The sequence below is a fragment of the uncultured Sphingomonas sp. genome (assembly GCF_913774285.1).
Lineage (GTDB): Bacteria > Pseudomonadota > Alphaproteobacteria > Sphingomonadales > Sphingomonadaceae > Sphingomonas.
This window is the reverse complement of record NZ_CAJYHX010000019.1, coordinates 172,241-212,916: the sequence shown is the minus strand read 5'-3', so window position 1 is coordinate 212,916 and position 40,676 is coordinate 172,241. Positions and strand designations below refer to the sequence as shown.

Annotated in this window: 28 protein-coding genes (1 of these 28 cut by a window edge); 20 read left to right on the top strand and 8 right to left on the bottom strand. The window is 67.9% G+C overall.

The features are described 5' to 3' along the window. Positions 1–319 precede the first annotated feature (319 nt). The 6 genes from QZ670_RS09065 to QZ670_RS09040 are packed head-to-tail and all read left to right on the top strand — an operon-like array spanning position 320 to position 6,552. On the top strand, positions 320–2,362 hold the full coding sequence (locus tag QZ670_RS09065; RefSeq protein WP_294254096.1) for a methyl-accepting chemotaxis protein: 2,043 nt from the start codon (positions 320–322) through the stop codon (positions 2,360–2,362). After that, a complete protein-coding gene (locus tag QZ670_RS09060; protein ID WP_294254093.1) occupies positions 2,359–2,841 on the top strand; it encodes a chemotaxis protein CheW in 483 nt (160 codons plus the stop codon). The genes QZ670_RS09065 and QZ670_RS09060 overlap by 4 nt, the downstream gene beginning before the upstream one ends. Before the next feature lie 22 nt (positions 2,842–2,863). Next, positions 2,864–3,724, top strand: coding sequence for a protein-glutamate O-methyltransferase (locus tag QZ670_RS09055; RefSeq protein ID WP_294254089.1), 861 nt, complete (start codon positions 2,864–2,866; stop codon positions 3,722–3,724). After that, positions 3,721–4,803: a chemotaxis response regulator protein-glutamate methylesterase gene (locus QZ670_RS09050; RefSeq protein WP_294254087.1), complete on the top strand. Its 1,083-nt coding sequence runs from the start codon at positions 3,721–3,723 to the stop codon at positions 4,801–4,803. Before QZ670_RS09055 ends, QZ670_RS09050 begins: the two co-directional genes overlap by 4 nt. Before the next feature lie 21 nt (positions 4,804–4,824). Next, the gene (locus tag QZ670_RS09045; RefSeq protein WP_294254084.1) at positions 4,825–5,598 is read left to right on the top strand and encodes a hypothetical protein; all 774 of its coding nucleotides are present in this window, start codon (positions 4,825–4,827) and stop codon (positions 5,596–5,598) included. A 48-nt stretch (positions 5,599–5,646) separates the two neighbouring features. Next, positions 5,647–6,552 (top strand): hypothetical protein, encoded by a 906-nt coding sequence (locus QZ670_RS09040; protein WP_294254082.1) that lies wholly within the window; start codon positions 5,647–5,649, stop codon positions 6,550–6,552. Positions 6,553–6,687: 135 nt separating this feature from the next. On the opposite strand, the gene QZ670_RS09035 is transcribed toward QZ670_RS09040, so the two are convergent. Next, positions 6,688–8,478, bottom strand: coding sequence for a M14 family metallopeptidase (locus QZ670_RS09035; protein WP_294254081.1), 1,791 nt, complete (start codon positions 8,476–8,478; stop codon positions 6,688–6,690). Positions 8,479–8,519: 41 nt separating this feature from the next. Then, entirely contained in the window at positions 8,520–10,622 is a 2,103-nt protein-coding gene (locus tag QZ670_RS09030) for a TonB-dependent receptor (protein ID WP_294254079.1), read from the bottom strand. Positions 10,623–11,241: 619 nt separating this feature from the next. Between QZ670_RS09030 and QZ670_RS09025 the strand changes: the two genes are divergently transcribed. After that, positions 11,242–12,975 carry an MFS transporter gene (locus tag QZ670_RS09025; RefSeq protein WP_294254077.1) on the top strand — a complete coding sequence of 578 codons (1,734 nt, stop codon included), beginning with the start codon at positions 11,242–11,244 and terminating at the stop codon, positions 12,973–12,975. 160 nt (positions 12,976–13,135) lie between these two features. On the opposite strand, the gene QZ670_RS09020 is transcribed toward QZ670_RS09025, so the two are convergent. The 5 genes from QZ670_RS09020 to QZ670_RS09000 all read right to left on the bottom strand — a co-directional run bounded on the left by QZ670_RS09020 (position 13,136) and on the right by QZ670_RS09000 (position 22,208). Beyond that, positions 13,136–14,269 carry a hybrid sensor histidine kinase/response regulator gene (locus tag QZ670_RS09020; RefSeq protein ID WP_294254074.1) on the bottom strand — a complete coding sequence of 378 codons (1,134 nt, stop codon included), beginning with the start codon at positions 14,267–14,269 and terminating at the stop codon, positions 13,136–13,138. Positions 14,270–14,274: 5 nt separating this feature from the next. Next, complete coding sequence (locus QZ670_RS09015) at positions 14,275–14,832, bottom strand: chemotaxis protein CheB (RefSeq protein WP_294254072.1); 558 nt, start codon at positions 14,830–14,832, stop codon at positions 14,275–14,277. After that, positions 14,829–15,668 carry a protein-glutamate O-methyltransferase CheR gene (locus tag QZ670_RS09010; protein ID WP_294254070.1) on the bottom strand — a complete coding sequence of 280 codons (840 nt, stop codon included), beginning with the start codon at positions 15,666–15,668 and terminating at the stop codon, positions 14,829–14,831. Before QZ670_RS09010 ends, QZ670_RS09015 begins: the two co-directional genes overlap by 4 nt. Continuing rightward, on the bottom strand, positions 15,665–19,111 hold the full coding sequence (locus QZ670_RS09005; protein ID WP_294254068.1) for a response regulator: 3,447 nt from the start codon (positions 19,109–19,111) through the stop codon (positions 15,665–15,667). Before QZ670_RS09005 ends, QZ670_RS09010 begins: the two co-directional genes overlap by 4 nt. Positions 19,112–19,220: 109 nt before the next feature. Continuing rightward, a complete protein-coding gene (locus QZ670_RS09000) occupies positions 19,221–22,208 on the bottom strand; it encodes a TonB-dependent receptor (protein WP_294254065.1) in 2,988 nt (995 codons plus the stop codon). Positions 22,209–22,512: 304 nt separating this feature from the next. Here QZ670_RS09000 and QZ670_RS08995 point away from each other — a divergent pair, with 304 nt between their 5' ends. From QZ670_RS08995 to QZ670_RS08965, 7 genes are all read left to right on the top strand, one after another. After that, the gene (locus QZ670_RS08995) at positions 22,513–23,883 is read left to right on the top strand and encodes a DUF1080 domain-containing protein (protein WP_294254063.1); all 1,371 of its coding nucleotides are present in this window, start codon (positions 22,513–22,515) and stop codon (positions 23,881–23,883) included. Between the two features lie 58 nt (positions 23,884–23,941). Further along, on the top strand, positions 23,942–25,255 hold the full coding sequence (locus tag QZ670_RS08990) for a Gfo/Idh/MocA family oxidoreductase (protein WP_294254060.1): 1,314 nt from the start codon (positions 23,942–23,944) through the stop codon (positions 25,253–25,255). A 1-nt stretch (position 25,256) separates the two neighbouring features. Continuing rightward, positions 25,257–26,090 (top strand): FAD:protein FMN transferase, encoded by an 834-nt coding sequence (locus tag QZ670_RS08985; protein WP_294254057.1) that lies wholly within the window; start codon positions 25,257–25,259, stop codon positions 26,088–26,090. Beyond that, positions 26,087–27,349 (top strand): Gfo/Idh/MocA family oxidoreductase, encoded by a 1,263-nt coding sequence (locus tag QZ670_RS08980; RefSeq protein ID WP_294254053.1) that lies wholly within the window; start codon positions 26,087–26,089, stop codon positions 27,347–27,349. Before QZ670_RS08985 ends, QZ670_RS08980 begins: the two co-directional genes overlap by 4 nt. A gap of 23 nt (positions 27,350–27,372) precedes the next feature. Next, on the top strand, positions 27,373–28,554 hold the full coding sequence (locus QZ670_RS08975) for a Gfo/Idh/MocA family oxidoreductase (RefSeq protein ID WP_294254051.1): 1,182 nt from the start codon (positions 27,373–27,375) through the stop codon (positions 28,552–28,554). 348 nt (positions 28,555–28,902) lie between these two features. Next, a complete protein-coding gene (locus QZ670_RS08970) occupies positions 28,903–30,018 on the top strand; it encodes a hypothetical protein (protein WP_294254048.1) in 1,116 nt (371 codons plus the stop codon). Positions 30,019–30,154: 136 nt separating this feature from the next. After that, positions 30,155–32,881: a TonB-dependent receptor gene (locus QZ670_RS08965; RefSeq protein ID WP_294254045.1), complete on the top strand. Its 2,727-nt coding sequence runs from the start codon at positions 30,155–30,157 to the stop codon at positions 32,879–32,881. 79 nt (positions 32,882–32,960) lie between these two features. On the opposite strand, the gene QZ670_RS08960 is transcribed toward QZ670_RS08965, so the two are convergent. Further along, on the bottom strand, positions 32,961–33,830 hold the full coding sequence (locus QZ670_RS08960) for an alpha/beta hydrolase (RefSeq protein WP_294254043.1): 870 nt from the start codon (positions 33,828–33,830) through the stop codon (positions 32,961–32,963). 18 nt (positions 33,831–33,848) lie between these two features. On the opposite strand from QZ670_RS08960, the gene QZ670_RS08955 reads away from it, so the two are divergent. The 6 genes from QZ670_RS08955 to QZ670_RS08930 form a co-directional block, all read left to right on the top strand. Then, the gene (locus QZ670_RS08955) at positions 33,849–35,198 is read left to right on the top strand and encodes a protein adenylyltransferase SelO family protein (RefSeq protein WP_294254039.1); all 1,350 of its coding nucleotides are present in this window, start codon (positions 33,849–33,851) and stop codon (positions 35,196–35,198) included. A gap of 61 nt (positions 35,199–35,259) precedes the next feature. Continuing rightward, positions 35,260–36,675, top strand: coding sequence for a succinylglutamate-semialdehyde dehydrogenase (gene astD, locus QZ670_RS08950; RefSeq protein WP_294254036.1), 1,416 nt, complete (start codon positions 35,260–35,262; stop codon positions 36,673–36,675). Positions 36,676–36,766: 91 nt separating this feature from the next. Then, positions 36,767–37,708: a PilZ domain-containing protein gene (locus QZ670_RS08945; protein ID WP_294254033.1), complete on the top strand. Its 942-nt coding sequence runs from the start codon at positions 36,767–36,769 to the stop codon at positions 37,706–37,708. 41 nt (positions 37,709–37,749) lie between these two features. Then, a complete protein-coding gene (locus QZ670_RS08940) occupies positions 37,750–38,931 on the top strand; it encodes a molybdopterin molybdotransferase MoeA (protein ID WP_294254029.1) in 1,182 nt (393 codons plus the stop codon). A 58-nt stretch (positions 38,932–38,989) separates the two neighbouring features. Then, positions 38,990–39,667, top strand: a complete 678-nt coding sequence (gene lexA, locus QZ670_RS08935) for a transcriptional repressor LexA (RefSeq protein WP_294254025.1) — start codon at positions 38,990–38,992, stop codon at positions 39,665–39,667. A 160-nt stretch (positions 39,668–39,827) separates the two neighbouring features. Continuing rightward, positions 39,828–40,676, top strand: partial view of a hypothetical protein gene (locus QZ670_RS08930; protein WP_294254023.1) — the 5' portion only. It continues 120 nt past the right edge of the window; only the first 849 of its 969 coding nucleotides appear in the window; the start codon lies at positions 39,828–39,830; its stop codon lies beyond the right edge, outside the window.

Below are 40,676 nucleotides of genomic sequence, written 5' to 3'. Positions count from 1 at the left end.
TGCCGAAACCGCAAGCGAGGAGCCCCCCACCGTCGGCATGCGCTGGCGCCGCCAGTTCGTCCGCACCCTGGTCCGCCGCGACGACGGTGTCGTCGTCCTGCCGGACCTCCACGCCATCTTCGCCGCCTTCATCGGCAAGGCAACCGTCGGGGCCGGCGCATGACCCGTTGCCGCACCCCGCTGCCGATGCCGTGGTCGACGCATGGCGCCCAGCTGGTGCGGGCGGCTGCAGTTCGCCTGAGGATCCACGCCGAAGCCGGATAACCCCTTCGCGATTATCCGGAAACTGACTTCGAAAAGCTGTGACGAGAGGATGTTTATGTCGATCAATATTCTTGGTGGCGTGGCGGGCAATACCGTTCTGGCGGAGCTCGCGCGCGTGGAGAGCGCGATGGCGCGCGGCGATATCAGCGAGCGGACCGATCCCTCGCTGACGAAAGGGCAGACGCGCGAGATCCTCGTCGCGATCAACAGCCTGCTCGACAAGGCCGCCCGGCCGGTACAGGCGTTGGGCGAGCGTGTCGCGGAGATGCAGGCCGAGCACGACCGAGGCGATATCGACGTGATACTGCCGGTCGAGGAGTTTCAGGGCAGCTTCGCCGCGATCGCCAATCGCGTGAACGCGCTGGTCGCCAGCCACATCGCCGTGAAGAAGAAGGCGATGGCCTGTGTCGAGGCATTCGGCAATGGCGATTTCGAGGCCAAGCTCGAGCGGCTGCCCGGCAAGAAGGCGTTTATCAACGACATCATCGAGACGCTGCGGTCCAACCTCAAGAGCATCCTCAGCGAGATGCAGCAGATGTACTCCGAGCACGAGAAGGGAGACATCGACGTCTTCCTTGCCGTGAACAAATTCCCGGGCGACTTTGCCGTGATGGCCAAGGGCGTCAACGAGATGGTCGCCGCCCATATCGCCGTGAAGAAGCAGGCGATGGCGTGCATCAAGCAGTTCGGCGAAGGCAATTTCGAAGCGCCGCTCGAGCAGTTTCCGGGCAAGAAGGCGTTCATCAACGACACGGTCGAGACGCTCCGCAAGAACCTGATCGAGATCACGGTGGAAGTGCAGCGGCTGATCGCAGCCACCACTGCCGGCCAGCTCAACGAGCGCGGCAACGAGAAGCGCTTCGTCGGCGATTTCGCGTCGCTGATCTCCGGCATCAACGGCATGCTCGATGCGATCGTCATCCCCCTCGTGGAAGGCAATCGCGTTCTCGGCCTGGTCAGCTCGGGTGACCTGCGTGCGCGGTTCGACATGACGTGCGAAGGCGATCACCGCCGCATGCGCGACGCGATCAACCTGCTGATCGACAATCTCCGCGTCACCGCCGATCTCGCCAACAAGATCGCGGAGGGCAACCTCACGATCAACCACAAGCCGCTGTGCGACGACGACATGCTCGGCAAATCGCTGGTCCGCATGATCGACCGGCTGCGCGTGATCATCGCCGATACCCGCACCTCGGCCGAACAGGTCGCTTCGGGGAGCCAGGAGCTTTCGGCGAGCTCCGAGCAGCTGTCGCAGGGCGCGACCGAACAGGCCGCCGCGACCGAGGAGGTCTCCGCCTCGATGGAGCAGATGGCGGCGAATATCCGCCAGAACACCGAAAACGCCGTGCAGACCGAGAAGATGGCGCGCCAGTCGGCGCTCTCCGCCGAAAGCAGCGGCGAGGCGGTCGAGCGCGCGGTAGGCGCCATGCGGACGATTGCCGAGAAGATCGGCATCGTGCAGGAAATCGCCCGCCAGACCGATCTGCTGGCGCTCAATGCCGCGGTGGAAGCCGCGCGCGCCGGCGAGCATGGCCGCGGCTTCGCCGTGGTCGCCTCGGAAGTGCGCAAGCTGGCCGAGCGCAGCCAGGGTGCCGCCGCCGAGATCAGCTCGGTCTCGTCCGAGACGGTCAAGGCCGCGGTCGAAGCCGGCGAGATGCTGCGCAAGCTGGTGCCGGACATTCGCCGCACCGCCGAGCTGGTCAGCGAGATCAGCGCCGCCTGCCGGGAGCAGGACATCGGTGCCGTGCAGATCAACAAGGCGATCCAGCAGCTCGACCAGGTGACTCAGCAGAATGCCGGCGCCTCCGAGGAAATCTCGGCGACCTCGGTTGAGCTCGCGGCCCAGGCGGACGAGTTGCAGGCCAGCATCGCCTATTTCCAGCTGCAGGGTGGCGGCCAGCGCGACGTGCCCAAGGCAGCGCGCCCCCGCGCCGCCGAAGCACCGCGCAGCCGGCCCGCCGCCAAGGCACCCAAGGCCGCGCCCCGCGGCCCGTCGGTGGCCGAGCAGCAGGCACGTGCGCACGGCTTCGCGCTCGACCTGCACAGCGGCGGCCCGGATGCCGACGACTCCGATTTCGGAGTGCAGGCGGCATGACCGGCGGGGCCGAGCTGCAGATCGTCACCTTCGGCCTGGGCGCGGAAGTATTCGCGGTGCCGGTCTCGCTCGTCCGCGAGATCCTCGACTATCGCGAGACCTTCCGCGTGCCCAACGGCCCCGACTATCTGCTGGGCCTCACCGACATGCGCGGGCAAGGCGTAACGACGGTGGATCTGCGCCTCCGCCTCGGCCTGCCCGCCACCGAGCCGACGCCGAGCACGCGGATCCTGGTGGTCGACGTGCCGATCGGCGACCGGGTGCTGATGCTCGGGCTCGTCGTCGATCGCGTGCTCGAAGTGTGCAGCGTCGCCACCGATCAGCTGGAGGCGGCGCCCGATATCGGCGTCCGCTGGCCGTCCGACTATATCGGCGGCGTCTTCCGGCGCGCCGATGGCTTCGTCGTGCTGGTCGAGATGGGCCGGATCTTCTCGTCCGCCGAAGCCGGGGTGCTCGACCGCCCGGCCGCGGCGGCCTGATCAAGCTGCGGGTGCCCGCTGCGTGACCGCCGCCCACGCCCTCGTCGCCGCCCGCGCCGATACGCTGAGCGCACGCAATTTCGCGCGGCTGGCCCAGTATGTCTACGAGGTAGCCGGCATCAAGCTGCCCGACCCGAAGAAGACGATGGTCGAGGGCCGGCTGCGGCGCCGGCTGCAGGCGGTGGGGATCGACACGCTCAACGCCTATTGCGAGGCGCTTTTCGCGGGAACGCTCGCCGCGACGGAAATCCCGCTGCTGATCAACGCCGTCACCACCAACAAGACCGACTTCTTCCGTGAGCCGGCGCATTTCGACTTTCTGGTGGAGACGGCGCTGCCCACGCTGCTCGAGCAGGGCGTCCGCTCGTTGCGGGTCTGGAGCGCCGCCTGCTCGATCGGGGCGGAACCCTACACACTGGCCATGGTGCTCGACGACCATGCCGGGCGCTATGGCGGCTTCGACTTCGGCATTCTGGCGACCGACATCGACACCGACGTGCTCGCCACCGCGCGCAAGGGCATCTACCCGGCAGACATGCTGGCCCCGGTGCCGACGGCGCTGCAGCGCGCCTATGTTCGCCTGCCCACGGATCGCCGTCGCCGCGAGGTGCGGATCGCCCCGGAGCTGCGCAGCACGGTCGGCTTTGCCCGCCTCAACCTGATGGATGAAAGCTATCCGGTGGGCGAACCGATGCACCTGATTTTCTGTCGCAACGTATTGATCTATTTTGACAAGCCAACGCAGCGCGCCGTCCTTACCCGGCTGCTCGATTGCCTGGCGCCGAACGGATATCTCTTCCTCGGCCATTCGGAATCCGTCCATGGCATGGGCCTGCCGCTCACGCCCGTGGGCAGCACCGTCTTCCAGAGGAGGCAGGCATGACCGGCGGCAAGATCCGCGTGCTTATCGTCGACGATTCGGCCAGCGTGCGCCAGACCATGGCCTCGATCCTGGGCGAGGATCCCGCGATCGAAGTGATCGGCACCGCGGCAGATCCGTTCAGCGCGGCACGGCGCATCCAGGACACGGTGCCCGACGTCATCACCCTCGACGTCGAGATGCCGCGGATGGACGGGATCACCTTCCTCAAGAAGCTGATGTCGCAGTGCCCGATCCCCGTGGTGATGTGCTCGTCGCTGACCGAGGACGGTTCGGACACGTTGCTCCAGGCGATGGAGGCGGGCGCGGTCGACGTGATCCTCAAGCCGCGCTACGGCGTTGCCGATCATCTCGCAGAACATCACCTCCAGATCCGCGACGTGGTGAAGGCCGCCGCGCGGGCCAAGGTGCGCGGCCGCGCCGCCCCGTCGTTCCGCAGCGAGGCGCCGCCGAAGAAGCTCACCGCCGACGTGATGCTGCCGCCGCCGGACAATCGCCCGATGAGCCGCACGACCGAGATGGTCGTCTGCATCGGCGCCTCGACCGGCGGTACCGAGGCGTTGCGCGAGGTGCTGGAGGCGCTGCCCTCCAATTCGCCCGGCATCGTCATCGTCCAGCACATGCCCGAGCATTTCACCCGCGCCTTCTCCCAGCGGCTGGACAGTCTCTGCGAGGTGGACGTCAAGGAGGCGGCGAACGGTGATCCGGTGCTGCGTGGCCAGGTACTGATCGCGCCGGGCGGCAAGCATCTGATGCTCGAACGACAGGGCGCGCGCTACTATGTTTCGGTTCGCGACGGACCGCTGGTCTCGCGGCACCGCCCGTCCGTGGACGTGCTGTTCCGCTCGGCAGCCCGCGCGGCGGGCTCGAATGCGGTAGGCATCATCATGACCGGCATGGGCGACGACGGCGCCCGCGGTCTGCTTGAGATGCGCCAGGCCGGTGCGCGCACCTTCGCGCAGGACGAGGCGACCTCGGTCGTGTTCGGCATGCCCAAGGAGGCGATCGCCCGGGATGCGGCGGAGCGGGTGATCCCGCTCGGCAACATCGCCAGCGAACTGCTCGCGGCAGCCAACCGATGAACGCCAGGAAAGGAGGCCGCCTTGTACGTCGGCGCAGCACCTGAGCCCGATCCCGAGAACGAGCTCTCGCTCCCCGCGATCGAGGCGACGATCACCCGCGTCGCCGCCGGGCTGGATGCCCGGTTCGTCGCCGCCGGGGAGGCACTGGCGCAGGCGCACGTGATCGTCGAACAGCTGGTGGCGGAGCTGGAGAGCGTCATCAACGCGCTCGGGCAAGATGCCGCAGAGGCCGCGATCGGCAACATGCAGGCGACCGCCGATCGGCTGGAGCGGCTGCCCCAGGTGCAGACCGCCCGCCGCGAGGGACTGGAACGGATCGCCCGGGGCGCGCAGCCGCTGAGACACCAGATCGGCCAGGTGATGCGCACGCTCGATTTCCTGCGCATCTGCGGGCTCAACATCCGTGTCGCCGCCGCCGGCCAGAACGGCTTTTCCGCCTTCGCCGACACCATGTCCGCCCGGCTGGACGTGGGCGAGCGCGAGATCGGCGGGATCGGGGACGACATCGAACAGCTGATCGCCAGCATTCCGGCGCTGCTCGAGGTCGACCGGCAGCTCGGCGAGGAATGTGCGCGCGTGATTCCGCAAGTGCCGCGCAAGCTCGCGGCGGACGCCGCCGCGCTCCAGCGCCACCAGCTGGAAGATGCCGCGCGCGCGGTGCGCATTGCCGACGCTGCGCGTGACATCCGCGCCAAGGTGGCAGGTGCGATCGGGGCGATGCAGATCGGCGACATCACCCGGCAGCGGCTCGAACATATCGCCGCTGGCCTGCGCGTCGTCGTCGAACTGCGGTAGCAGGGCGACCCGGCGGCCCCCGCTGCGGTGCTGCAGGCGAGCGGTCACATGCTTGCGCTGCTTGCCGCGCAGGCGGACGCGGCGATCGCCGATTTCCACCGCGAATCGTTGCGGCTCACGGATAGCCTGGCCGGCATCGCGCCCAGCACCGCCGCACTCCTCGAAATCAAGGCCGAGGGCGCGGGAGCGCGGAGCGGCGACGACAAGGCCGCGTTTCTCGCGGCGCTCGAGCAGAGCGTGGCGGACGTGCGTGCGGTCACCACCAAGCTCCGCGACGCGGATGCCCGCGCCCAGCAACTCGGCGCCTCCACCTCCGCAAGCGCAGAGCGGCTGGCGGGGCGGCTGCGCATCGTCCACCGCGTCAATGAAGACGTGCACCTGATGGCGTGGAACACCGATCTGCGCTGCCACCGTCTCGGGGACGAGGGCAAGGCGCTGGCAATGGTCGCCTCCGAGATCCGCGGCTTCGCGACCATTCTGGCGAATGTATCGGGCGCGATCCGGGCCTCGGTCGAAACGCTGGTCGGTGCGGTAGCCGCCTTGCGCGACCCTGATGCGGAGCCGACGGTGGATCCTGCAGAAGCGCTCACCACCTCCCTCGCCTGCATCCATGCCGGTGCCGTCCGCATGCGCGAGGGCATGGACGGGCTCGACGCGCACGCGGCTTCGGTGCGCAGCATCATCGACACCACCAGCCGGACGATGGACTGCGAGGCCGAATATGGCGAGCTTCTGCGCCAAGCCGCCGGGCAACTTGCTTTGCTGGGCACGCGCTGCGAGCTTCCCGACGAAGCGACGACAGCGTTGCTCGTGCCGCTGCTGGATCAACTCGCCCGCACCTACACCATGGCGGGCGAGCGCGCCGTGCACCAGAACTTTGCCGTCCTTTCGCCCGACGGCCCGCAGCCCGTCCAAGATCACGGTGATGACGAGGAGGACGACGGGTTGTTCTGACACATCCGTGACAGCAGGTGCTGCCATCGACACTCGATGAGAAACGGCCCGCCCGTGCCGGAGAGGGGCCGCACCGCGATCGGCACGCGTCACCGCCGGCCGCCGCTGCTCCGCCCGCACCGGCCGCTTCGCTGGTCAGTCCAGCTCCCGGGCGATCGGATAGTGCGACAGATGCGCATGGCCCGGCCCGGCATGCGCGTACAACCAGGCCAGCCGCGCATCCGGATCGGCCGCGAAGGCGGGCTCCGCCTTCAGCTTCGCCTCGAATGCCGTCTTGATCGCCTTGTCCGTTGCCAGCAGCCGCTCGCCAAGTGCTGCCAGGATATAGGCATCGGTATTCGGCGCGGGCGACAGCATCTCGGGAAAGAACCCCCAGGCGAGGAACGAGTCCTGGCTCTCCGGCTCCAGCAGCGCGGCTGCCAGCAGTCCCAGCGGCTGATCGGCAGGTACGCGGACGCTGCCCGCCGGCAGCGCCTGCGCAACCGTCTCGTGGACGAAGCCGGCCGTGATCGGCACCCTGCCCTCCTTGGGCTGGGCGAGCCTGGCATCCACCAGCCGCACCCGGTCGAGCCGCAGCGTGCGCGGCGCAGCGATCGTCTCGAAGGCGATGCCGTGGACGCGCAGGCGATCGATCACTTCCGCCTGTTCGGGCGGGATCCACCACGCCTTGGGCAGGCGCACGCTCTCCGTCGGGCGCTGGCCGATGATCGGCATGCGGAAGGTGATCGGCTTGCCGGTCCAGCGCTGCTCCGGCCGCCCGGACGCCGGAGACGGCACCATGTCGAACGCGACCCCCTTGAACTGCTCGATCCAGCCGATGGGCTGTTCGGCGGGCGTCCAGCGAGTGAGCAGTTCGGTCGGGCGGCTGGCACGATCCTTCGCCTTGGCCTCGGTGATCCGCGCCGCATCGGCCCCGGCGATCCGCAGCGCCGCTTCCAGCAGCACATAGGTGCCGAGCACGCGCTGGCGATAGGGCTTGAGCATGTGGTTCTCGACCAGCACCGTCGGCATGCCGATGAAATCGCCATAGCCGGTCGAATAGCGGGGTCCCTCGGGGCTATAGCGGATGCCCTTGCTCGGCACGCGCGTGTCGATCGGGCTGGGATAGATAATCGGCGTGTGGCCCGCGGCGGTAAGCGCCTGCATTGCGGCGGGGCCAAAGCGCTGCTCCAGCCAGTCTGCGGTGGCGCGGTGGCGGGCATATTTGCCCCAGCCGGCATAGGTGAAGGTGATGTCATACTGCATGTCGAAGCCTTCGCTGACATGGCAGTCGACATAGAGGATCGGATCGAGCTGGCGGATCAGCCCGATCATCGCGCGCGTTTCCGGCGCGTCGACCTTGGCGTAATCGCGGTTCAGGTCGATATTGCGGGCGTTCGCCTCCGCACCCTTTTCGGCCGGGCCGCGCAGATGCACGAAGTTCCAGCGGCTCAGCTGCTCGTGCCCGTCGATATTGTAGATCGGCACGAAGACGAGATCGACCTTGTCGAGCAGCTCCGCCTTGCCGCGCAGCGCGATGTCGCGCAGCAGCATCAGCCCGGCATCCTTGCCGTCGATCTCGCCCGAATGGATGCCGCCCTGGACCAGCACGACCGGCTTGGGTCCCCCGCCCTTGCTGGCGCGCACATAGAGCATTTCGCGGCCCTGCCCCGTGCGGCCGAAGCCGTGCAGCGTGATCAGGTCCGACGCCGCGTCGAGCCGTTCCAGCCAGGCCCGTACCTCGGAATACCGCGGCGTCGTGCGAAAGCCGGCGGCTTCCGCCGGCGTGATCCATGGATCGCCGGGCTTCGCGACCAGCGCCGCGCTCTTGCCGGACCAGGGAAGCGCCGGCGGCAGGTCGAGCACGTCCTGCGCGGCAGCCGGCGCGGCGCTCGCACAGAGCAGAATGGCGGCGAACGTCGCCAGGCGGGGGCACGAGGGAATCATGGTCGCGATACTCTTGATGGTTCCGGGGTCTGGCTGCGCGCTCAGAAGGTCGCGCGCAGGCCGATCGTTGCGGTGCGCGGCGCGCCGGGCTGCACCCATAGCTGGGTGTAGCTGTTCGCGTACCAGGCTGCGTCGAACAGGTTGGAGACGGTGCCGAACAGCTGGAGGCGCTCCGTGACCGCGACCTCCCCGAACACTCGCGCCAGCGTATGCGACGGCAGGGTGAAGGGCGTGCCCGTCTCGCCCGATCGCTCGCCGACATATTGCACGCCGCCGCCCAGCCGCGCCCTCAGGCCCGCGATCGTAAGGTCGCGGGCGAGCTGCACATTGGCCGTGTGATCGGGGATGTTGATCAACCGATCGCCCGGCCGCACCTGGAACGAGAAGTTGGGATCGAGCACGTTGGAGCGCGCCTCCGCATCGACATAGGCATAGCTGAGCAGCAGATCGACCTCGCCGGGCAGCTTGCCGGTGAGGTCGACCTCGAACCCACGGCTGCGCGCCTTGCCGATCGCCACCGAGAAGCCCGGATTGCCGGTATCCGTCGCCAGCACGTTGCGCTTGTTCATCTGGAACACCGAGACCGTGCCGTTCAGCCGCCCGCCGAACGCCACCAGCTTCACGCCGGCTTCGATCGACGTCGTCGCCTCCGGATCGAAGATCACGCCCGCCGCATCGGTGCCGACATTGGCGCGATAGCCCTCGCCATAATTGGCATAGAGGCTCAGCGGATCGCTCAGCCGGTAGACGATGCCCGCCTGCGGACTGAACCGCTCGCGCGTGCGGCGGCTCCTCGCGCGGGTCAGGTCGTTGTCGGTGCGCAGCAGCAGATGGTCGTAGCGGCCGCCCAGCCGGACCTGCAGCCGCTCGGTGAGGCTGATCTGGTCCTGGACATAGGCGCCGCTCGCCTCCTGCAAATCGCTGCGATCGGTGATCACCACCGGCGTCGGTAAGGGAAAGCGGCCATAGACCGGGTTTCGCAGGTCGATCACATAGCCGGCGCGGTCGCTGGGCGCTGCGGACAGCGCCGGCGGCCGGACGCGGGTGAAGACTTGGTCGTAGAAGAACCGGTCATGATCTGCCCCGAACAGCACCCGGTGCCGCAGCGCCCCCGTCTCGAACGCACCGGAAACTTCGGCGCGCACCACCGTCTGTTCGGCATCATAGCGGCGGCTGCGGCGCTGGCGCGACAGCGAATGACCGTCGACGAACAGTTTCTGGCGCGACGCCGTGGTTTCGGCGTCCGAGGAGAACCCCGTCAGCAGCGTGTCGCGGTGGCTCGCGCCGACCAGCAGGCTCCACCGGTCGTTGAAATCGTGCTGGACGCGCAGCTGATGGCCGGTTGCCCGGGCGACCGTGGCGCCGTCTCCGGGCTCGCCCAGGAAGCGCGAGCGCGGCACCGTGTTGAAATCGCCGTTGAGCACGACGATGCCGCGATCGAACGGCGCCTCCACGCGCGTCCATTCGAAGTCATAGGTCACGCGGGTCGCCGCACCGAGCGCGATGCCGAACGACGGCAGCAGGCCCCAGCGCTTCTGGTGCACCGTGTCGCGGAAGCTGTCGCCGTCCTCGGCATAGCCGATCAGCCGCGCGGTGATGCCGGGAGTTAGCGCGAGATTGGCGTCGCCTTCCGCCCGCACCCGATCGAAGCTGCCATATTGGAGCGACGCCGAGCCGAAGCTGCGGCCCAGCTGGGCCTGCTTGGTGACGAGGTTGATCGTCCCGCCCGGCTCGCCGCGGCCGAGCAGCGCCGCCGCCGGGCCCTTGAGCACTTCGATCCGCTCGATGCCTGCCACGTCGCGCTGGCCGCTGAAGCCCCGGCCACCGTTGAAGCCGTTGACCAGATAGCCGCTGGGCAGGTTCTCGTCGCCGGCAAAGCCGCGGATCGCGAACGAATCCCACAAGCCGCCCAGCGTGTTCTGGCGCGCGACCGAGGCGTTGAGGTCCAGCGCGTCGGTGAGGCGAGTGATGTTCTGTTCCTGCAGCACCTTGTCCTCGATCACCGCGACGGCCTGCGGGATCTCGCGCAGCTTGAAGGACCCGCGATAGGATTGGCGCACGCCGTTGACGGTGATTTCCTCGCGGTCCTGCTCCAGCCCGGTTTCCTGCTCGGCCTGGGCGCGGGCCGGCGCGGAAAGCAGCATGACGAACGGAAGAGTGCCGGCAAGCAAGCCGGTACGAACGGAAAGAAGCAACGCCAAATCCCCTGTGCCTGGTGCGGGCGCCGGCCACGGCCGTGGCGGGCCCAAATCGCAGCGCCGCACGAACGCGAGGTTCGGCGGCGCGATGATATGTTGTAACGTTATACCATTTGTTGCGCAAGCGAGAGGATTGTTACGGAGTGTTTCCCGAGGCGCGAACCGCGCCCGGACATGCCGCACGGCCGCATTCGATCGTTATGCTTACCTCGGACAGGATCTAGCATCTTCGGGGGATCCGAACGCAAAGGGGCAGTCAGCCGAAAAGGATCCTGACACTCCCCCTCGACCGCAAACAACGGGCCCTTCCAACAGGTCGACTATGCAAGCGCGCTGCCCCTTGCCAGTATCGGCGCGGACAACAAGCGTGCCTTCAGCATTGCGGGAAACCTGTTCACGTCCGGAATGTCGATCTCGGCATCCAGCAGCGCCACGGCGAACGCGAGCTGGTCTCCGGGCAGAAGAGGTGCCTGGAGCGTGTAGAGTTCGCAGCGAAAATACGGGTTCTGAACCGAAACGCCCGACGGACGGGCGGTACGGAACCGCCGAACGAGGAGAGATTGCGATGGCAACCAGCGTTGACGATGCCGTGCCGCGGCATCACGAAGCGATGCGAAGCGAGAAACTGGTCATCACCGCCAGCTCGCTCGGCACGGTGTTCGAATGGTATGATTTCTATCTCTACGGCCTGCTGACGACGATCATCGCCGCGCAGTTCCTCACCGGGCTCAATCCCACCACCTCGTTCATCATGGCGCTGCTGGTGTTCGCCGCCGGCTTCATCGTGCGGCCCTTCGGCGCGCTGGTCTTCGGGCGGATCGGCGACATGGTCGGGCGGCGCTACACCTTCATCATCACCCTGCTGGTGATGGGGCTCTCCACCTTCCTGGTCGGCTGCCTGCCCACCTACAAGACGGCCGGCGTCGCCGCGCCGATCCTGCTGGTGGTGCTGCGCATGTTTCAGGGCCTTGCGCTGGGCGGCGAATATGGCGGGGCGGCCACCTATGTCGCCGAACACGCGCCGGAGGGGAAGCGGGGCTTCTACACCAGCTGGATCCAGATCACCGCCACGGCGGGCCTCGCCATGGCGCTGCTGATCGTCATCACCGTCCGCTCGCCGGTCACCGGGGTGGGCGAGGAAGCGTTCAAGGCCTGGGGATGGCGCGTGCCCTATCTGCTCTCCGGCCTGTTCCTCGCCATTGGCTTGTGGCTACGCCTGAAGCTGCACGAATCTCCGGTGTTCAAGAAGATGAAGGCCGAAGGGACCGCCTCCAAGGCCCCGCTCACCGAAGCCTTCGGCCAGTGGAAGAACCTTCGGATCGTGCTCATCGCCTTTTTCGGCGCGATCGCCGGTCAGGCGGTGATCTGGTATACGGGCCAGCTCTACGCGCTGTTCTTCCTCGAGAAGATGCTCAAGGTCGACGGGCTGACCGCCAACATGCTTGCGATCACCGCACTCGTGCTCGCAACGCCCTTCTTCCTGTTCTTCGGCTGGCTGTCGGACAAGATCGGCCGCAAGCCGATCATCCTCACGGGCTGCGCGCTGGCGGCGGTCACCCTGTTCCCGGTCTTCCACGCGCTCACCAACGCCGCCAATCCGGCGCTGGCCCGCGCGCTGGCCTCCGCCCCCGTCACCGTCACCGCCGATCCGGGCGAATGCTCGTCGCAGTTCGATCCCGTGGGCCAGAACAAGTTCGACGCGACGAGCTGCGACATCGTCAAGAACGCGCTCGCCAAGGCCGGCGTCAACTATGAGAATGTGCCGGCCGCCCCCGGCACGCTCGCCACCATCACCATCGGCGGCAAGCATTTCACCGCCCCCGATCCGCATCGGCTGACCGGCGACGCGCGCAGGCGTGCGATCGCCGCCTTCACCGCGCAGGTGGTCGGCGCGCCGGCGGTGCCCGCCAAGGGCAGCGATCCGGCAAAACCGGCCGTCACCGGCGAGCTCGCCAAGGTCGGCTATCCGGCCAAGGCCGATCCCGCCGCGATCAACAAGCCGCTGGTGGTGGCGCTGCTCTTCTACCTCGTGCTGCTGGTCACCATGGTCTACGGCCCGATCGCGGCGATGCTGGTGGAGCTGTTCCCCAGCCGCATCCGCTACACCTCAATGTCGCTGCCCTATCATATCGGCAATGGCTGGCTGGGCGGGCTGCTGCCGGCGATTGGCTTCGCGATGGTCGCGGCCAACGGCAACATCTATCACGGCTTCTGGTACCCCGTCGTGGTGGCCGCGGCGACATTGGTCTTCGGGCTGATCTTCCTGCCCGAGACCTTCCGGCGCAACGTCGACGGTTGATCGGCCGCACCGTTCCTGCGCCGTGCGCCCCGGGGATTCGCGCCCCCGGGGCCCTCGCGTCGCAGCCGAGGTCGCATCGCCAGGCGCCGCAAAAGCACGACGCGCGCTGTGCCTGCCGGATCGGCGGTCCGGGCCCCGGCGGCGGGAGCGGCCGACGCGCTCAATCCGCGCGGGGCAGCAGGACCCGAAAGGTGGAGCCCTTCCCCACCACGCTTTCCTTCAGCGCGATGGTTCCGCCGTGCAGGCTCACCAGTTGCCGAACCAGTGCCAGTCCGATGCCCAGCCCGTCCGACGGCTCGCCGCCACGTTCCACCTGCGCGAACAGGTCGAACACCTGCCCCTGCATCGCCGGCGGAATACCGAGGCCGTTGTCGGCGACCTCGATGGCGACCTGTGCGTCCTCGCGTCGCACGCTGAGATCGATCGTACCGCCCTCCGGCGTGTATTTCGCCGCGTTCGATAGCAGGTTGCTCACCACCTGCGCGATACGGGCCTGATCGGCGTGCAGCCAGATCGGCACCTCGGGCAGGTCGATCGTCAGGTGATGCCCGCGCGCGTCGATCTGCGGCCGGCTGAGCTCCACCGCGAGCGTGATGGCATCGGCGAGATCCATCCGCTCGGTGCGCAGCACGATCTTGCCCTGGTCGATCCGCGCGACGTCGAGCAGGTCCTCGATCAGCCGGGTCATGTGGCCGACCTGGCGCTCCATCTGCGCACGCACCTGTGCGCCGGCCTCCTCGCCGGTGCGGCGCTGGAGCAGGTGCAGCCCGGCACCGAACGCCATGATCGGGTTGCGCAGCTCGTGGCCCACCATGCCAAGAAACGCGTTCTTGCGCCGGTCGGCGAGCCGCAGGTTTTCCGTCAGCCGAGCGAGTTCGTCGCGCTGCGCGGTAATCTGGCGGCGCTGCTCGTAAAGATCGAAGAACACGTTGCTCTTCGAGCGAAGGATGCCCGCGTCGATCGGCTTCTGGAGGAAATCGACGGCGCCCGCCTCATAGCCGCGGAAGCGGCGCTGCGCGTCGGCGCTGCCGGCCGTCAGGAAGATGATCGGCACGTGGCGGGTGCGCTCGTTGCCGCGCAGGAACTCGGCGAGCTCGAAGCCGTCCATGCCGGGCATCTGCACGTCGAGCAGCGCCAGCGCGACGTCGTGGACGAGCAGCAGCTCCAGCGCCTCGTCGCCCGAACGCGCCTTGAGGCACTCCAGACCGTCGCGTCGCAGCAGCGCTTCCAGCGCCAGCAGGTTCTCGTCGAGGTCGTCGACGAGCAGGAACTTCACGGGTTGGGCGGCGGACATGTGGCTCAGGCCAATCGCAGGAGGTGGGGCGCGATCGCTTCGATCGCGAGACGGGTGGCGCCTGGGTTCGCGGAGAGACCCGCGGCAGGCATGGTCGGTACGCGCGCAGTCGCGGGATCCTCGACGATCGCGGTGCCGCCGGTGCGGGCGACGGCGCGCAGCCCCTCGGCACCGTCCTGGTTGGCGCCGGTGAGCAGCACCGCGATCAGCCGGTTGCGCAGCGCATCGGCGGCGCTTTCCAGCAACAGGTCGATCGAAGGCCGGCTGTGGTTGACCGGATCGTCGGCGGAGAGCGCCATGCTGCCGTCGGGCTCGACCAGCAGATGGTAGTTGGCCGGCGCGAAATAGATGGTGCCCGGCTCGGGGACCTGCTTGTCCTCGGCCTCGCACACCTGCATCGCACAACGTGCCTCGAACAGCGCCGCCAGGCCGTGATCATGATCGGGCGGCACATGGACGACGATCAGCACCGGCCGCGGGAAGTCCGCCGGGAGTGCGGGCAGCAGCGTGAGCAGCGCCTGCACGCCCCCTGCCGAGGCGCCGATGACGACCATGCCGCTCATCGCTCGCGCCGCTGGTAGATCTTCTCCTCGCGGACGAAGTCGGCAAAGCCGGCGGCATGGTCGGAGAAGCGCAGGCTCTCCTTGCGGCCGAGACCCAGGAAACCGCGGCGGACCAGCGATTCCTCGAACAGCCCGACGGCGCGCTCCTGCAGCGCGCGATCGAAATAGATCAGCACGTTGCGGCACGAGATCAGGTGCATCTCGGCGAACACCGAATCGGTTGCCAGACTGTGATCGGAGAACACAACATTGGCGCGCAGGCTGCTGTCGAAGATCGCGCGGTCGTAATCGGCGACATAATAGTCGGAGAGCGAGGTGCGCGCGCCCGATTTCTGGTGGTTCTCGGTGAACTTGCGGATCTGGTCGAGCGGATAGACCCCCGCCTCGGCGGCCTTGAGCGCCTTGGGGTTGATGTCGGTCGCGTAGAAGATCGTGCGCTGCTCCAGCCCCTCCTCGCGGAACAGCATGGCGAGCGAATAGACTTCCTCGCCGTTGCTGCACCCGGCGATCCACACCTTGAGCGAGGGATAGGTGCGTAAGTGCGGGATCACCTTCTCGCGCAGCGCCCGGAAATAGCTGGGATCGCGGAACATCTCGCTCACCTGGACGGTGAGGTAGTTGAGCAGCTTGGCCAGCATGTCCGGGTCGTGCAGCAGCCGCTCCTGCAGGGCCGAGAAGCTGCTCACCCCCAGCCGCCCGCGCGCCTGGGTCAGCCGACGCTTGATCGAGGCGCGGGCATAATGGCGGAAGTCGTAATGGTAGCGCCGGTACAGCGCCTCCAGCAGCAGTTCGATCTCGATATCGTCGACATCGGGTTCCGGAGTTTCGTCGTTCATCGCGGCATCCAAACGCGGACGAGCGACAAGAGTTTATCGACGTCGATCGGTTTCGCCATGTAATCGCTGGCGCCCGCCTCGATGCAGCGTTCCTGGTCGTCGGGCATCGCCTTGGCGGTGAGCATGATGATCGGCAGCCTGGCCCAGCGCGGGTCCTGGCGGATCGCGCGGGTGGCGGTAAGGCCGTCCATCACCGGCATCATCACGTCCATCAGCGCGAGGTCGACGCCTTTCTCCGGATCGGCCGCCGCTTCGGCAAGCGCGTCGAGCGCCTCCTGGCCGTTGCGGGCGATGCGGACGAGCACGCCGCGCGGCTCCAGCACGCAGGTCAGCGAATAGACGTTGCGGACGTCGTCCTCGACGATCAGCACCCGGCGGCCTTCCAGCACCGCGTCGCGGCGGCGGGCGGCCTGGATCATCTCCTGCTGCTCGCTCGGCAGTTCCGCCACCACCTGGTGGAGGAACAGCGAGACCTCGTCGAGCAGCCGCTCGGGCGACTTGGCGCCCTTGATGATGATCGAACTGGAGTAGCGGCGCAGCTTCTGCTCGTCGTCGGCGCTGAGGTCGTGGCCGGTATAGACGATCACCGGCGGGAAACTGTGCGAACCGTCCTCCTCGCTCAGCGTCTCGAGCAGCGAATAGCCCGAGGCGTCGGGCAACGACAGGTCGAGCACCATGCAGTCGAAGGTCTGGCTGCGCAGCATCTCGAGGCACTCGGCGGCGGTGCGCACGCCGACCGTCTCGACGTCGTCGGTCTGGAGCAGGCGGGCGACGGCGTCGCGCTGGACATCGTCGTCCTCGACGATCAGCACGCGGCGGACGCGGCTGGCGGTGCGTTCCTGCAGGTTCTGCAGCACCTCGGCGAGCAGCTCGCGCTTGATCGGCTTGATGTGATAGCCGACCGCGCCCAGCGACAGCGCGGTCTGGCTCTGATCCGCGGCCGAGATGACGTGGATCGGAATGTGGCGGGTGCTGTCTTCCTGCTTCAGCTGATCGAGCACGATCAGCCCGGACTGGTCCGGCAGGCCGAGATCGAGCACCACGGCGCTAGGCCGATAGGTGCGCGCCAGCTGCAGCGCCTCGTCGGCGGTGCTGGCGACCAGGCACTGGAAGCCGAGCTCGCGCGACAGGTCGCAGACGATCGAAGCGAAGACGGGGTCGTCCTCGATCACCAGCAGATGACGCCCGCCCGGCACCAGCCGATCGCGATCGTCGTCCAGCACCCAGTCGGCTGCGGCAGCGGCACGGCGCGGCGGCGCGGGCGGGGCGACGGGAGCCGCCTGGGCAACAGGCTTGGCCGGAGCGGCAGGCACTGCTGGGAGCGCCCGCGGGGCAACCGCCTCCGCGTCGTAGTGGACCGGCAGCGTCAACGTGAAGGTGCTGCCCTCGCCCGGGCGGCTTTCCAGCGTGATGCCGCCGCCGAGCAGCCGCGCCAGCTCGCGCGAGATCGACAGGCCCAGCCCGGTGCCGCCATAGCGGCGGTTGATCGTGCCGTCGGCCTGGTGGAACGCCTCGAAGATCAACTTCTGCTGTTCGGGCGAAATGCCGATGCCGGTGTCGCGCACTGCGAAAGCGATCCGGTCGCCCTCGGCGCGGACCTGCAGCTTCACCGAACCCTTCTCGGTGAACTTGAGCGCGTTCGACAGCAGGTTCTTGAGGACCTGCTCCAGCCGCATCCGGTCGGTCTCGATGCCCTTGGGCGCGCTCTCGTCGAACAGGATTTCAAGCTCCAGCCCGCGCTGCTCCGCCACCGGCTGGAAGACCTGGCGGAGATCGGTGCCGAGCCGCACCAGGCTCACCGGCTCGGGGCGGATGTCGACATGGCCCGCCTCGATCTTCGACAGGTCGAGAATGTCGTTGATCAGCGTAAGCAGATCGTTGCCCGAGGATTCGATCGTGCGGGCGAACTTCACCTGCTCGGCGGTGAGCGTGTTGGGGCCGTTGTCGCCGAGCAGCTTGGCGAGGATCAGCAGCGAGTTGAGCGGCGTGCGCAGCTCGTGGCTCATGTTCGCGAGGAAGTCGCTCTTGTACTGGCTGGCCTGCTCCAGCTCGCGCGTCTTGACCAGCAGCGCGGCGCTGCCGCGCTCGAGCTCGTCGCGCTGGTTCTCCAGTGCCTGAGCCTGTTCTTCGAGCTGGCTGTTGGTCTGCTCCAGCTCGACCTGCTGCTGCTCGAGCATCGCCTGGGACTCGCGCAGCGCCCTGCCCTGCTCCTCCAGCTCCTCGTTGTTGACCTGCAGCTCCTCGCTCTGGGTCTGCAACTCGGCCGCCTGGCGCTGGGTTTCCTCCAGCGCATCCTGCAACTGGGCGCGGAAGCGTGCGGAGCGGAGCGCCACGCCGATCACCGGGGCAGCACGCTCCAGCAGCTCCACCATCATCGGGTCGGTCGGGTAGAAGAAGCCGAGCTCCAGCACCGCGTTGACCATGTCGTCGGCCTTGGCGGGGACGATCATCAGATGGCGCGGCTTGTCGCTGCCGAAGGCCGAGCCGATCTCCAGATAATGGTCGGGCACGTCGTCGAGCAGCATCGGCCTGCCCTCGGCCGCGACCCGGCCGAGCAGCCCTTCGCGCAGGCCGAACGCCTCGGGCACATCGGCATCGCCGGGGACGCCGAGTGTCGCAACGCGGCGGAACACCCCCGCCTCGCCCTTGAACAGCGCGCCGGCCTGGAAGCCGAGCTTGTCGGCTAGGTAGCCGAGCACCGCCTCGGCGATCTCTTCCACCGAACGGTCGCCCCGCACCGCCGCCGAAATGCCGAGCAGCCCGTTCTGCAGCCATTCTTCCCGGGCGCGGGCACGCAGGTTGCGGCGGACAAGCACGAAGATCATCAGCGTCAGCGCCGCGCCGATCAGGCTGGAGACGAGCCCGCTGGCGATCGCCGCCCGCGAGGCGGCGGCCATGTCGTCGAGCCGCTGCTGGCGGAGACGCCCCTCCTCCCGCGCCATAACGGCAAGCTGGGCGCGAATGGCGTCCATGCTGTTCTTGCCGGCGCCGGTCTCGACGATGGCCAGCGCGTTGGCGAGGCCCTTGGTGCGACGCAGCTCGATCGTCTCGCGCAGCTCGGCCAGCTTGGCGCCCACGTCGCGACGCAGCTGGACGATATTGTCCTGCTGCGCCTGGTTGTCGCTGACCAGGTCCTGGAGATGATCCAGCCGCGCGTCGAGCGTCTCGGTGGCCTTGGTGTAAGGCTCGAGATAGCTCTGCCCGCCGGTCAGCAAAAAGCCGCGCTGGCCGGTCTCGGCGTCCTGGACAGTCGACAGCAGCTCGTCGAGCGCGATCAGCACGGTGTGGCTGTGGCGGATCGCCGCATCGCTTTCGCCAAGGGCTACCACGTTGCGATAGGCAAGCGCGCCGCTGATCAGGAAAAAGGCGAGGCCGACGACCAGCCCCACCGTCGTCCAGGCGGAACGGCCGCCGGAGTCACGCAACAAATTCCGACGCTTCATGCACTCGATCCCAGAACAGGCCCCAGGATCCGCATACCGCGCCGCAATAGGAGAGCAATAGTCCTCGCGGACAGGGTGGGACAGGCACGATGCCCGTCCCACCAACCGGTTAGAACACGAAGTTCACCGCGAGTGCGTAGGTCCGACCGAAATAGGCGGTGTAGAGCGGGTCCTTGCGGACCGTATCCACCGTCAACCGGTTGGTCTCGTTGGTCAGGTTCTGCACCTCGGCGATCAGCTTGATGTGGTCGGTGAGGTTGTACGAGGCCGAGGCGTCGACGAAGATCGAACGGGCGTTGGCGGTAGAATCCGCATCGACCGAGCCGCTCGGCACCGCGGTGAGGAACGACGAGCGATAGTTGACCGTCGAGCGGATGCTGAACTTGCTGTCTTCATAGTAAAGTGTGCCGCTCGCCGTCTCGGGCGACAGGCCGACAAGCGGCGCGGTCCGCGAGAGCGTCGGCGAGATGATATAGTTGATGTTCGAACGCACCCGGGTGAAGTTGCCCAGCGCACCGAAATTCTTGAGCACGCCCGGCAGGAAGCTGAAGGGCAGCTGCACGTTCACTTCGAAGCCGCGCAGCGGGCCGCCCGGGGTATTGTTGCTGCGCTGGACGGTGAACTGGTCGGTCGGGCGCAGTTGGGTGCCGTTGAGCAGCGACAGCGGCAGGCCGATGTCCTGGAAGGCCAGGCTCTGGCTGGTCGTCTGGATATAGGTCTCGATGTCCTTGTAGAAATAGGCGACCGAGAGCAGCGATCCGGGGCGGAAATACCATTCGAGTGCGGCGTCGAAGGTATTCGCGCGGATCGGATCGAGGAACGGGTTGCTGAACGAGGCGGTCTGGATCACCAGGTTGGCCGAACCCGCCGGGATCAGCTGGCCATAGGCAGGCCGCGACATCACCCGCGCCGCCGAAACGCGCGCGATCAGGCTGGGCGTGATGTCGAGCGCGAGGTTCATCGACGGCAGCCAGTCCTCATAGGAGCGGCTGACATTGGAGATGACGAAGCGCGACGGGTAGAGCGATCCCGCCGGCGAGGCGGTGGTGATCGGGCCATAGGTATCGAGGCTGGTGCGGACATAGCGTACCCCGGCATCGCCACGTAGTGCGAAGGGCAGAACGTTCGACGTGTCGAACTTCGCCATCAGATAGCCCGACGTGTATTTCTCGTCGACGCCGCCATAGGTGCCCTTGGCGCATTCGATGCTGCAATAGACATAATTGTCGAGCCCGACGACCTGGCGGAACTTATCCGGATCGATCGAGACGAAGTCCTGCAGATTGCCGCCGAGATTCTTGCCGACGCCGGTGGTGACGAAGCTGAAATCGGCGATCGACGCGCCCGCCGGCAGCGCCAGCGGGGTGTTGGTGGCGAGCTGGCGCTCGCGCGCGGTGTATTTGTTGGTGCGATACTGGCCGCCGACCTGGATCGAGAAGCCCGGCGTCACCTTCCAGTCGGCGTTGAGTTCGAAGGTCTTGCTGGTGATCGTGTTGCGGCGGATGAAGTTGGAGAGCTGGCCGCGTTGGTCGCCATTGGCGAGCGGCGGACCGTACTGGAACAGCGCGGGATTGGTCGTGTCGATCCCGTAGCCGATCTTCGGGATGTTGGGATTGTCGCGGAAATCGATCGACCAGTTGCGGGTATCGTTGGAGTCGATCGCCACCTGCAGGCGGTTCACGTCGAGCTGCGACTGGTTGATGCCGGCGAGGCCGAACAGCCGGAAAGCGTCCGAGAAGCGATGGTCGAAGTTGAGGTTCGCCTGCTTGTATTCGGAGGTGAAGCGCTCGTCCTGCATTTCCGAGCGCAGGTCGACGCCGTCGAACAGCCCGTGGATCAGCGAGCCGTTGCTGTCGACCTCGATCTCGCGCACCGAGGTGAGCGGCTGGCCGTTATTCGAGATGGCGCGGCCGAACGAACGCGCGTCGAACATCGTGTCGAGCCGCTTGACCTTGAAACGCGAATAGAGTCCGTCGAGCGAAATGTCGGTATTGTCGTCGGGTTTCCACTGCAGCGTCAGCGAGCCGGCGATGCGCTCCTGGTTCTGGCTGCCCTTCACCGGACGCGGCAGGCGCGGCAGGTAGACGCCACCGCCGGGCTTTCCGTTCACGCCCGTCCGGCTCATGATATAGTCATAGGCCGCCTGGTTGCCGGTGCGCGGATTGTTGGTGCTGCAGTTGTTCGCATCCGCGCCGATCGACGCGCCGCTCGGCTGGGTGTAGCCGGAGACCGGACTGTTCACCGGCGCGCCCTTGTAGACATAGCCGACGGGCGTGCAGAACGGGAAGATCACGCCCGCATTGGCAGCGCCGGCGGGCTGCGCCAGACCATAGACCGTCGTCGGCACGACGTCCGCCGCCGAATAGGCATATTCGTCGATATGGCGCTTCGAATAGGCAATGCTGCCGAGCACGCCGAAGCTGTCGCCGAACTTCTTGGAGACGAGCGCGGAGAGGCGCGGATCGACGTTCTTGCGGATGTCGTTGTAGATGCCGCGCGCGGTGGCGGAGAGGACGAAGTCCTTCTTCTGATCGAACGGCTTGGGCGCGCGCAGGTCGACGGTGGCGCCCAGCGAGCCCTCTTCCACATCGGCCGAGGTCGTCTTGCGCACGGCCAGCGACGAGAAGATCTCGGTCGGGAACGTCACGAAGTCGAACGAGCGGCCGGTCGCGACGCCGCCGCGGATGTCGCTGCCGCTGACCTGCGACACGCCTTCCATGCCGTTGATCCGCACCCGGGTGAACTGCGCGCCGAGGCCGCGGACCGAGATGTTGCGCCCCTCGCCGCCGTCCCCGCGGGAGAGCGCCACTCCGGGGATGCGCTGCATCGACTCGGCGAGGTTCGAATCCGGAAACTTGCCGATATCTTCCGCAACGATGCTGTCGACCGCGGCGGTTTCGGAACGCTTCAGGCTGAGCGCGCTGTTGAGCGAGGCGCGGAAGCCGGTGACGACGATTTCGTTGTTCTGCGCGTCGTCCGCCTGCACGGGCGCGGGTTGTTCCTGTGCGTTCTGTGCGGCGGCGGACGTTGCGATCAGCGCGGCGAGCACGCTGGATGATGCGAACAAGGCGCATTTGTGGCCACGAACAGTGTCCATATCCCCTCTCCCATTTCGCGCGCACCTCCGTCTAAAGCTTTGTGGTGCGCGGGTGTTGTCGCCCCCTCTTCGGGTGTACGACCTGCAATAATGCGTAACAGGCGATGTGCTGTCTGGCAACTGTGCCTGACCAATTTGCCAGATAGCGTTGTCAGACCTTTGTCGTGCCAGACAAGGCACTTGCAAGTGGCCCGACCACGTTTTACGCCTAGCGCATCAAGAGCTTTTCGCCGCAAGCCTTTGGGAAGCGGACGGGGCCACTTCATGGACGAGGGGAGAGATTGTGGTTCGCACACTCGCACTGTTGGCATTTGCCGCCCTGCCGGCAAGCACGCTTCCCCTCGCCGCGGCACCGCCCGCCCGCACCGCACCCGCCCAGGCTCCCTGGCGCGACCTCATGCCCAAGGCAGACCTCTCCGGCTGGCACCGCACCGGCGGCAACGCGACCTACGAGATGGTGAGCGACGAGCTGGTCGGCCGCGCGGTGATCGGCAAGGGCAATAGCTGGCTCGTCTCGGACCAGCTCTATGGCGACTTCATCGTCGAGTTCGATGCCAAGACCGATCCGTCGCTCAATTCGGGCATGATGATCCGCGGCCAGAGCCGGCCCGACTATCGGAACGGCGTGGTGTTCGGCTACCAGGCCGAGATCGACCCCTCGCCGCGCGCGTGGAGCGCCGGCATCTATGACGAGCAGCGCCGCCAATGGCTCTACACGCTCGGCCGCAACGAGGCGGCGCGCAAGGCGTTCAGACCCGGCGACTGGAACCACTACCGCGTCGAGGCGATCGGCAACCGCATCCGCACCTTCCTCAACGGCGTCCCCGCCGCCGACATCGTCGACGATACCGATGCGCGCGGCTTCCTCGCCTTCCAGGTCCATGCCCTGCCCGACGCGGTCGCGGCCAAGGGCCCCGAGGTGCGCTTCAAGGGGCTGCGCATTATCACCGACTCCCCTGCCCGCTATGCGCTGCCCGAAACCAAGGTGGAGCAGCAGGGCTGGCAGTCCAACCAGCTGACCGCCGCCGAGCGCCGCGCCGGCTGGACGCTGCTGTGGGACGGCCGCACCTCGAAGGGCTGGCGCTCGGCCAAGGGCGGCGGCTTTCCGGCCAAGGGCTGGAGCATCGCCGACGGCATCCTGACGGTCGAGAAGAACGGCGGCGGCGGCGATATCGCCACCGCGGCGACTTACCGCAACTTCGAGCTGTCGGTCGATTTCCGGCTGAGCGAGGGCGCCAATAGCGGCATCAAGTATCTGCTCCCGCCGCTGCAGAATGGCGGCGTTTCCAATGTCGGCTTCGAATATCAGCTGCTCGACGATGCGCGGCATCCCGACGCCAAGATGGGCCGCGACGGCAACCGCACGCTCGCCTCGCTCTACGACCTGATCCCGGCGCGCAATCTTTCCGACCCGTCGAGCCCGGGCAAGCGCGGCAACCCGCCGGGCGAATGGAACCGCGCGACGATCCTCGTTCGCGGCAATCATGTCGAGCATTGGCTGAACGGCTTCAAGGTCGTCGAATATGAGCGCGGCTCGGATGCGCTCAAGGCGGCGATCGCCGAGAGCAAGTTCGCCAAGATCGCCGGCTTCGGCACCACGGCCGAGGGCGCGATCCTGCTGCAGGACCATGGCGACCGCGTCGACTTCCGCTCGATCAAGCTGCGTCGGTTCTGAGGAATCTGCGCCGTACCGTTGCAATCACGACTATAAAGAACCGAGGGGAAGCACTGCCATGTTCGACCGTCGAACGGTGATGAAGGGCGCCGCCGCAACCGGCGCACTGGCGATCAGCGCCAGCAGCTATGCGCGCATCCTGGGGGCGAACGACCGCATCCGCGTCGGGATCGTCGGCGTCAACGGGCGCGGCCAGGCGCATATGAGCGCCTTCGCCAAGCAGCCAAACGTCCAGGTCACCCATTTCGCCGACGTGGATTCGACGGTGCTCGCCAAGCGCGCCGGCGAGTTCGCCCAGCGCCATGGCAACACGGTCGAGACCACCGGCGACTATCGCCGGCTGCTCGACACCAAGGCGGTCGACGTAATCACCGTCGCCACGCCCGACCATTGGCACGCCAAGGTCGCGATCGACGCGATGAACGCCGGCCGCAACGTCTATATCGAAAAGCCCATCGGCATCGCGCCGGCCGAAGGAGAGGCGCTGATCGCCGCGCAGAAGCGCACCGGCCGGGTGCTCCAGGTCGGCAACCAGCAGCGCTCGAGCGTCGAGACCCGCCAGCTGCTCGACCTGATCCGCGCCGGCGAGCTGGGCGACGTCTACGAGGCGCAGACCTGGTACGCCAACAATCGCAAGTCGATCGGCAAGGGCCAGATCGTGCCGCCGCCCGCCGATCTCGACTGGGCCATGTGGCAGGGGCCACGTCCGCGCGGACCGTATCGCTCGAACCTCGTCCACTATAACTGGCACTGGTTCTGGAAGTACGGCACCGGCGAGATCTGCAACAACGCGATGCACGAGCTCGACATCGCGCGCTGGCTGATGGGCGTCACCTATCCCGCCACCGTCACCGCGCGCGGCGCCCGCCGCTTCTACCAGGGCGACGACTGGGAGATGTACGACTCGCTCGCGCTGAACCTCGGCTTCGAGGGCGGCCGCACGATCCGCTGGGACGGCGAGAGCTGCAACGGCATGCTCCGCTATGGCCGTGGCCGCGGCACGCTGCTGCTCGGGACCAAGGGTTCGGCGGTGGTCGATCGCAACGGCTTCGAGCTGTACGACCTTGCCGGCAAGCGGATCCGCGAAGTGAAGGCACCGGCGGAATCGGAAACGACCGGCACCGTCGGCGAAGGCGCGCTCGACGTCTACCACGCCGCCAACTTCCTCGGCGTGGTCCGCGGCACCGAGACGGCGCTGCACTCGCCGATCCAGGAGGGGCATATCAGCACGACGCTCTGCCACCTCGGCAACATGGCCTATCACACCGGCGGCGCGATCACCGTCGATCCCGCCACCGGCAAGCCCAAGGAAGCTGCGGCGCGGAAGCTCTGGGCGGTCGATTACGAGCCCGGCTGGGAAGTGCGCGGCTGATATGACCGACATGGAGGCGAGCGTGGCGCGGTTCGCCGCCATGGGCACGCGGGTCGAGCTGCACCTGTTCGGCTGCGACGACCCCGCCGCGCTCGCCGCCGCCAAGGCGGCGATTCTCTCGGTGGAGGACGCGCTGACGATCCACCGCCCCTCGCCTGCCACCGCGCTCAACGACGCGCTCTCTCGCGGCGGAAGTGCGGTGGTGGAGGACCGACTGCTGTTCGGCGCACTGCTGCAGGTAGATGCGCTTTGGCGCGAGACCGGCGGGCTGTTCGACCCCAGCCTCGGTAGCTGGTCCTCGCTCACGATCGATCCCGCCAGCCGCCAGGTTTCAACCGATCGCCCGCTGACCTTCGACTTCGGTGGCTTCGGCAAGGGCCATGCGCTCGACCACGCCGTCACCGCGCTTCGGGCGATGGGCGTGACCTCCGCCCTGCTCTCCGCCGGCGAAAGCTCGATCGCGGTGCTCGGCCAACACCCGCTCGGCGGCGGCTGGCCGCTCGCCGTGCCGCACCCCGAGGACGAGGGGGCCTGGCTGGTCGAACTGGAGCTGCAGGACGCATCGCTGTCGATCTCGTCCACCATCGGCACCGGCGCCGCCAAGCCGGGCCGCGCCGCGATGATCCGCCCGACCGACGGCGCGATCGTCACCACCCCCGCCACCGCCGTCGCGGCCGCCGCGACCGGTGCCGAGGCCGAGGCGCTGAGCACCGCGCTGCTCGTCGCCGACCCCGTCGCCCGCGACCGACTGCGCGCGGCGGCTCCCGAACACCGCTTCATCTTTCCCCATGCCGCGCCCGTCGGCGCCGAGCGAGCACTGGAACCTACCGCATGACCGACGACGATTTCGCGCTATCCCGCCGCACCTTTCTCGACCGGGTGCTGCTCGCCTCCGCCGGCGTGGGAATGAGCGCCGCCGCCCCCTGGGCCGCCCGCGCCGCCGAGGACATCGCCAAGGGCCCGCGCGTCCGCATCGGCGTGATCGGCACCGGCGATCGCGGCCGCACGCTGATCCAGAACCTCAACAAGACGCGCAACTGCACCGTCGCCGCGCTGTGCGACAATTTCGAGCCGCACATGGCCAAGGCGCGGGCCTATGTGCCCGCCAACACCCCGATCTTCACCGATCACCGCAAGATGCTGGAGGCCCGGCAGATCGACGCGGTGGTGATCGCCACCCCGCTCGATCTCCATGCCCGCCACACCATCGATGCGCTCGACGCGGGCTATCCGGTGTTCTGCGAAAAGGCGATGGCGCGGACGATCGCCGATTGCAGCGCGATGGTCACGCGCGCCCGCCAGCGCGGCAAGATCCTCCAGATCGGCCATCAGCGGCTGTTCAACCCGACCTATCTGAATGCGCTCAAGCGCGCGCAGGCGGGCGAGATCGGCCCGATCACCCAGATCCGCGCCAGCTGGCACCGCAATCGCAGCTGGCGCCGCCAGATCCCGCCCGGCGGCACCGAGCGCGAGATCAACTGGCGGCTCTATCGCGATCGCTCGGCCGGGCTGATGACCGAGCTGGCGACGCACCAGCTCCAGGTCGCCAACTGGTTCATGGGCGGCCTGCCCACGCGCGTGATGGGATCGGGCAGCATCTGCTTCTGGAAGGACGGCCGCGACGTCTACGACCAGGTCGCGCTGATCTACGATTATTCGGATGGGCGAAAGGTGATCTACACCTCGATGCTCAACAATGCCCGCTATGGCTGCGAGGAGCAGATTCAGGGCAGCAAGGGCACGATCGAACCCGAGCTGGGCCGGATCTACCAGGAAGTCCAGCCCGGCGCGGTGCCCGCCCTCGCCCGCATGCGCGCGGACGTGCAGGCCGGCCGCAAGAACACCGTGCCGATCGGCGGCGCCACCTGGTTCCCCGAACTCCCGGTGACCACCCCCGGCGATTCGCTCGGCTGGGGCGAATATGACGAGACGATGCTCCAGTTCGAGGGCTTCGGCGAAGCGGTGCGCAGCGGCAAGGAAGTGCCGGGGCTGCTCGCCCAGGCTTATCATGCCAGCGTCGCCTCGCTGCTCGGCGAGCAGGCGATCGATCAGGGCAAGGCGCTCGCCTGGCCGACCGACCTCGTCACCTTCTGACCTTCTCCCAAAGGGATAGCATCATGGACATGATCGATCGCCGCCTGCTCCTCGCCAGCGCCGGGCTTATCGGCGCCGGGCTCGCCGGCACCGCCCGCGCCCAATCGACCGCGCAGGGCAACGGCGTCTCCGCCAATGCCGCGCCGACCGGGCCGGACCCGAGCGCCAAGGACCGCATCCGCTTCGCCGTGATCGGGCTCGACCATTCGCACATCTATGCGATGACCGACGCGCTGATCCGCGGCGGCGGCACGCTGGTGGCGGTGCATGCGGGCGACCCCAAGCAGCTGATCCCCTTCCGCGCCCGCTATGGCGATGTGAAGGTGGCGCGCAGCGAAGCCGAGATCCTCGACGACAAGAGCGTGCAGGTGGTCGCGAGCGCCTCGATCCCCAATCTGCGTGCGCCGCTCGGCGTCCGGGTGATGCGCGCGGGCAAGGATTTCCTGTCGGACAAGCCGGGCATCACCAGCCTCGCCCAGCTCGCCGAGGTGCGCCGCACCATCGCCGAGACGAAGCGAAAGTTCGCGATCATGTATTCGGAACGGCTCGAGGTGCGCGCCGCGGTGAAGGCGGGCGAGCTGGTCCATGCCGGCGCGATCGGCCGCGTGGTGCAGACCATCAACATCGCCCCGCACCGGGTGAGCGCGCCGAGCCGGCCCGATTGGTTCTGGGACGTCGCCAATTATGGCGGCATCCTCACCGATATCGGCAGCCACCAGGCGGACCAGTTCGTCTTCTACACCGGCTCCACCGAAGCGCAGGTGGTAGCCTCGCAGGTCGGCAATTTCGCCACGCCGAACCACCCCAAGTTCCAGGATTTCGGCGACATGATGCTGACCGGCAATGGCGGCACCGGCTATGTCCGCGTCGACTGGTACACGCCGGACGGGCTGCCGACCTGGGGTGACGGCCGCGTATTCATCCTCGGCACCGAGGGCTATATCGAGCTGCGCAAGTACGTCGACATCCACGGGCGGCCGGGGGGCAACCACCTGTTCCTCGCCGACGCCAAGGGCACGCGCTACATCGATTGCAGCACCGTGCCGCTGCCCTTCGGCCCGCAATTCGTCACCGACGTGGTCCAGCGCACCGAGGTCGCGCAGAACCAGGCCCAGGCACTGCTCGCCGCCGAGCTGGTGCTGACCGCGCAGGACAAGGCGCGGACGCTGGCGGGCGGGCAGCGGCCGCCGGTCCAGGGCGGCTGAACCACCACCGCTGCGCTCGGGGAAGGTCTGCTCCGCAACGGACCTTCCCGATCCGCCCGGCTGCAGCGCCGCGCTGCACCTGCATATCATCAGGGCCTCGGGGGGGAAGCACATCCCCCGGCTGATCACGGGGCACGCGAGCCGCGCCATCGCGACCGCCAAGCAGGCTGGCGCTACCACTCCGTTCCGGACCAGCTTCCCCTTTCGCAACCGCTGCCATTGGTCGATTAAGGTGAACATAGCGGAAACGCGAACCCTCCGCGCTACCACCGTCGGCCGATGTTTTCTGCTGGCGTGCGTATCAAGCGTGCGACGCGCCGGAGACATTCTGGTCAGGGGTGGGTGGACATGCCGACATTCGGACACGACGCCTTGGAACATGTCGCTCCGGGCGCAGCGCCCGAGCCGCCAATCGTCGCGCAGCCGAAGCGCCAGCTGCAGCGCCCCTGCCCGCCCGATGCGCCGGTACCCGCAGAGTCGGCAGCCTCGCACGCGGCGATCGTCGCACGCGCGGTGGCCATGCTGGGGAGGGTCGGTGCCGACGGCGCCGCGACGCCCTTCCCTGGCCGGGGAGGCGACGTACAGGCCCCCAGCCTGGACGCCGTCCGCACCCTCGACCTGTTCGTGCAGATCCTGATCGCGGATGCGCTGCTCGACGCCGATATCGATGCGCGGCATCCGGCGATTGTAGCGACGGTGCGGCAGATCCTACGCCATCGCCGGGCAGCCGATCCTGCCCAGCGCGGCGAGACCGACCGCTACCATGACATCACCGGCGAGGTAGGCGAACTCGCGCAGATCCTGCTGCTGTTCGCGCGGCTGAGCAGGCGCGATCTGATCGCCACCCACTGCGCGCCGCCGCTTGCCGTGTTGCTCGCCTATGCCGAGGCCGATGGGGTGCTTCCCACCTGGGTATTGCCGAACAACGCAGCGCCGGATGCGGTGGAGACCGTCGCCAGCCTCGTCTATGCGCTCGCCCGGTGGGACGCGCGGCGGTTCCTCGGGATGATCGTCGCGGGCGCCCGCTGGGTGGCGGATCGCCAGCAGGCGGACGGCAGTTGGGCATCGGCGGCAGGGATTGATCCCTATCACGGTACCTGGCTGGCCTTGCGCCTGCTGGGCGCCGTGATGCCCAACCACCCCGCCGTGGCATGTGGCGCCCGCTTCCTCCACGCAAGCCGTCACCCCGGCCTGGGCTGGGGAATGGACGGCGCCGACCCGCTTGCCACGGCGCTGGCCGTCCTGGCGCTGCGGGCGACGCGAACCGAACTTCCCCGCGCCTTGGCAGGCGAAGCGCGCGCCGTGCTCATGCCCGGCGCCGAGGGATGGCAGGCTCGGCCGCTGCTGCGCTTCGCCCGCACGGCCACAGGCCTGCCGGTCCTGGTCGATCACGGCAGCAGCGCGGTGACGGCGCTGTTCGCCCTCAAGGCCAGTGAAGCGCTGGAGACCCACCGCTCCTCCTGAGCCGTGCCAAGGCATGTCCTCAGAAGGAAAATCATCCCCGTCAAAACCCCGAGGCGACGTTCACTGAAATTTATGGCTCTTTCGGCAAACCAGGCAGTCAAACCAAAGCAAAAGCTTGGGAAAGAGAGGAGCCGATATGTCGAAATGGGCATTGTTGCTGTCCGCGGGCATTGTTGCCCTAGCGGCACCCGCGGCGGCGCAGGATCTGCGCGGATCCGCCGCCAACACCCCTCCCGCAGCCGAAAACGACTCGCCCAATTCGGCGGATATCGTGGTCACCGCCACCCGTCGTTCGGAGCGGCTGTCCAACGTGCCGATCGCGGTGTCCGCCTTCGGCCAGGCGGCGCTGCAGAATTCGGGCGCGACCGACATTCGCCAGATGACGCAGATCGCCCCCTCTCTGCTCGTTTCCTCCACCGGCTCCGAAGCCAATGCCGCGGCGCGTGTGCGCGGTATCGGCACGGTAGGCGACAACCCCGGCCTCGAAAGCTCGGTCGCGGTGTTCATCGACGGCATCTACCGCAGCCGCACCGGCTCGGGCCTCAACGACATGGGCGAGATCGAGCGGATCGAGGTGCTGCGCGGGCCGCAGGGCACGCTGTCCGGCCGCAATTCCTCGGCAGGCGCGATCAGTATCTACACCAAGGTTCCCGAATTCCGCTTCGGCGGCTTCGCCGAGGCGACCTATGGCAATTTCAATGCCGTCCGCCTGTCGGGCGCGCTGACCGGCCCGGTGGTGAAGGACCTGGTCGCCTTCCGCCTCGACGGGGTCTATTCGAAGCGCGACGGCTATCTCCACGACGTCGTCAACAATACCGACTATAATGACCGCAACCGCTATTTCGTGCGCGGCCAGCTGCTCTTCACCGTAAACCCCGATCTCGGCATTCGCCTGATCGCCGACTACACCCATCGCAACGAGAAATGCTGCGGCGCCGTCTATATGGACACGCGCGAGAAGCTGGACCCCACCCCCGGCGTGCCCGGCGATTTCGCGATCAACCCCGCCGGCAACCGCATCACCGCGATCCTGCGCAGCCTGGGCGGCGTGCTGCCGAGCGAAGGCACCCCCTATAACCGCCAGATCGCGCTCACGTCCGGTCGCGCCTATGCCAACCTCACCACCGATTACGGCCTCTCCGCGCGCGTCCGCTGGAATCTCGGGTCGACGCAGCTGACCTCGCTCACCGCCTATCGTGAGTACAAGTCTGCGGGCGCTGGCGACATCGATTACGGCAATGTCGACATCGCCTACCGCCCGAACGACGGCAACGCCTATCGCCAGTTCCACACCTTCAGCCATGAGAGCCGCTTCTCGGGCACGATCCTGGGCGACAAGCTCGACTGGCTGGTCGGCGGTTATTATGCGCACGAGAAGCTGCGCGTGGCGGACAATCTCCGCTTCGGCACCCAGTACGGCGCCTTCGCCGCCTGCCGGATGGTGGCGACGATCAACCCGGCGGCAGCGCTGCGCGATCCAAAGCGGCCCGGCTGCCTGAGCGCCGCGGGCCGTGCCGTGCTCACGCCCGCGGTCGGCCCGCAAGTCATCGGTGGCATCGATCGGCTGAGCACGCTCAACGATCTCGGCTCGACGCTGGACCTGTACGACCAGACCAGCGAGAACTGGGCCTTCTTCACCCACAATATCTACAAGCTGACCAAGACGCTCAGCTTCACCCTCGGCGCGCGCTACACGCACGAAAGCAAGTCGCTGCAGGCGTCGTTCAACAACAACAACACCGTCTGCCCCTCGCAGCAGGCGGCGATGGCGCCGTTGCTCGCCAGCACCAACGCGACGCTGCAGTCGCTTGCCGGCGGCATCGTCACGCTGACCTGCACCGGCAATTCCACCTCGGCGCTGACCGGGGTGCCCTTTGCGGACAAGTTCAAGGAAGGCCAGCTGACCGGCACCGCGGTGCTCTCGTGGAAGCCGGCGGAGAGCACGCTCTTCTATGCCTCCTATGCGCGGGGCTACAAGGCGGGCGGCTACAATCTCGATCGCTCGGACCTGTCAACGACGGTGTTCGCCACCCCGCGCCCGTCTTCGGTGACCAACCTGCGCTTCGATCCGGAGACGGTGAACGCCTTCGAGATCGGCGCCAAGTACAGCGCGCGCCACATCACCGCGAACATGGCGCTGTACCGCTCGGAGTTCACCAACTTCCAGCTCAACACCTTCAACGGCACCAGCTACATCGTCCAGAATATCGGCGGCTGCAGCACCGCGCTCAACGGCGCCGATCGCGACAACAGCTCGGCGACGGGGGCCTGCACCGGCAGCGTCGGCAAGGGCGTGGTGACGCAGGGCGTGGAACTGGAGCTCGGCTTCTACCCGACCTCCAACTTCACGGTGAATCTCGGCTACACGCTGGCCGACGCCAAATACCAGCGCGACCTGGTCGGCTCCAAGGCCGGCGAGCCGCTGAACTCGGCGCTGTTCCTGCTCCCCGGCAGCCAGATGTCCAACGCGCCCCGCAACACGGTGACCAGCGCAGTGACCTGGACCCCGCCGATCGGCAGCAACGGCATGACCGCGCTGTTCTATGTCGATGGCCGCATGACCAGCGACTACAACACCGGCTCGGACCTGTTCGTTGAAAAGCTGCAGGACGGCTTCGTCACGATGAACGCGCGCATCGGCCTGCGCGGACCCGACGAGAAATGGGCGGTGGAGCTTTGGGCGCAGAACCTGCTCGACACCAACTACCAGCAGGTCGCATTCAACCTGCCCTTCCAGGGCGCCGGCAGCCGCTCGCAGGTCCAGGCGTTCGGCGCGCCGAGTTTCGCGGTGGGCAATGCGATGTTCGGCTCGTTCCTGGCAGAGCCGCGCACCTATGGCCTGACGCTGCGCACGCGGTTCTGAGGAGCACGTAGCGGGGAGGCGCATTGCCGCTTCCCCGCCGGTTCAGCGCTTTCCCGAAAGCCGCGCTATCGGCGCAGCCTCAGCCCGCGACCTTCGCCAGCAGCCGCTCGATCCCCGCCACGGCTTCCGGCTCGTCAAGGGTCGGCGCGTGGCCCACCCGCGGCACCGTCACCAGCTCGGCACCGGGTACCCGCGCGACCATCTTCTCGGCCGTCTCGGCGCGCAGGATGTCCGAGCGTTCGCCGCGCACCACCAGCAGCGGGCGGCCGGCCAGCGCGTCGATCGTTGGCCACATGTCCGGCCCGGCCTCGTTGCCCGGCACGCGGAACGGCTCGGCGATCTTCATGTCGTAGTCGAGCACGATGCGGCCCTGGCTGTTCACCCGGTGGAGCCGCTTGGCCATCGCCAGCCAGTCCTCGATCCGGTAGTCCGGGTACACATCTGCATTCGCTTCGGCGACGCCGCGCGCCGCGTGCATCCAGGTCGGGTACCAGACCTGCTTGCCGACATAGGTGCGGATCCGCGCCAGACCCGCCGGGTTCAGCTCCGGCCCCACGTCGTTGAGCACGGCGCCGGCCAGCTTGCCGCCGTCGGTCGCCGCGAGCAGCATCGTCACGATACCGCCGAGCGAGGTGCCTACCGCGACGAACTTCTCGATCTTCAGCTCGGCGAGCAGCGCCTCGACATCCTGGAGATAGACGAGCGGCACATAGCTCATCGGATCCTTGGCATAGGCGCTCTCGCCCCGGCCGCGGAATTCGACGCAGAGCACCCGCCACTCGCCCGAGAAGCGTGTCGCCAGATCGGCGAAGTCGCGCGCGTTGCGGGTGAGGCCCGGGAAGCAGAGCAGCGGCGGGCGGTCGGCGCGGCCCGGATAGTCGCGATAATGCAAGCGCAGGCCGTCTTTCGACCACCAAACGCCATCGGAGTAGTTGCGCCGAGCATCCATCGCGCCCCATATCGCCGCATGGCCTTCGCTCCGCAACAGGCGATCCTCGAACTCGGGGATGGCTTCTACGATCCGGTGGCGCCCGCGCGCTTCCCCCAGACGATCCTCCGCTTCCGCAACGACCGCGCCGCCGCGACCGTCGGGCTGGAGGGGCTGAGCGATGCCGAATGGCTCGCCCATTTCGCCCGGTTCGAGCCGCTGAAGGGCAGCCTGGCCCGGCCGCTGGCGCTGCGCTATCACGGCCACCAGTTCCGCGTGTACAATCCCGAGATCGGCGACGGCCGCGGATTCCTGTTCGCGCAGATGACCGACCAGGCCGGCCGACTGATGGACCTGGGCACCAAGGGATCGGGCCAGACGCCCTACAGCCGCTTCGGCGACGGCCGGTTGACGCTGAAGGGCGGGGTTCGCGAGATCCTCGCAACCGAGATGCTGGAGGCGCTGGGCGTCGAAACCAGCCGCACCTTCTCGCTGGTCGAGACCGGCGAATCGCTCCATCGCGGCGACGAGCCCTCCCCCACCCGCTCCGCGGTGCTGGTGCGGCTCAACCACGGCCATATCCGCATCGGCGTGTTCCAGCGCCTCGCCTATTTCCAAGACGTGGAAGGTCTGCGGAAGCTCACCGCCTATGTGCTGCGCCATTATTTCGGCGAGGAAGACGGGCCGGACGCGCCGCAGCGCCTGCTCGCCCATGTCGTCGCCCGCACCGCGCGGATGGGCGGCCAGTTCATGGCCGCGGGCTTCGTCCACGGCGTGCTCAACAGCGACAATATCAACGTCACCGGCGAGAGCTTCGACTATGGCCCCTGGCGCTTCGCCCCCAGCTGGGCGGCGAACTTCACCGCGGCCTATTTCGATCAGAACGGCCTCTATGCCTTCGGGCGCCAGCCCGAGGCGATCTATTGGGACGTGATGCAGCTCGCCATCTCGCTGCGCCTGATCGCCGAGGAAGCGCCGCTGATCGCCGCGCTGGAGGGCTTCGCCCCCGCCTATCACCGCGAGGAGGCGAAGGCCGTGCTCTGGCGCCTCGGCGTCCAGCCGCGCGACGAGGCCAACGACCGCGCGCTTACCGAAGCCGTGGAAGTGGCGCTCAACCAGACCGGCACGCTGCTCCACCGTTTCTATTTCGACGCGTTCGGCGGCGCCCTGCCCGAAAGCTATGGTGCCGAGTTCGCCGAGGTCCGCAGCCGCCTCGCCGACTATCGTCCGCGCAAACCCCGCGACCACGCCTATTGGCGCGGGGAGCCCTGTTCGATGCTGATCGACGAGGTCGAATCGCTCTGGTCCGCCATTGCCGAGCGCGACGACTGGGCGCCGCTCACCGCCAAGGTGGCGGCGATCCGGGTGATGGGCGAGGCTCTGGCCTAGCGCCGCGAAATCGGGCAAAGCGATCGTAACAGGGGCAACGAACCAGAAAACCAGAAGGCCCATGCCGGACCAGGAACTCCTTTCGACCGAACCCGCAACCGGCGCCGTGCTATGGCGCCACCCGATCGGGGATGCGGACACCGAAGTTGCCATCGCCCGCGCCAGCTGGGCCGCCTGGGCGGCGCGCCCGCTCGCCGTGCGGATCGAGGCGCTGCGCCGCTTCGCCAATGTCGTGCGGCAGCGTGCCGATGCCTTTACCGATCTGCTCGCCCGCGAGGCCGGCAAGCCGCTGTGGGAAGCGCGCACCGAGGTCGAGACGGTGATCGCCAAGGTCGACATCTCGGTCACCAGCTATTCGGAGCGGACCGGCCAGCGCCGGATCGAAGCGCCGATGAACACGCGGCTGGCGCTACGCCACAAGCCGCATGGCGTGCTCGCGGTGCTGGGCCCCTATAACTTTCCGGCGCATCTGCCCAACGGCCATATCGTCCCCGCGCTGCTCGCCGGCAACGCGGTGGTGTTCAAGCCATCGGAAAAGACGCCCGCCAGCGGCGCCTTCCTCGTCGAGTGCTTCCACGCCGCCGGTATTCCCGAAGGCTGTATCCGCCTGCTGATCGGCGGGCCCGACCAGGGCAAGGCGCTGGCCAGTCACCCGGATATCGACGGGCTCCTCTTCACCGGCTCGGCCAACACCGGCATCGCGCTCAACCGCCAGTTCGCGGCGCGGCCCGAAAAGATCCTCGCGCTGGAGATGGGCGGCAACAACCCGATCCTCGTGTGGAATACGCCGGACCTCTATTCGGCCGCGGTGCTGGTGGTGCAGTCCGCCTTCACCACCGCCGGCCAGCGCTGCACCGCCGCGCGCCGGCTGATCGTCGACGAGAAATTGTTCGAGCCGCTGATGGCCGAGCTCAACAAGCTGATCGGCCGGCTGATCATCGGCGAACCGCATGCCGATCCCCAGCCCTTCATGGGCCCCGTAATCGACAACAACACCGCCGACATGCTGACCGAGAGCTTTCTCACGCTCTCCACCATGGGCGGCCGTCCGCTGCGCCACATGGAGCGGCTGATCGAGAACCGCCCCTTCCTCACCCCCGGCGTGGTCGACATGACCGAGGCGCGCGAAAAGGTGGATGTCGAGCTGTTCGGCCCGATCCTCCAGGTGTTCCGCAAGACGAGCTTCGAGGACGCGATCGCCGAGGCCAACGATACCCGCTACGGCCTATCCGCCAGCCTGGTGAGCCAGGATCCGCGGCTCTACGACCAGTTCTGGGCCAACATCCGCGCCGGCATCGTCAACTGGAACAAGCCGACCAACGGCGCCTCCTCGGCGGCCCCGTTCGGCGGCGTCGGCTGGTCGGGCAACCACCGGCCCAGCGCCTATTATGCGGCGGACTATTGCGCCTATCCGGTAGTCTCCTCGGAATCCGAGCAGGCGCGCGCCGCGATGGGCGTGGGGCTGCGCGACGCCTGACGCCCGGCGTTAGGCTTTTCGCAACCCTGCCGCTTAACCGCGGTTTCAGTGCCCGGCCTGCATGCTGTCCTCCTTGGGACGGAACGACAGCATGGATTCGGGGCGAACGTCCGCGACGATCTTCAGCCTGACGCACGACCTGCCTGCACCGCGCGCGCCCAGCGCCGCGGCGGCGGACGGGCTCGATGCAGGCCAACTCGCCTGGGATGGCGAACTGCTCGACTGCGGCATCCACTGGATCGGCCGCGCCGGCGCCCGTCTGCGCGTCGAGCGCGCGCTGGCCGAGGCGATGCCGATCCGGCTGCACCTCGGGTCTGCCGAGCCGCTGATCGGCCGCACGCTCTGGTCCGACGGCAACGAGGCGGGACTCGCCTTCGACGCGCCGGTGGACGTGCTGGGGATGGTCGCGCGCAACCTCGCCCGCGCCACCGCCGAGCGCCGCCGCCTGCCGCGCATCGAGCTGCGCCACACCGTCGGCGTGCATCGCGGCGGCGACGTCGAGCAGCTCCGCACCCGCGACATCTCGCAAGGCGGCGTCGGCGTCGAGGCGCGCGGGCTCGCCGTCGACGAGGCGGTGCAGCTGACGTTCGACGGACTGCGTCCGCTGGAAGGCACGGTGCGCTGGATCGCGGGCGAGACCGCCGGCATCTTCTTCGCCGAGGAGCTGGGCTGGCAGACTTTGTTCCCCTGGCTGCGCGGCATCCAGCAGGCCCCCGCCCCCCAGGCCGGCGGGAGCGATGCAGACGGGCTGCTGCAGGACAAGCTGGCGCTCCGGCTCGACCTTCCCGGCCGGGTGCGGGAGGGCGTGGGCTGGTGGAACTGCCGGATCCATGCGCTCACCGCTCAGCAGGTCGAGTTCGAGGCGCGCCAGGCCTTTGCGCCGGGGGCGGCATTATGGGTGGCGCTCCCGGAGATCGGCGGCGGTCCGGCACGGGTGCTGCGGGCGCGGCACGGCCGGACGCTCGCCGAATTCCGCATGCCGCTGCGCGACAGCGACCTGCGCCTGCTCACCGCGAGCCGCCGCACCGGCTGAAGCCGCTTGCATCGCCGCGCCGCCGCGCTCAATCGGACGAGATGGCACTTCTTCCCATTGCCGAGGCCCAAGCGCGGCTGCTCGCTCTTGCCGGCCCCACGCCCCTCGAGACGGTCCCCTTGGCGGACGCCGTCGGCCGCTGGGCCGCCGAGCCGGTGATCGCGCGCCGCACCCAGCCCGAGACCGACCTCTCGGCGATGGACGGCTATGCGATCCGCTTCGCCGACCTGCCCGGACCTTGGGCCGTGATCGGCGAGAGTGCGGCGGGCTCGGGCTTCGCAGGCACGGTCGCGCCGGGAGAAGCGGTGCGGATCTTCACCGGCGCGCCGATGCCCGCGGGCGCGGACACGGTGCTCGTCCAGGAAGAGGCAGCGCGCGACGGCGAGCAGTTGCGCCTAGATGGCGAGGGCCCGCCCTATCTGGGTCGCAACACCCGCCGCCGCGGGCTCGACTTCGCGCAGGGCGACGCGCTGATAGCGGCGGGCGAGCGGCTCACCCCCGCCCGGATCGCGCTGGCGGCGATCGGCGGCCATGCCACCCTGCCCGTCCGGCGCAAGGTCCGCGTCGCGATCGCCGCAACCGGCGACGAGCTGGTCGCACCGGGCGCGCCTGTGGGGCCCGCCCAGCTGCCCGAATCGAACCGCACCATGCTCGCCGCGCAGCTCGCCGATCTGCCGGTCGAGATCGTCGATCTCGGCATCCTGCCCGACGATCTGGGCGCCCTCACCCACGCCTTCGCCACCGTCGAGGCCGACCTGCTGATCACGAGCGGCGGTGCCTCGGTGGGCGATCACGACCTGGTCCGGCCCGCACTGGAAGCCGCCGGCGCGACCATCGACTTCTGGCGGATCGCGCTCCGCCCGGGCAAGCCGATGATGGCCGGCAAGCGCGGCGACATGGTCGTACTGGGCCTGCCGGGCAATCCGGTATCGGTGTTCGTCACCGCGCTGCTCTTCGCCAAGCCCTTGATCGCGCACCGTTCCGGCGCCGCCGATCCGTTCCCGCAGGGGCGCACCGCGATCCTCGGCGAGCCGCTCCCGGCCAATGGTCCGCGCACCGATTACCTGCGCGCCGCACTGATCGACGGGCGCGTCCATGCCTCGGCAATCCAGGACAGCTCGATGCTCCGCACGCTCGCCCGCAGCACCTGCCTGATCGTGCGTCCGCCCCATGCGCCAGCCGCAAATAGCTCCGACTCGGTGGAAATCCTCGACATCGCTTGACAGCGCCTCGGAACATTGCATAAACGTTCCCAGTCTGTTCTGGACCCCGGAGGATTGGATGCTCACGCGCAAGCAGCACGAGCTGATCTGCTTCATTTCCGACCGTCTTGCCGAGACGGGCGTATCGCCCTCGTTCGAGGAAATGAAGGAGGCGCTTGATCTCAAGTCGAAGTCGGGCGTGCACCGCCTGATCAGCGCGCTGGAGGAACGCGAGTTCATCCGCCGCCTGCCCAACCGCGCCCGCGCGCTGGAGGTGCTGCGCATGCCCGAACGCGGCGAGCGCAAGCCGGCGGCCAAGGCGCCCAAGTCGGCGAGCACCACCGCCGCCCCGGCCGCGCTCCCCACCCCGGCCAACGACGTGGTGGAGATCCCGCTGCACGGCCGCATCGCCGCGGGTACGCCGATCGAGGCGCTCGAAGGCTCGACCATGCTCCCGGTCCCCGCCGCGTTGCTCGGCGCTGGAGAACATTATGCGCTCGAAGTGGCGGGTGACTCGATGGTCGAGGCGGGCATCCTAGACGGCGACTATGCGCTGATCCGCCGCACCGAGACCGCGCGGGACGGCGAGATCGTCGTCGCGCTGATCGACGATGCCGAGGCGACGCTGAAGTATTTCCGCAAGGAAGGCGCAATGGTCCGGCTCGATCCGGCGAACCGTGATTATACACCGCAACGCTACCGCCCGGATCAGGTGCGCGTACAGGGGCGATTGGCGGGACTGCTTCGGCGCTACTGATCTCCGGTGTGCGTCTAGGGGCGGAGATCGCATCAGCGGCCCGCCCTGCCGTTTCTAATCTTGGCTGAAGCCTGCACGTATCTTGGTGCCAATGCAATCTTGTTCATAGCCGCCGCAAATTGTGGCATGTCTTCGGGCGAAATTGCTGGAGGGCGGCGCGATGGATTCGGTTCGTTGGGCGATGATCGCGGTGGCGGTGGACCTGTTGGCCTGCGGTACAGCCGCCGCACAGCAGCGTTCTCCTGCTGAACGGACTGCTACCGTACAACAGGCGCCCACCGCACCGCAGAGCGCTCCCGCATCGGGCGCCGTCGTCACGCACGCCGCGGGACCCTCCGCGGACCCGATCATCGTTACCGGACGGCCGCTTCCGCCCAAGGAAGCGATCAAGTCGCTGTCCCGCGCGATCACCCCCTATGTGTCGGATGGGCCGCTGCCGCGCTTCAACGTCTCCGTCTGCTTCGGAACCGCCGGGCTTCCCCGGCGAACGCTAGAGCATATCGGCTATCGGCTGGCACTGGACGCCGAACTGGCCGGGCTGAAGCTCGCCGGTGATCGCTGCACGCCAAACGTGTATGTGCTGTTCGTCGACGGCGTTGGCGACCAGGTCGCCGCGTTGGTCCGGCGCAAATGGTGGGTCTTCGGGGATCGCTCGCCCAGCGAAATCCGGGAGATCGTGCGCGAACCGGGACCGGTGCGAGCATGGAGCAACAGCGAGGTTCGCGGCGCGGACGGGCAACCCATCGGTCCCGACGGGATTTTGAGGATCCCGATCGCAACGCGAATCGCGCCTTCCATCCGCCGCGACACGCTAGCCGCCATCGTGTTGATCGAGCGCGCTGCCGTCGTCGGCAAGGCGCCCAGCCAGATTGGCGATTATGTCGCGATGCGGGCGCTCGGTGGGGTGCACCCACCGCGCGCGGGCAGCCCCGAAACCATTCTCTCGCTGTTCGATGCAGGTTCCGGTCCCGCACCGGTGGAAATGACGGCCTTCGACCGCGGCTATCTG

Bases quoted from the DNA above. Each gene is read 5' to 3' on its own strand.
- QZ670_RS08960 (WP_294254043.1), bottom strand. From the start codon at position 33,830: ATGGATGCTCGGCGCAACTACTCCGATGGCGTTTGGTGGTCGAAAGAC.
- QZ670_RS09040 (WP_294254082.1), top strand. From the start codon at position 5,647: ATGCTTGCGCTGCTTGCCGCGCAGGCGGACGCGGCGATCGCCGATTTC.
- QZ670_RS08980 (WP_294254053.1), top strand. From the start codon at position 26,087: ATGACCGACGACGATTTCGCGCTATCCCGCCGCACCTTTCTCGACCGG.
- QZ670_RS08940 (WP_294254029.1), top strand. From the start codon at position 37,750: ATGGCACTTCTTCCCATTGCCGAGGCCCAAGCGCGGCTGCTCGCTCTT.
- QZ670_RS09010 (WP_294254070.1), bottom strand. From the start codon at position 15,668: ATGAACGACGAAACTCCGGAACCCGATGTCGACGATATCGAGATCGAA.
- QZ670_RS08985 (WP_294254057.1), top strand. From the start codon at position 25,257: ATGACCGACATGGAGGCGAGCGTGGCGCGGTTCGCCGCCATGGGCACG.
- QZ670_RS09005 (WP_294254068.1), bottom strand. From the start codon at position 19,111: ATGAAGCGTCGGAATTTGTTGCGTGACTCCGGCGGCCGTTCCGCCTGG.
- QZ670_RS09065 (WP_294254096.1), top strand. From the start codon at position 320: ATGTCGATCAATATTCTTGGTGGCGTGGCGGGCAATACCGTTCTGGCG.
- QZ670_RS08990 (WP_294254060.1), top strand. From the start codon at position 23,942: ATGTTCGACCGTCGAACGGTGATGAAGGGCGCCGCCGCAACCGGCGCA.
- lexA (WP_294254025.1), top strand. From the start codon at position 38,990: ATGCTCACGCGCAAGCAGCACGAGCTGATCTGCTTCATTTCCGACCGT.
- QZ670_RS08945 (WP_294254033.1), top strand. From the start codon at position 36,767: ATGGATTCGGGGCGAACGTCCGCGACGATCTTCAGCCTGACGCACGAC.
- QZ670_RS09030 (WP_294254079.1), bottom strand. From the start codon at position 10,622: ATGCTGCTTTCCGCGCCGGCCCGCGCCCAGGCCGAGCAGGAAACCGGG.
- QZ670_RS09050 (WP_294254087.1), top strand. From the start codon at position 3,721: ATGACCGGCGGCAAGATCCGCGTGCTTATCGTCGACGATTCGGCCAGC.
- QZ670_RS09000 (WP_294254065.1), bottom strand. From the start codon at position 22,208: ATGGACACTGTTCGTGGCCACAAATGCGCCTTGTTCGCATCATCCAGC.
- QZ670_RS08975 (WP_294254051.1), top strand. From the start codon at position 27,373: ATGGACATGATCGATCGCCGCCTGCTCCTCGCCAGCGCCGGGCTTATC.
- QZ670_RS09025 (WP_294254077.1), top strand. From the start codon at position 11,242: ATGGCAACCAGCGTTGACGATGCCGTGCCGCGGCATCACGAAGCGATG.
- QZ670_RS09035 (WP_294254081.1), bottom strand. From the start codon at position 8,478: ATGATTCCCTCGTGCCCCCGCCTGGCGACGTTCGCCGCCATTCTGCTC.
- astD (WP_294254036.1), top strand. From the start codon at position 35,260: ATGCCGGACCAGGAACTCCTTTCGACCGAACCCGCAACCGGCGCCGTG.
- QZ670_RS08955 (WP_294254039.1), top strand. From the start codon at position 33,849: ATGGCCTTCGCTCCGCAACAGGCGATCCTCGAACTCGGGGATGGCTTC.
- QZ670_RS09015 (WP_294254072.1), bottom strand. From the start codon at position 14,832: ATGAGCGGCATGGTCGTCATCGGCGCCTCGGCAGGGGGCGTGCAGGCG.
- QZ670_RS09060 (WP_294254093.1), top strand. From the start codon at position 2,359: ATGACCGGCGGGGCCGAGCTGCAGATCGTCACCTTCGGCCTGGGCGCG.
- QZ670_RS09020 (WP_294254074.1), bottom strand. From the start codon at position 14,269: ATGTCCGCCGCCCAACCCGTGAAGTTCCTGCTCGTCGACGACCTCGAC.
- QZ670_RS08970 (WP_294254048.1), top strand. From the start codon at position 28,903: ATGCCGACATTCGGACACGACGCCTTGGAACATGTCGCTCCGGGCGCA.
- QZ670_RS08965 (WP_294254045.1), top strand. From the start codon at position 30,155: ATGTCGAAATGGGCATTGTTGCTGTCCGCGGGCATTGTTGCCCTAGCG.